Raw genomic sequence first — 56,717 nt, 5'->3', positions numbered from 1 at the left:
CACGATAGATAGCCACCGTGCGGCCATAGGAGCAAAACTGGGCACGACTTCGCAAGCGGAAATGACACGTTTGTGGCTTGAAGGACAGTCACATCCGTAGAACTACCGATAAGTTCGTAAATGTTACGGATTTCACTGCTTGCTGACGGGAACTAAATGTTCCTCATCACAACTGAGGAACGACCATGATCCGTAAACTTGCAATTATCGTTTTGTCGATGGCCCCGGCTACCGCTTTCGCTCAGACTCTTCCTACCACGCCCTATCTGCCCCTTGATCTGGCAACCAAGGCCGCACAGGCTGCGCTGGATGCCTGTGTCGCCAAGGGCAATAATGTAAGCGTCGCAGTCGTGGCGCGCGATGGATCGACCAAGGTTCTGCTCAAGGCCGATCTTTCCGGTCCGCATACTGGCAACAGCGCGGAAGGAAAAGCGTTTACGTCAGCAGCCCTGGGCCGCGACTCCGGTGAACTTGCAGAGTTCATCGCATCGAAGCCAGCCAATAATGGCATGCGGGATATGGATGCTCGTTTTGTTATTCAGGCTGGTGGACTGCCGATCAAGATCGGCGATTCGCTGGTCGGTGGCATTGGTGTTGGCGGCGCACCATCAGGTGCAACCGATGCAGAGTGCGCCCTTGCCGGCCTGCAGGCTATCGAAGCAAAGTGAGAAAGAACTGTCGGGGCTGAACGTGGTTCAACCCCGACTATTTTCAGCGAGAATGACAAAAGGGGCGCGGTTACGCGCCCCTTTCATTAATAATGACCCCGCCTTACGCGTGGCCCACTATAATAGTGGTGTCTGTGATGATTGCGCCAGGCGTTGTGCCTGTAATGGCGATGCGAATGCCAGCGCGGTCCCCGATAATGGCGGTGATGCGAGCGCCAATGATTTCGCTTGTAGTGATGCCGTTTCTTCCAATGTTTCCGTGAATGATGCCCCCGATGATCCCGGACTTGTTCGACATTCGAACTCACGTCTGGCTTTGCGACGTTCAGCGTAGGTGCTGCATTTGCCGCGCCTGCTCCGATCAACATCCCGACACCGAGAACACCGGCGATCAGTCCTTTGACTAGGTTCATTCTGCGTACTCCTTTCAGGCCCGCATCCTGAAACCTGGCGTATGAACTGATGATGAACAGGGAATGCAGGAAAGATCCGGCTTGGTGATCGCACAAGTTTTCCAACCGCAAGCCTCGCCAGACTGGTAGCTTTGCAATTGAACGACTACGTATAAGGATGAAATCGTAACGCGCGAAATTGTAAGGGAGAAACATGCACAGAACTGGGGTCGTTGGAACCATCCTGTTGCTGTTTGCAGCCTTTCCCGCTGCCGCAAACGACGCGCAATTGGTTGCCGATATGGCTTCCGAGTGCTGGAAGTTGCCCGAGAACATGGATTATCAACGAGCGTCTGCAACTTTCGAGGTTACATATAATGCCGAGGGTGAGTTGATGCGTATCGTGACTGTCGAGTATCAACCAGTGCGGCGAGCAGGTCGAGAATTCGCAATCAGCGCGCAGCAGGCGCTGAATGAGTGCGCGAACAGAACTCCGGTTAAGTCCCGGACGATCCGGGTGGTAATGCGATATATGGCTCCTGCTTCAGATGGACCTTTGATCATGAAGAAGCCTCTCCGGTAACCAAGGCCAATCTTTCTGAGCCAGCACCAAGTGCCGCTCGGCGGAATAATTCATACAGACGGTTGCCAAAAAAACATAATTGCTGAACAAGGGTTGGAACTAAGCGCTCAATGTCGGGAATGGAACATAGCTTGAAACGCATTAAAATTGGCTTGGTCTGGCTCTTTTTGGCAGGCATTTCGTCGGCACATGCTCTTGAAGTCAGTTCTCCGGCTATTTTGAAGCCGTCGCCGGAGCAAATGCAAGCCGCCAATCTAACGGCAGAGTTTCTCACACGTTTTCATTATCGGCCCATTCCTCTCGATGATGCGCTGTCGGTCCGGATCATGAACCGGTTTATAGACTCGCTGGACCCGGATCGGCTGATCTTCATGCAGGCGGATGTGGACAAATTTTTGACTGGCAGCAAGGAAATCGATGATGCCATCGAACACCAGGACCTGACCATCCCGTTTTCCGTCTTCAACGTCTATCAGATGCGTATTATTGAGCGCATGACCTTTGCACGCAGCCTGCTTAAGCAGGGTTTTGATTTCAGCAAGCAGGAAGATTTTTCCATCGTGCGGGACAAGGAGCCTTGGCCGCGATCGAATGAGGAAAGCAATGATCTGTGGCGCAAGCGCGTCAAGAACGATTGGCTGCGCCTGAAACTGGCCGGCAAAGATGATGCGACTATTCGCAAGACGCTCGATAAACGCTATGACAACTCCATTGAGCGCACGTTTAAATATAACAGCGACGACGCTTTCCAGTCATTCATGGCTGCCTATACAACGTCGGTTGATCCGCATACCGATTATTTCGGTGCCAAAGCTTCAGCTGAATTCGATATTTCAATGAAACTGTCGCTGGTCGGTATTGGCGCGGTGCTTCAGGAAAGAGACGACTACACGACGATCCGTGAACTGGTTGCTGGTGGCCCGGCACAGTCATCGGGCAAGCTTGCCGTGGGTGATCGTATTGTTGGCGTCGGACAGGGTAAGGAAGGTCCTATCAAGGAGGTGATCGGCATGCGCCTCGACGAGGTCGTGCAGATGATCCGTGGTGACAAGGGCTCGGTCGTGCGGCTCGATATTCTGCCTGTTGATGCTGGCCCCGACGGCAAGCATCATGTCATCTCTCTGGTCCGTGACAAGATCAGTCTCGATAAGCAGGCAGCCCAGAAAAAGATCCTTTCGGTGAAGGACGGAAATGCTTCCCGCAAGATCGGGGTAATCACTCTGCCGGCATTCTATGAAGACATTGAAGCGCGGCGCAAGGGTGACAAGAATTACAGGAGCGCCAGCCGCGATGTTGCCAAGCTCATTGCTGAGTTGAAGCAAGACAAGGTTGACGGTGTGCTGGTCGACCTGCGCAACAATGGCGGCGGCTCGCTCAGCGAGGCGATCGACCTGACGGGATTGTTTGTTGGAAAAGGGCCGGTTGTTCAGCAGCGCAATGCAAACGGCGAAGTCAAGGTGGAAAGCGACAGTCTTTCGTCGCCTGCCTGGAAGGGGCCGCTGGGCGTACTCATCAATCGTGGTTCAGCTTCGGCTTCCGAAATTTTTGCTGCGGCTATACAGGATTATGGTCGTGGTGTGGTTATCGGCGAACCAAGTTTCGGCAAGGGAACAGTGCAGACCGTGGTCAATCTCGACGAGGTGGCCAATAATCCTAAACCGGAATATGGCGAGCTTAAATTCACAGTCGCCCAGTTCTTCCGAGTTGACGGTGGAACGACCCAATTGCGCGGTGTAACGCCCGATATCAGTTTGCCGGGCCTTTTCGATCTCAAGCTTGTCGGTGAATCGAGCTTCGACAATGCGTTGCCCTGGTCGCAGGTGAAGGCTGCGAAGTACAAGTCATCAGACAATATAAAGGCGTCGCTGCCCCGGCTGCAAAATTTCCATGATGAGCGCGTGCAGAAATCCCCGGAGTTTCAGGACTTTTTGCAAGACGTTGCAACGCTGAAAGAGCAGCGCGAGAAAAAGTCCATATCCCTCAACGAAACTGAACGTCGCAACGAGATGGCCGCTCAGGAAAAGCGGATCAAGGCACGCGGGAAGGTCAACGACGGTATTGATACCGGGGTGGATGACGGTCTGCAATCGAATGAGCGAAGCTTGAGTGCTGATCTGGCGATTGAGAAAAACCGCAAGAGCGCGACAGATGTCCTGCAGAACGAGGCTGCGGCGATTGTGGGCGATCTGGTTGATCTGCGATAGGGCTTTGGTTCAAGCCAGTGCGGGAGAGAACTCGCAACGGGAGGTGCTGGCGCCGCCCGCTGCGCTGTTGCGAAACTTAGGGATTATCGGATTTCAGAAGATAACCCGCACTAAACCCGTTAGATCGCGTGAACGGTCAGGTTTCACGGTCCGCGCTTATTTGCGCAGTTCGGCTTCGATCTGATCGAGAACCTGATCCTTGCCAATGCCGGTCAGGAAGGGGAGGCCCTTTATGACGGGCTTGGTCACAGAAGCCGAAATAGGCGTAGTGGAAACGATGAAATCCACATTGTCAGCCAGAGAAGCAACTTCAGTCGCTTTTGCCTGCTGAGCGTTGAAGGTAAGCCCACGCTTTTTCATTTCTTCGGTGACGGTTGCATTCACTGCCGTAGATGTCGCTACACCTGTACCGCAAGCGAAGAGAATTGTTTTCATTTTAGCCATGGTTTCCTCCAATTGGTGCTTGTGTGTTCAGGGCGCTAGAACATTTCCTGTTTTTCTTGAATCATTGGAAATGCTCTATTTCTTTGTTTTTCGCATTATCCGACGCAAAACCGCTTCGCACTTTTGCTGGAAATGCTCTAGCCTTTATTGCAAGGCAGTTTGAACGTCCTCAAGCGTGCGTGCGGCATTCAGCCTGTCGAGTGCATCAGCATCCTGAATGGTTGCCATGATCTGCTGCAAGGTTTCAATCTGTTTGTCCTTGTCGTTGATAGCAAGCAGAAACACATATCCAACCGGGACAGCTTCTTCCGGGTCTTCCATATTGGCGAACTGGATGGGCGATTTCAGCGTCGCAAAGGCGATGCCAGCCTTGATCACATGTTCAGGATCGGTGTGAGGGACTGCGACGTTATCATCGCGCTCTAGTGGCAATCCGGTAGGCATGGACAGTTCGCGGCTGACCACGGCATCAGCATAGCTTGGCTTGACGTAGCCAAGTTTCTCCAGCTTGCCCGCCAATATCCGGATAATCTCTTCGTTGGTTTTTGCGTCGCTCTGAAGCTCGATCGCTTGTGGGTCGAGAAAATCAATCAGACCAGCAGCCATTCCATTCTCCATTCAAAGAAGGTCGCACGCCGATCTCGACGTGCGACTTGTATTTCATGCAGCGATCATTGCCGCGCTCAGGCTGCAATTTCGTCTGCAGGTTCGTCCTCAGCACCCGCAGCGCGTTCCCATGCCTGCGCATTGCGACGATAGAGCATGAAAAGTGCTGCAATAACGACGGCGATTACCGCGATACCAATAGCACCGAGCCACTGGATGGCCGAGATGATGACGTAAGGCACCCACAGGAATCCATCGACCACCGAAGTAATCTGCAAGGCGTTCTCAGGCAGCTTGAAGCCCGATGAAACAGCAGCGCCGGTGAACAATGGTGCGAGCGCATTGGCGACATAGAAGCCGATGGCCAGTGTGATGGTTCCGACGACGACCATGCGGAACACGTTCCCTTTCAGAAGCGGTGCCGTCATGGCGACGATGAACGGAATGACGGCAAGATCGGCGAACAGGATTACGCGGTTGCCCGGCAGGATGACCGACAGAATGATCGCAATCGGTACCAGAATGAGTGACGACGAAATCGCAGCCGGGTGTCCGATCAGGATTGCCGAGTCGAGACCAACGAGAAGTTCGCGGTCGCCTGTGCGCTTGCGCACAAATTCCTGTGCAGCGTCAGAAACCGGCAGCAGGCCTTCCATCAGGATTTTCACCATGCGCGGCAGAAGCAGCATGACTGCTGCAAGCGTCATGCCGGTGCCGAGAACCTTGGCGAGGATCGTGCCGAAATCGCCAGCATTATAAAATGCGATAGTACCAAGCACGAGGCCGATGATCAGCCCCATCACGACCGGCTCACCGAAAACGCCGAAGCGACGTTCGATGGTTTCGGTGCTGATGTTGATTTTGTTGATGCCGGGAATGCGATCCATGATCCAGTTGAGCACGATGGCAATTGGCAGAATCTGCGCCGAGGCCAGATGCGGCACGGACACACCGGGTACGCCATAGAATTGCTGAACAGCGCGTGCGGACCAGTCTGCAAACAACAGCGACAGTGCTGCAACCAGTGCTGCAATGATGATGCCGTAAGCGAGGTTATCGGTTGCAGCGACAACCAGCGAGCCTACGAAAGCAAAGTGCCAGAAATTCCATACGTCCACATTGAGCGTGCGCGTCCAGCGCATCAGCAGGAGGACGATGTTGACCAGAATACCAACTGGAATAACCCACAAGCCCACGGATGAACCAAAGGCGATGGCTGCAGCCGAAGGCCAACCGACATCAACAATGTCGCGCTTGATGCCTGTGTTGGTGACGATTGCCTGAGCCACTTCACCGATAGAGGTGAACATAAGGCCAAGGACCAGGTTGATACCGATGAAAGCGACGCCAATTGTTATGGCTGCACGGAAGGCTTTGCCGACCTTCGCCCCAAGTACCACTGCAATAATGAAAATCACGATAGGCAACAGGACTGTCGCCCCAAGCGTATCGACTGCCGTTTTAAGTCCGCTCAGAAATGCGTCCATTTATCTCTCCTCCCCCTCGGAGCACGTCCCAAAGTGCACCGAACTAACAGAACATCATTATTAGCTCGCGCGTATCGACGTTTCAAAATGTGAATTGGGCGAAACGGCAGAACATTTGTATTCTATAGCAAACTAAAGTTGAATAACAAGATGGCATTTCGAGAGGTGTAAATGCCGCGAGAAATGAACACTGGTATTGACTTAGAAACAAATGTTCATTAATCGATAATGCATCAGAGGAGACTGCGAGAATTTTGCAGGGACGTTCAGGAGGAAACGATGGCAACCAGTGTGGCGTTGACAGGTTTGGCGCGTGACATGCAGGCGCGGGCGGATAGTGGGCGCCCAATTCGCATCGGACTGATTGGCTCCGGCGAAATGGGCACCGATATCGTCACGCGCGTTGCACACATGCCGGGCATCGAGGTTGGCGCTATTTCTGAACTGCGCGTTCCCAATGCACTCAAGGCCGTGGATATTGCTTTTCAGGAAGAAGGCCATGGCCGCGAGGTCTCGACAGCTTCCGACCTGACTGCTGCTATGGAAGCGCACAAGGTTGCTGTAACCGACAATGCCAATCTGATCCTCGAAAATGATCTTATCGATGTCGTGATCGATGCAACCGGTGTTCCAGCTGTGGGGGCCGAAATCGGCCTGCGCGCTATGGAGCATGGCAAGCATCTTGTCATGATGAATGTCGAAGCGGACGTCACCATTGGTGCTTATCTGAAAGCCGAAGCCGAGCGCCTTGGCGTGACCTATTCGCTGGGCGCAGGCGACGAGCCGTCATCCTGCATGGAGCTGATCGAGTTTGTGACCGCGATGGGCCACCCGATTGTGGCTGCGGGCAAGGGCAAGAACAATCCACTCAATATCGATGCGGTTCCTGACCAATATATGGAAGAAGCCACGCGCCGTAATATGAACGTGCGTATGCTGGTGGAATTCGTCGACGGTTCAAAGACCATGGTTGAAATGGCTGCTATTGCCAATGCAACAGGTCTTGTCCCCGATAAAGCCGGTATGCACGGTCCTGCTGCAACGCTCGACCAGCTCAACAAGACACTGATCCCTGAAAAGGACGGCGGTGTGCTGTCGAAGGTCGGTGTGGTTGATTACTCTATCGGGAAGGGCGTTGCGCCGGGCGTGTTTGTCGTGGCCGACATGTCGCATCCGCGTATTTCCGAGCGCATGGAAGATCTGAAGATGGGCAAGGGTCCATATTTCACGTTCCATCGTCCGTATCACCTGACTTCCCTTGAAGTGCCGCTCACCTGCGCCCGCGTTGTGCTCTATGGCAAGCCGGACATGGTTCCGCTTTCAAAGCCGGTCGCCGAAGTGGCAGCCGTTGCAAAGAAGGACATGCAGCCGGGCGAAAAGCTCGATGCCATCGGTGAATATTGCTACCGCGCGTGGATCATGACTTCGGGCGAAGCGCGCAATGCGCACGCGATCCCTTGCGGGCTTCTGCAGGGCGGCAGCGTGACCAAGCCGATCAAGAAGGGCGAGCTCATCACTTACGATAATGCGGCTGTGGCACCCGGTTCCAAGATTGCCGAACTGCGCGCGCGTCAAGACAAGCTCGTTTACGGAGCGTGAGGACAAAACATCATGGTTCAAGCCAAAAAAGTCGAACCGCAGGATACGGGCGACCGTCACAATTTGCCTTATGCTTTCCGCACTTATTCGCCGGAACAGCTGAAAGAAGCACTGCGTAAAATGTATCTCATCCGCCGCTTTGAAGAGGGCGCGGAAGAAAGCTACACGCGTGGCCTTATTCACGGAACAATGCATCTGTCCATCGGGCAGGAAGCAAGCGCGATGGGCTCGTGCCTGCCACTTAACGATGACGACATGATCACCTCGACCCATCGTGGTCATGGCCACTGCATCGCCAAGGGTGCAGACGTGAAGCGCATGTTTGCTGAGTTTTTCGGCAAGGAAACCGGCTATTGCAAAGGCCGTGGCGGCTCGATGCACATCGCAGATGTTTCCAAGGGAAATCTCGGTGCGAACGGTATTGTCGGCGGGGGTATCCCGATTGCGGTAGGTGCAGCTCTTTCCGCCAAGAAGCAGAAAAACGGCAAGGTGGTCGTGTCGTTCTTTGGCGATGGTGCGAACAATGAGGGTGCTTTTCACGAAGCACTCAATATGGCCGCGGTCTGGAAGCTTCCGGTTGTTTTCATCTGCGAAAACAATGGCTACGGCATGTCCACCTCCACTAAGCGCTCGACGGCAGTTGCCAATGTTGCTGACCGCGCCTCGGCCTATAACATGCCGGGCGTGATCGTGGACGGCAACAATCTGTCGGAAGTGGCGGAAGCTGTGAATGAAGCCACTGAACGCGCGCGGCGCGGTGATGGGCCGACGCTCATTGAAAACAAGACCTACCGCATTCGTGGTCATTCCAAGAGCGATCGCAACCGCTATCGCACCAAGGAAGAAATCGAGCACTGGCAGAACGATCGCGATCCAATCGCGCATTTCGAGGCCGATTTGAAAGCCTATGGCTTCATCAACGATGCCGAGATCGAGGCGATCCGTGCCGAGGTGGAGAAGGAGATCGCTAAGGCGATTGAGTTCGCCAAGAACAGCCCTGCACCCGATCTGACCAACCTAACCCGCGACGTTTACACGGACGATATTTGAACATGGACACGACAATCCGTGAGTTGAGCTACTCGCAAGCTATTCAGGAAGCCATGGCAATTGCCATGGAACGCGACGACCGCGTGTTTCTTATGGGTGAAGACATTGGCGTCTATGGTGGCGCATTTCAGGTGACGGGTGATCTGGTGCATCGCTTTGGCGAGGACCGGGTCATGGACACCCCGATTTCAGAACTGGGCGGCGCAGGTGTTGCTGTCGGCGCAGCACTGACCGGTATGCGTCCGATTTTTGAATTCCAGTTCTCCGACTTTGCAGCACTTGCTATGGAGCAGATCGTCAACCAGGCGGCAAAAATCCGCTACATGCTGGGCGGGGCGGTTTCTGTGCCACTGGTCATGCGCTTTCCCGCAGGTTCGGGAACGGGTGCCGCAGCACAGCACAGTCAGAGCCTTGAAGCGTGGCTTGGTCATGTTCCCGGTCTCAAAGTTTTGCAGCCGTCGACACCTTATGACGCCAAAGGCATGTTGCTTGCAGCCGTCGAAGATCCTGATCCCGTCATGATTTTCGAGCACAAGCTGCTTTATAAGACCAAGGGACCAGTCCCTGAAGGCTTCTACACCGTGCCAATCGGCAAGGCGGAAGTGGTTCGCGAGGGGCGCGATCTCACAATTGTTGCAACCGCAATCATGGTGCACAAAGCACTTGATGCGGCTGCCAAACTTGCCAAAGAAGGCATTGATGTTGAAGTGATCGATCTGCGCACCGTGCGCCCGATTGATCGCGAAACCATCATTAAAAGCGTCAAGAAGACGTCCAAGCTCCTCTGCGTTTATGAAGCTGTAAAGACGCTTGGCATCGGTGCTGAAATCTCTGCCATTGTGGCGGAAAGTGATGCCTTCGACTATCTCGATGCGCCAATCGTGCGTCTTGGCGGGGCAGAAACTCCAATTCCTTACAATCCTGATCTTGAACGCGCAACGGTTCCGCAGGTGCCTGATATCCTGAAAAGTGCGCGTGATCTGGCCAAGGGAGTACGCTGACCATGGCTGCGGAAGTCATTCTCCCCAAGGTCGATATGGATATGGAGACGGGGCAGATTTCGCGCTGGTACGCCAAGGATGGCGATACCGTCACGAAGGGCCAGCTTCTCTTTGAAATTGAGACTGACAAGGCGGCGATGGAAGTCGATGCTCCGGCATCAGGCATCATTGCGGATATCAGTGCCGCAGAAGGCGCCGTTGTCCCGGTTGGTCAGACTGTCGCCTGGATCTACGACGAAGGCGAAGAGCGTAATGCTAAGTCAACTTCGGTCGTTGAAGAGCCAGTTGCCGCTGTAACCGTAGAAACCGTCATTGAGCCGGTAACTTCAAAACAGGCTGAACCAAAATCCTCCCAAGGCTTTGAGCCGAGCTCAGCCAATGATGTGCGGGCAACACCACTCGCTCGTCGGCTTGCACGTGAAGCGGGTGTTGATCTTGCAAGTATCTTGGGTTCTGGACCCAAAGGTCGTGTCCAGAAAAAGGACGTTGAAAGCAATATCACCGTCACAAAACCGTTGGCTGTGCAGACTAAATCGTCTGTACGCACAAACACAGATGTTGCTGTCATTAGTCAGCTTAACGCAGTCTGGTTGCGTGAGGGCGAGGCCGATCGGTTGCCGATTGTGCTGATCCACGGCTTTGCTGCGGACCTCAACTCATGGCGTGGCTTGTTTGCCGGGGCATCGCTTGGCCACCCGATACTGGCACTTGATCTTCCGGGACACGGCAATTCACCACGTGTCGTTCCTGAAAGCATTGATGACATTGCTGCTGCAGTCGAAGCGACGCTTGCTGCTTTAGGTGTGACGTCGTGCCTGTTGATCGGCCACTCGCTTGGCGGGGCCGTCGCCACAGTCACCGCTGCGCGTGGCGTTGTCGATGTGCGTTCCCTGTTGCTTATTTCTTCGGGTGGTTTGGGACCGCAGGTCAATGGTGCGTTCATAAAAGGTCTTATCGGCGCGAAAAGCGAAGCCAGCATCGTTCCCTGGTTGAAACTGCTCGTTGTCGATGAGAGCCATCTGACGAAGCCGTTCATCAATGCAACAGTTGCACAAGCCGCTGATGCAGAACTGCGCGATACGCAGGAAGCGATTGGTCATCGGTTTTTTGCGGATGGCACACAGACTTTTGAGGTTCGCTCAAGCATTGCCTCGCTTGCAATGCCGGTGCGGCTCATCTTCGGTGCCGAAGATCGGGTTATTCCCGTTGCCCAGGCTCATGGTTTGCCGGGGAAAGTTGGCGTCCACATTTTCGCAGGTTGTGGACATATGCCACAAATCGAAGAGCGGGCTGCGGTGCTGCAAATCCTTAAAGAGTGTGCAACGGCTGCTGCCAATTGATGTTCAACTGGTGTGATTAAAAAGAAAGCACATCGTTTTGCGGCGATGTGCTTTTTGTTGTTACTCGGACTGCGCCCTGTCCTTGAGCATCTGTGTCGCACTTTCTTCATCGGTGATGAGAACGGTGGGCTTCAGAAGTTCGATTGCGCCAAGCAGAGCGGCAATTTTCTCTTTGCCGCCTGATGTAAGAATACGCTGCGGCGTCTTCTGAAGACTTTCTATTTTGGCCGACATAACGCGATCGTGCACAGGATCATCAACGATCTTCCCGTTCTTGTCATAGAAGTGGAAAAGTACGTCGCCGACAGCGCCATTCGCGATGAGCGATAGCTTCTGTTCCTCGTCAATCAGGCCGACACGATAAGACGTGCTGCTGGCGGTTTGAATGTCGCCGACGCTGAGCAGAACCATGTCCAATTCTTCGGCCATATCCAGCACAGTATTCAATCCGCAACGTTCGATAAGAGCGAACCGTGTCTCTTTGCTATCAACCAGAGCAGGGGCGGGGATAAGATAGCCTTCACCCTGAAAAATCTGCGCAAACTGCCAGGCAAATTCCGGCGGATTGGAACGGCGTGGCTGCACGATGCCGCCGAGGAGCGAGATCACTTTCAAATCGTTGAGCGGGCGGGCACCGATGTGCTGCAGAGTGCTGGAAAGGGTGCGCCCCCAGCCGACGCCAATCGTCATGCCGTGCTGCACCTTTTCCGACAGATAAGCGCCGGTGGCAGCACTGATCGGTGGAATAGGATCAATGTCAGATGAAGAGAGCGGCGCGACAATCGCGCGTTCCAGACCAAAGGTCTTTTCAAGCTCCACTTCCAATGCGGTCAAGCTTGCCAGCTTGCCTTCGATGGTAATTTTTACTTCATTGCGAGCACGGGCATCAGCAAGAAGGCGCACGATTGTGACACGGCCGACACCGAGCGCTTCTGCGATGTCGTTCTGAGTCATTTGTTCGACGTAATACATCCACGCGGCACGCGTTCTCAACCGGCTCGTGCGGTTTTCGGCGGCAACGCCTTCCGATCCAATGATGAGGTCAGCTGTCTCTGGATTTTTTTGCGTCTTCTTGCCAGCTTTTTTCAAAATAATCCCTCAAATTATTGGCGCAATACTGCTTTATAGAAGTGATGCTCTTAAAGCGAACCTATTGCTTTTCCACGTGAAGGCAAACAATAATTCACATGCTCTGTCCAGGTTGTTCCGGTGGCGCTTCGGTTAAGGAAAATGAACATGTTACGCATTCTTTCGGAAGAAATTGCAGTCAATCTGAAAGACCGGCTGCGTGAGGTTCGATATATGATTCGCCGCAATCGTCATGAAAGTTTGCAGGGCGAACAAGCCGCTTCCCGGCCGGGTGAAATCGTGTCGCCGGAACTGTTGCTTGGACACGCTGCGAGCATGATGGACAAGGCGCTGACCACAGCTGAAACAATCTCCATTTCGTTGATTTCATCGAACCCGAATGTTCATAACAGTGCGCCGCATGTGAGAAGCCTGTCGGTTTATTTCGGCGCAGGAGCTGAAGGTGGGCGCGCGTTCCGCAAGGATATGTACTATCTCACGAAGGAAGTGCTCCGCCGCCATCAGTTGCAGAATGTGCTGATTCAGGAAGCTGTGTTTGTCACGGTGCATGCAAACGTGATGCGCGAACATGGAGCTCTCTTGAAGAGCGCGGTTGCCGCCGAGGCGGGCGACAAAAAAGTAGCCGAAACGGCCAAGGCCATCACGGCCATGTTTTTCGAGCTTCTCGCGGAAAAGCCGGTTCGTTTTATTTCATTGGATGGCCATTGCGATCCGCAGGCTTTACGTAAATTCGAAACAATGTGTTTCGCTGCTGTTGGCCTGGCATGCGGACTGGCCACAGCGAAAGCTGGCGACCTGGAAGGAATTGACCCACTTGAGAGCGCCATTCTGGCTTTGGACGCAAGACATGAGCGTCTGATGCAGGCTGCTGAAGATCGAGATCATCCACAGCTCGAAAATCTGTTCCAGACCTTGATTGCACACCTGCCATAAAACAAAGCCCGGATACGATGATCCGGGCTTTGTTTTATAGATGCGTCGCAGATGAAGTTTAGTTTCCAAACATATCTGCGATCAGCTTTTTTGCGCGGGGAATTGAAGCCGGACTCATGCTGAGCTCGGTCAGTCCCATGCGCAGGAATTCGCCGATGAGTTCCGGCTTTCCTGCAGCTTCGCCGCACATGCCCACCATGATGCCTGCTTCGGTACCCGCCTTTGCGGTCATCTCAATTGCCGCCATGACAGCCGGGTGGCTTACGTCGTTGAGCTTCGCAACGGTTGGATTGAGCCGATCCGCAGCCATCACATATTGCGTGAGATCATTGGTGCCGATGGAGAAGAAAGCCGATTCTTTTGCGAGTTCTCTGGCGGCAAAAACAGCCGCCGGTGTCTCAATCATAACGCCAAGGTCAAACTGGGCGAAGGCTTTACCTTCGTTTGTAAGTTCGCTGATGCATTCTGCGATCAGTCGTTTGGTTGCGCGAATTTCTTCGACATCCGAGACCATCGGCAGCATCACCTTGAGGTTGCCATTGACTGCTGCGCGCAGCAATGCGCGCAACTGCGGCTTGAATACATCCAAACGATCCAGACACATGCGAATGCCGCGCCAGCCAAGGAAAGGGTTTTCTTCCTCGGGAAACTCGATGCCTGCAATGGGCTTATCGCCACCGATATCGAGGGTCCGGACAATAACCGAATGTGGTGCGAATGCTTTGAGAAGTGCCGAATAGGTTTCGGCCTGCATATCTTCGGACGGCAGATGAATATGCTTCATAAAGAGGAGCTCAGTACGGAAAAGACCAACACCCATCGCACCGGCGTCGAGCGCGACGTCGATCTCCTCAAGCGCGCCCATATTGGCTGCGACTTCGATAATGGTTCCATCTGCGCGACGCGGTGTGATCGAGCGATAAGCATCCAGAGCTTGCTTTTCCTGCATTGCTTTGGAAATACGCGCTTCGATTTCGTTGCGGATAGCCAAGTCTGGATCGGCATGAACGATGCCGAACGTTCCGTCCACTGCTACGGTCTTTGCATTCTCGAGCTCATGGATTGCACTTCCGAGGCCAAGAACAGCCGGAATGCCATGCGTGCGCGCAATGATCGCAACATGCGATGTGGCGCCGCCATGTCCGCAGACAACACCTTTGATTTTCTTGAGCGGAGCTCTTGCTAAATCCCAGGCGCCGATGTCTTCAGCGATGAGTACGGATCCTGCTGGCAAGCCTTCCAGATTGATATCTTCCTTGCCGAGAAGTGCAAGACAGATCTGGCGACTGACGGCATGCACATCATCTGCACGTGCATTAAGATAGTGATCGTCGAGTGCCGCAAACTGCCCGGCAACCGTGGAAGCTGCAGCAAGCATCGCCGAAATGGCATCTAAACCATCTCGAATGAGCCCAAGCGCTTCGTCGGTCAGGCTATCATCCGCAGCAATATCCTTTAATGCCGCAATGATGCCTCTGTCAGCGTCAGCGAGGTTGTCGCTGGAGAGCGAAGCATCCATGCGTTGCTGTACCGTCGCGATAGCCGACTTAAAATGGGCAATCTCGGTGTCTATTTCAGATGCTGCAAGCTTCCGGCCCAACGGCTTGATTTCTTCAGGAAAAAACGGAAACGCAGTGCCCAATGAGATGCCTTCGCTCGCACCAATGCCTTTTATCTGACCCGTGGGCAGCTTTATCGTAATCGCAGGCTGAGTAGCGGCTGGCGGCGCTGTTTCTGCTTGAGGGGTAGCAGCGGGTGCAGCGGCCTCTTCAAGACCAGCCTGCGGGTTTTCCAGATAGCCAATCAAAGCTTCGATGGCTTCAATGGCATCGGCACCATCGGCACGAACGGTCACTTCATCAAGCTCTTTCACACCAAGCAGCATCAGCTTGACGGAGCTTTTGGCGCTTACGCTTTTTCCGGCCTTGGCGATTTCGATGTCGCTTTCAAAACCCTTGGCCAGTGTAACGAAGCGGGTTGCGGGGCGCGCATGCAGCCCTTCATGCACCCGGACGATAGTCGAGCGTTCCATTTATATAAGCCTCAAAGCGACATCTGAAACATTCCAACATCCTGAATGTCGAAACTTGTTCCAATTATCTGTTTTAACACGTAATTCCAAATCCAATGATGGCCAGATTCAGCCGCCGATGGTGATAATCTGCCCTTCTTTGAGAGCAGCGACAAGCTCTTCGCCGACGATTTCAGTAGCGCAAATTTCGCCTGGACGATCTGTCGATTGTGCGCCCGTAAACGAAATAACGACGTGGCCGATTTCGCGTACTTTTTGCCAGGCGCTATCACCGACAGCAGTGATTTCTGCGTTGAGTGAGCCGATGGTGATGCGGGCTCCGACAGCAGGTGCGGACACTTCAGGTCCTTCTTCCACGATATGCATTACGGAAACTTCAGCGAGTTCGGGTGGCGATCCATCCGCAAAAAGAATGAGAACGCCGCCTTCAGCGAGATCCGCAACTTCCGGGCCGATCGCGGTGATCCGCGTTTTCAGATGTATCGACATAGAGGCGGTCCTTTCTTGGTATGATCTTCGATGCCCGGAAATAGTGATCAGGGGACATCGACATTGCAGATGTTTGGGAGATTGCCTGCCGCCGCTTTTGCTGCGACAGGCTGAACGTCTTAAAGCACTGCGAGGCTGACAACCCATGCGATCAGGACCGAAAGTGGCCCCATGATCTGACGGCTGATCAGAACTGCCGGAACACCAATTTCGATTGTCTTGGGTTTCGCTTCCCCGAGCGCCAGACCAACCGGTACGAAGTCACAACCGACCTGCGTGTTGTAGGCAAAGAGCGCAGGCAGGGCCATGGCCGGAGCGATGGTGCCGTTGGCGATCTGCGGTCCTATGATCGCCACGCCGACGACCTGCGCGATAACGGCGCCGGGTCCAAGGATTGGCGAAAGGAACGGCAAGCCGCAGATGGCGGAAAGCACGAGCAAGCCGACAATATTATTGGCTAGGGGTCCAAGCGGCTGAGCAAGAATATCGCCAATGCCTGTATAGAGGATCAGACCGATCAGCATGGTCACGAATGCCATGAATGGCAAAACGTTACGGATAACCTGATCGATTGTGCGGCGACCCGCCTGGAAGAAGATACCAACCACACGGCCCATGACACGACCGATACTGCTGATCAGTCCGACCAAGCCGCCTTCGCTCGGCTGTTCTATCGGTGCAGGCTCTTCTTCTTCAGCTGCGGCAGCTGCAGGGGTTGCGGCGGCTGAGCCATCAGCGGATACAATGTCTTCCGGCTTCACACCTGACACGTAAATGTCCTCTGTGATGAACTGTGCCAGTGGCCCGGATTGTCCAACCGGTGTGATGTTTACCGTTGGAATGCGCTTGCGCGGATAGACGCCGCAACGGGCAGTGCCGCCGCAATCGACAACCACGACTGCCATTTCGCTTTCGATTGGCGGTGAGCGGAAGCCGTCAACGGCCTCTGCTCCGGTCAGTTCGGCAATCCGGCGTGCAAGCGGATGAATGCCGCCGCCAGTGACCGAAACCACCTTATTGCGTTGCTCTGTCGGCTGAATGACAAGCGGACCGCCCCAGCCATTTGAGCCGCGGGAAATTTTAACTGCCTTATAGGTCTTTACCATGTCGTCCTCCCCAATTCCCGCTTAAAGCTCTATGCCCTGACGCCGCGCCATGATGGCGGTGATGCGTTCTGTGAGCATGCCTTTAAGGAGGATCACGACGAGACCAACGATGGCGTACCAGATGGCGACGTTGATGTGATAACCCGTTGGAACTGCGCCCTTCTTCTCAAGTTCGAGAAGTGCAACGAGCACGCCGCCCCAGACAAAGTATTCGCCCGGATTGATGTGCGGGAAGAGACCCAGTGGCGGATGAACATAGGAAACAGCCGCGTCATAGAAGGCGGGCTTGTATTTTTCGTCCAGAAACGACCCGAATGTGTAGGCCATCGGGTTGGTCAGGAAGAACACCGAAAGAACCGGCAGAACCGTATAGCGGGTAAGTGCGATACGTCCGGCGCTGCGGGCAATGCCGTGGACGCGCTTTTCACCGACCAGTTCGGTTACGGCATAGAAGGCGGTCATCAGCACGACGAGCGTCGGGATAATACCCGTTACAAACCCGGCAAAAACTTCGCCACCCTTCTGGAAGACGCCAATGAAATGCTTGCCGATCGAAGCAAGCCAGCCCAGCTGTTCTTCCTGCTGGACGTTCTGAAGGCGTTCCTTGAACTGATCAACGGTAATTCCGCCGCTGCCGGCATCGGCTGGCGCGGTGGTTGTTGCTTGTGCAAGCTGCAGAAGATCATTTCCCGCGTGCTCTGCGGCATGTTTGCCATGCAGGGCCGCATCGGAAATCATGCTGCCGGCCATATGTATAGATTGCATTGTTACGTCAGCATGTTGTGCCAACATCGTCACTATCGACATTGCTCCTCCTCGATTGCTTGTTTCAGGCAAGCAACTCCTATGCTCCCACTGCCTTCAGACCTTCGAGTTCGATCCCATCGGATTGATCTCTTATGCGACCGATCTGCTCTATCGCCTGCTTGGCAGCAGCCACCACTTCAGGCGTTCCTTCTCCAATTGCGGGATTGTCCTGCAACTCGCTGAGGCGCATTCCCTCAAAGCCTTCGCGGCGGCTGAATGTTGCAAAAACTGTTCGTCCGCTCATTTGCAGGAAGCGTCGCACCACCAAATTGCGGTCTACGACGAGCAAAACAATAACGCCTCTGCCGAAGCGGCCTCGCACATGACCCGCGCCGACAAAGCCGTCAGAATATTTCGAGGTGATGCCTTTCATCACATCGGAATAGTGACGCATCTGAAACCAGACGCCCAGAGACTGAAAGCCCCAAAGCAAGGCGAGCGCCAGCAAAGCCCATTGCCAGATAGCCATTTTGTTCTCCTCCCACGAAGGACGAATAGGATATTTTCCGAGTTCGCCCTTCAGTAAATAGAGAACATTTGTCTTCTTGAATGTCAATATGTATAATTTTGTCAGCAAATGAAGACGAATGACGACTGACATTGCAATCGGTTTCGCATAATGTCGTTTGTAAACGGGAGGCCGCTCGCAACATGGATTTGCTACTCAGAGAACAAATGGCATCGATGCCAGATTTGCGTCATCGACTGCGCCAGCTGCGTTGGTTCAGGGCGACGTTCCGTAAACATGCGAGCTTACTGCATGAGCTTTATGGCGTCGAATATGAGATTGATGAAAAGAAGCTCACAGAAGCCTTCCTGAACTGGGTGGAGCTCGTTGATCAGAACAAGCGTTTCGCCAAGGTGGATCGTAAGGATTTCATCACCTTTGCTGCGGGCCTTGTGTTGCGAGAGCTGATCCGCTTGTCACCTGCGAAGGTCGTTTCGCCGCCAAAGCACGCTGCAGACGATGCCGCGCGTCTTTACGAAATCGTCAGCTTCTGGCCAGAAGGTTTTCTCTACACAAACTACTGTATCTGCGCGATTGCTGCTGTGCAGGAGCAGGAATTCGGTACTGTTCCGGATATCGATCAGTGTGCTGATGAGCTGCGGACATGGTGGTCTTACAAGGAAAACGTCTCGGAAATGCCGGGTTATGCGATAGCATTTCTTGATAAGTTTCTTGGTAGCGAGCCGAACTGGGTCATGCCGGATCTGGCGTCGGCGCGTGCAGCGGTGAAGCGTGCTTTGGGGGCTGATAATCCGGTCACGAAAATCCAAAATAATTAGTGGTCGCTTTGTTCCAGTGCGGAAAGTGCTTATTCCACTCGGAATATCAGCGTTTAACCAGCACCGGAGCCGGGCATTTCAAAGGCTCATATTCCACCATACCAGTCATAGCCATAGTCCTCCCAGTAACCACCTTTCCCACCCTGAATGGCCGTAAAGCTTGAGACAAGCTCAATCGACTTGATGTATTTGCTCATCTTGTATCCGAGTTGTCTCTCTACGCGCAGACGAAGCGGAGCTCCGTTTTCTACCGGCAGGACACGATCATTGAGACCATATGCCAAAATAGTCTGCGGATGACGGGCGTCGATGAGATCTATGCTGCCGTAAAATGACGCCGCTCCTTTCGCGCCGTCTACCCTATCGAAGCAGTGGAAGACGACAAAGCGCGCGGATGACGTGGGGCGTGTCACATCGAGAATCTGGCTCAAGGGGACGCCTGTCCATTTGGCGATTGTACTCCAGCCTTCCACGCAGTCGTGGCGGGTGATCTGGGTGCGCCCTGGCATGCTGCGCAGTTGCTCCAGCGAAAAACTTGTCGGTTTTTCCACGAGACCTGTTACCTGCAAAACATAGTCTGAGAAATCGGCTGCGCGAAGTGCTTCATATTCTTCCGTCGCAGGATTGGTTTCACCATTCGGTTTTTGACCCTGACGCAGCTCGCTTTCCCCATACTCCTTTGCAAGTGCATTATGTCCCTGCAGTTGCCGTTGAATGAGGTAGGTCAGATCGTTCGCCTTTTCGAGGACTTGCCGCGTAGCGCTTTCGTTGTTGCCGACAAAATCGAAAGCATCACAACCGCTCAACATAATGGAAGAGGCTGCGGCTCCGGAAAAAGTTAGGAACTGTCGTCTGGAAAGATTCAGCTTGCTCATGGGTGCCTATCCTCGTCTTTTTTCGGAAGATCGGCGCGATACCAACCAGAGATCATCGATCGCATTTCGTTGAACGGACCTGCCGCAAGCACCATCACGATATGAATGACGACGAATGCGCAAAGCAGGAAAACGGCTACAAAATGAAGAGTGCGGGCTGTCTGGCGTCCGCCGAGCCATTCCGTCAGCGGCAGTACGGCATCCATGCCGGGAGACATGGCCAGCCCCGTAATTATAACCATCGGGAAAAGGCCGAAAAATATCATGCAATAGGTCAGTTTCTGCATAGGATTGTATGTTTTCCCATGCTGGAAACGAAATTTCAGATGGTTGAGAAAATCGCCGGGCAGGCTCTTTATTTCCAATGCAGATGGCAGTAGCTCGTTCTTCAGATGCCCGTTCAGAACACTCCCGACCAACCATAGCATGAGCGTGCCCACCAGAACCCAGGCGAAGAAGAAGTGAACCACACGTCCGGTTGCCAGATCGCGATAGGATGGAATGGTCAACGCTGGGGGAAATGCCTGATAGTCGGGAGCGCTTGTGGCTCCCGATACGCCGAGAAAACCGGTTGTCTGGAAGCTTTTACCCAAGATATCGACACGACCTTCAGGGCCGCTTTCGCCCTCGACGGCATAAATTGCCAGAATGGCATTATCATAGTCGAAACCGGATTCGTTGCCGAGATAGAGTGTGGGGTGCGCATTGAATATCTGCAGCCCGGACAGCAGCAGAAAGAAGAGGCTTGCAGCCCAAATCCAGTGTGTGAGACGCGTCAGCAGACGCTGGCGATAGACGAGCTGTTTCATGATGTTGCGCTCCGGTAATTTGCCCGCCAATCGTGAGGGAAGACTGGCGGGCCAGAACAATTACTGTGGCTTCTTCATGGAGTCGGACTGCATTGCGTCCTGTTTCATGGCATCGCTCTTCATCGCTTTGTCGTCATGTTTCTTCATTTTCTTTTTTGTATCGCTATGCATGGCGTCACCTTTCATGGCGTCATGCTTGCCCATGGAATCCTTCTTCATAGTGTCAGACTTCATGGTGTCGGTTTTCATCGCGTCTTGCGCGAAAGAAACCGGCGTGAAAGATATAGCGGCAAGCAGGGCGAGCGCCGGAAGGACGATGATGTTCTGTTTGATGGTCATGACGATACTCCTGTTCATCTGGGCGCCAGCGGCGCGTAACGAGAGGAGTTTCGACAGGCAGAGGCAAATGGTTACACCGATCACGGCGATGTGATCACCTCATTGGAAGATGTAACCTTTTCCGCTTCTTTCACGAATATGCCGGTGATTGGGAGTTGTAACCTGACCTATTCGAACGAAGAGAGGTTGAAAAAACTGATGATATTGGCGCTCGACGGAGACAAGGCAGCCTATCGGACCTTGCTTGAGGATCTGTCGCGCCGACTAAAACCTTATTTTCTACGGCGTCTTTTCGGCGATAAATCGCAAGCGGAGGACCTTATTCAGGAGACTTTGCTGGCGATCCATACCCGACGCATAACCTATGATCGGGGCATGCCGTTTCTACCCTGGGTGAATGGAATTGCACATCACAAGCTTGTCGATCATCTACGCCGTCACGGGCGTGAGACTGCTACACCTCTGGAAGAGGATGTTCCTGTGACCGATGATGCTGAAGCCGCCGATGCGCGCATGGATGTGGACCGGATGTTGAGCGGTGTTTCCGAGCGCACGGCAGGTTTGATCCGCAAAGTAAAAATCGAGGGACAATCCATAGATGAAGCCGCACGTGACACCGGCTTGAGCCAGAGTGCGGTCAAAGTCGCCATCCACCGCGGTCTTGCAGCAATAGCGCAAAGATTTGGAGGCAAAGGGCATGACCGATGATCTGATCGACAAGCTGACAGCAGATGTCAAACCGGTTGGCCCTCACGCAATGCGCCAGCTTTTCTTGCGCTATGCGACGGGAGGCATGGTAGGCGGGCTTGCGATTATGCTGGTTTTCCTTGGCGTGCGTCACGATTTGTTGTTGGCGATGACGACGGCAGCCTATTGGATGAAATTCGGCTATGCAGTCCTGCTTTTATTGATACTGGTCCCCGCATTATTCACCTTGTCGCGGCCCGTTCGCACGAGATTGCACTGGTTGCCGCTTGCTGTACTTCTGGCTTGTCTTGCAGGCGCGGCATCAATCCAGCTGCTAAACGCGGAGCCCGGACAAGCAGAAGTGTTGATATGGGGGCGGACGGCGTTGGTCTGTCCGTGGTTGATTGTTTTCATAGCACTTCCCATGCTCGGATTTCTGCTTGCCGCCATGCGGCGGCTTGCTCCGGCAGATTCTGTTCTAACGGGCCTTGTTGCCGGTATCGTTGCTGGCGCCGTAGGAGTTCTCATCTATTCACTACACTGTCCGGAATCCGGAATGCCGTTTATTGCAATCTGGTATACGCTCGGCATCGCAATCTTGGGCTTGCTCGGCATGATCGGCGGGCACGTTTTACTCAAATGGTAAGATGTCAAAGCGCACAGCTTCCATCCTGGTTTGAACAAGTAACAGACCTCTCACTGGCAAGTTAACTGCTGGCCCAGGCACAAGCGGGCCTTGATCTTAGTCGAAAAGCAGCCCTCCCGCCCGCGTGATTCCATATGTCGCGCATCAGCATAATGGTGGCAGAACCTCGTCGTCTTCAAAACAAACATGGAGAATTAAACTCACTGGGCAATAACGGCCAAAAACATTTTGGATTCTCACCAGAATGCGTTAGCGTCTTAGCAGTTCCGTGGGAGGACCTTTTGAAATGCAGTGGGGGAAGTAATCTGCAAAAACTTCCCGCTTGGTCGTGGTGTCTGCACCATGGCAAAATCTATTGGAGTGAGGAGGAAATATGCAAATCTTTAATCGGAAAACGACGGTTTCTCTGGCTACCGCATTGGGGCTTGTGTTCGGTGCAGCGCAAGCGAAAGCCGAGGAGTTTGTAAACATTCTGACCGGTGGCACCAGTGGTGTCTACTACCCGCTCGGCGTCGCCATGGAAAAAATTTATTCCAGCATTCCTGATGTGCGTCCTTCGGTTCAGGCGACGAAGGCATCCATTGAGAATATCAATCTCATCAACAGCGGCCGCGGCGAAGTGGCGTTCACGCTGGGCGATTCCCTGCGTGATGCCTATGAAGGCAATGAAGCAGCCGGTTTTAAGAAGAAGCTCACCAATCTGAGCACGCTTGCGGCAATCTATCCGAATTATGTCCAGATCGTCGCCTCCAAGGAATCCGGTATCAAGACATTAGCCGACCTTAAAGGAAAACGGCTGTCGGTTGGCGCGCCGAAATCCGGAACGGAACTGAATGCGCGCACCATTCTGGAGGCTGCCGGACTTTCCTATGATGATCTCGGCAAGATCGAATATCTCCCTTTCGCAGAATCCGTCGAGCTGATGAAAAACCGCCAATTGGATGCAACTTTGCAATCTTCTGGACTTGGCGTCGCCTCGCTGCGCGATCTTGCCAACTCCGTGGACATCAACGTTGTTGAAGTTCCGGCAGACGTCATCGAGAAAATCGGTGCGCCTTATCAAGTCAACACGATCCCGGCGAATACCTACAGTGGACAGGACAAGGACGTCGTGACGGCTTCCGTGATCAACTATCTGATCGTTCGCCCAGATATGGATGAAGAACTGGTTTACCAGATGACCAAGGGGTTCTTCGAGAATCTCGACCAGCTGGCCGCCGCCCATTCTTCCGCAAAGGCAATCAAGCTCGACAAGAGCACCATCGTGTCTCCTGTTCCGGTTCATCCCGGTGCTCTGCGTTACTACAAGGAAAAAGGCATCGAATAGGCCGACAGCAATCCTGCGCGGCGGCTGGCACCCGGATGAAATATCCGGGTACAGCCCTTTTTCTGACAATCGGCGCCCGATCCTTGCTAATCGGATCGTTCCCGTAGCTTTTCATTTTAAATGCATAATCTGATGAAGGGTCGTTCATGACGCAGAGCGAGAACAGCGCCGTAGAATCGGCTGAGCATATTCCCGCCTGGGGCACGGGCACAGGTGCAAGGATCCTGTTTGCCATCGCCGTGGCTTTTTCGGTTTTCCAGCTTTGGACTTCTGCTTATTCACCACTGCCAAGTCAGGTGGTCCGCTCCGTCCACGTCGGATTTCTGCTTCTGCTTCTTTTCGGGCTTTACGCCAATGCGAGCACTGTTGCTGCAAAGCGAGCGGCGTTCTGGCTGGCGGCCGTCGTCGCCTTTGTACTCAGTCTTTATCATTGGGTATTCTATGAAGACTTGGTGATCAGGGCAGGTGAACCCAATACGCTCGATATTGTGATCGGCATTCTCGTGGTCGCTCTCGTCTTCTGGGCGGGAAAAAAGATGATGGGCTGGACCCTACCTCTTATCTGCGCGATCTTCCTGTTTTACGGCTTGTTCGGACAATATCTCCCGCACCCGTTCAATCACCGGGGCTATGATTTCGAGCAAGTCGTCGAGGTTCTTTTTCTGGGAACAGAGGGAATTTACGGCACGCCGATCTATGTCTCATCGAGCTATATTTTCCTTTTCATCCTGTTCGGCGCATTTCTCGAACGTGCCGGCATGATCCAGCTCTTCAACGACATTGCCATGGGAACGGTCGGTGCGTCGCGTGGCGGCCCTGCAAAAGTTTCGGTTATCTCGTCGGCCTTGATGGGAACGATCAACGGTTCTGGTGTCGCCAATGTCGTGACCACGGGCGCTTTCACCATTCCTCTGATGAAACGTTCCGGTTTTCGTCCGGCCTTTGCCGGTGGTGTCGAAGCTGTAGCGTCGATGGGTGGCCAGATCATGCCCCCGGTCATGGGGGCGGTTGCGTTCATCATGGCTGAAACGCTGGGTCTGCCTTATGTTGAGATCGTCAAAGCTGCAATCGTGCCAGCTATTCTCTATTTTATAACTGTCTTCGTGATGGTTGATCTCGAGGCGCGTCGCCTCAAGATGAAAGGCCTCAATAAAAGCGAAATGCCAAGTGCTCTCGAAGCAATCAGAAAACGCTGGTTTCTGGTTCTGCCGCTCGTCGCATTGGTGTGGCTGCTTTTCTCCGGCTATACGCCACTCTTTGCAGGCACGGTCGGCCTCAGCCTGACCGCCCTTATCATTCTCGGTGTGCCGGTTTCCGGCTCCATGTCTATGCCTTTGCGTGTGCTGTTCTGGGTTGCGCTGGGTGTCATGTCGGCCGCAGCCTTCGGCACGACCTTCAACATTTTCGGTTACGCCCTACGCGGTATTACGCTGATCATTGCTCTTGTAGCACTTCTGGTCGCGATAAATTTTCTGGTGCGCGGTGGTCGGGAAACGCTCAATCTTTGTCTTCAAAGCCTCGCGGAAGGCGCCAAGAATGCGCTGCCGGTGGGCATCGCCTGTGCTCTGGTTGGCGTCATCATCGGTGTTCTGGCGCTCACAGGAGCCGGTTCGACATTCGCCCGTGTAATTGTCAGCGTTGGAGAAAACTCGCTGTTCTTCTCGCTGGTACTGACCATGCTGGCCTGTCTGGTGCTCGGTATGGGCATTCCGACTATCCCAAACTACATCATCACATCCTCGATCGCTGGCCCAGCACTCCTTCACCTGGAAGTACCGCTTCTGGTATCGCACATGTTCGTCTTTTATTTTGGTATCATGGCTGATCTCACGCCGCCCGTTGCGCTTGCAGCTTTTGCGGCGGCACCAATTGCACGAGAGTCGGGCATGAAGATCGGTATGCAGGCGATCCGTATTGCGGTTGCTGGGTTTGCCGTGCCGTTCATGGCGGTCTACGAACCGGTTATTATGCTTCAGGAGGGGGGACCTCTTTCCGAAAAATTCGGCTTCTGGCCTGCATTCGCTTATATGTTCATCAAGGCGTTGCTCAGTATTCTGCTTTGGGGCGCAGCCGCCATCGGTCATCTTCGAACGCCGCTGAACATCTGGGAACGCATATGGGCCTTCGCTGCCATCGCGCTGATGCTTGCAACGTATCCCTATAGTGATGAACTCGGTTTTGCGGCCTGCGCCGCTTTTCTTGCATGGCATTTCTGGAGGTCGCGACCTTCCATCGTCGCGTCATCGGGTTGATGGCAGTCTGCATTGCAACGGCTGGCGGCGTATTGAAAATCGTCGCCACGAGCTTTGTTCTCTCATGGACGCACAGCGTTGAGAAAGTGCCGTGGCAGGAGTTCTGGAATGTCACTTCCCAGGGGTTGGCGTTGTCAGAGGCTCGAATCAAAGGCTCCGGCGCAGGCATGGACCCGCCTGCGGATGCCGTTCTTAAGGATGGTTGGTACATCTATCACCCAACCATTCCTCCGCGGCAGGAAATCGTTCTTGCTGCGTCTGGCAAGACGAGTGGAGGCTGGACTTTCTGCTCGAAACACAAATGTGTCGAGCTTGGAAAGACGGAGGAGACGCCGATCCATATCAAGCCCTGCAGCTAGGTCTTTTTTACCTGGAATTCACTCGTTCTGCTCACTTTAATGTGCGACGCCTTAGTACAGGGAGCCTGTAAAACAGGGTCACGCTGGAAAAAGACTAATGTACGGGCTGGGAAAGCGGGGTAGCCATGATTGGCTCCCCCGTTCCATATGCGGATCAGACCAAGATTAGTGTCCAGAAAGCACAAGGGTCTGCACCGGCATCATCACGGCTTGTATTCGCAGGATCATGGCGTGAACGAGCCCTGTTGCGTCTACGGCATGCAGGAATATGGACCGCAGGGTACCGGCTTTCCCGGATTGCAATTCTTCATGATTGCTCGTGTATGCATTGGCAACACAACTGCTGCCTGGAGGAATGCCTGCAAGTTGTCCTTCGTAAAGAGGCTCCAGGGTGACCGTGATTGTTCCCGGTTTCGCTAATTGTTGAATGTCGACCAGCTGATCGCTGGCTCGCACCTGTCCGCCAGCGATAACGTCCTGCACCTCGGTTACGACCATAGGGATAATCGTGAATGGCTTTCCGATACACGTTGCCTCTGCAATCATGCCGGGCTTCATGACTTGTGCTTCGATCTGACCGAAGCCCGCGATAAGGGCCGTTCGTCCTGCTGTTTCCGGCACAAGTATGCCAGCAGGGCGGAGCAACGGATTGACGACTTCACCTGCACGCAGGGTGAATTGTTGAACGGTTCCCGAAACGCCCGCCTTCACGATTGTTTTATTCAGCTCAACTTCCGCCTGCGTAGCTGCGGCCTCGGTGCTTGCCCTCTGCGCTGGAAGCAATGAGGTGATCTTTGTTTCCAGCGTCTCCTTGCTGGCGGTTGCGGCGGCCAGTTCGCTACCTTTGCCATCGGCTATGGATTGGAGACGTTCAATATCCTTGCGGGCGACGATATTTGAGTTGCGGCGTTGCAGTTCTAGTTGCGTGTTTACATCGTTCTGTGCCTGAACAAAAGCAATCTCACCTTGCTTGATCCGGGCGTCGGCAGCTACGAGATCGCTTTTGGCGACAACCATTTCGGCGTCGATTTCTGCAATGCGTTTCCGGGCTGTTTCCAGCGCAGCCTTTTGTTTGCTGTCATCAAGCTTGAAGAGCGGCTCGCCAGCTTTCACCTTCTGGTTTCGCGAGACATACACTTCATCAACACGTCCACCTATTTCCGGAAGGATGGTAACGGTTCGAAATGCAGCCGTTACGTTAGATGTAGACGGATGGTAATAGAAGATCATCGTGATCAGGGAGACCGTGAGGATGAGGCACGCAGTGATCCCCCATCTGAGTTCGAACCACATGGAGTAGATCGTGATCTCGTGTCCGATGCGTTTTCCCTGACGATACCGGCGGAAAAGATAATCTGGAAGTATGGTGATCATCGAACAAAGCAGGAATTCGAACATTATTTCTGCTCCTCTTTGTTCTGGTAGAGAGGCAACTCCGTGTCGGACGCGACTGTTGAAATGGCTGCGCTTTGCGAGGTCGGCGATATCGTTTGTGGTGCAACATTATCGCTGCCGCCAACAGTTGGTGCTGGATCAGAGGGTGGAATTGTCAGGTGAAGTCCTCGCCGTGCAATGGTACGCAGAGACCTTGCCATTGATGTTACCGGCGACAGGAAGTCCGGAAGATCCGTCATTGCTAACAAAAGAGCTGCAATCCAGAAGAGCTGATTGTGAGTGAAGAGCGCTATCAAACCCAGTACAGCAACAAGCTGAATTTGAATTTTGTTCGTCTGATGAGCGATGTGTTCAGGGAGAGCATGGAGTCTCAGGTAGAGAATACCAGTTAAGAACACCATGCAGATAAGGAAAACAATGACGATGTTCAAAAGTACATCGGTCTCACCCGGGGGAGTTATAAATGCGGGTATATGTCCGACCGCTGCTTTATGCACGGCATCTGCTGATTGAACCATGTTGCCTCCAGCCTTTGTTTGTTGGCGTCCCATACGCTTCACCGGATGGTGGCGATAAGGAGCGCGGCTGTTCACCAACAAATGTGCCCGAAAAATGTCAGGCACCCCTTATTATATCAGATCGCAATAACGTTGTCGGAATTTCATTTTAGGATGGGGAAAATTACTAAATGCACAGAGAACTATAAACAAAATAAACTATGGTTAGCCGCTTGGAAGCCCAATATCGTCACGTTCATTATGATTCAGGCTTTTGTGTTCAGAGGAATGACAGCAAAGTTTTATGCTTGCTTCGACGCTCAGGAAGCTTCTGCCGCTTCCCGTTTGATGACCTTTGGGATCCCTTCCGACTGGATTGCGTGAAGCGTATCACGCAACGCTGAACCGAATGCGCCACTTGTTAGCTTACTGGGAAGGATATCGGGACACACAGACGCAACCGCACGGATTATTTCCTCGGGTGTCTCGATACCGTTCAATCCGGTCAAAAGCTCGGTCGCTTTGGGGTCATTCAATGGAACCGGGTGGCCGTCGTCCCCCTTTCGAGCCAGATAGGCGAGCCACGCAGCGAGAGCAAATACGAAGGGTCCGTACGGTTTGCCCGATGCCAGAGCTTCCAGGGCCGGGGTTGTGATGCGTTGGGGAAGCTTCTGTGTTCCATCCATTGCAATCTGTGCGGTGGAATGGGCGATAGTCGGGTTGGCGAACCTCTCGGAAAGAGCCGCAGCATAGGCGTCGAGATCAATGGATAATCCTTTCACAGTTGCTGCAGCGGCAGCAAGGTGACGACGGACGAGTACAGCATGATCCGGGTCGGCCATCACGTCTCGGACAAAGCTTTTACCTGAGAGCTGCCCGCTATAGGCAAGCATCGAATGTGCCCCGTTCAGCATTCGCAGTTTCATGCTTTCATATGGGGCGACATTGTCGACAAAGAGGGCGCCAGCACATTCCCATTCCGGTCGTCCGGCACAGAATTTGTCCTCAATCACCCATTGGCTGAAAGGTTCGGTTTCAACGGCAGCGTGATCTTCTCGCCCCGTCAACTCCCCGGCGAGCTTGGCGGTCTGGGCATTTGACGCCGGCGTGATCCGATCCACCATAGTGGACGGGAAGGCGACTTTTTCTGCTATCCAGCGCGAAAGCAGTCTTCCACCCGTTTGATCGGCGAATGCCAATACTGCGTCCCGCAACTTCTGACCATTGTGAGAGAGATTATCGCAACTGAGCACCGTGAAGGGTGGCAATCCACCGGTCATGCGACGAGATAGCGCTGCCACAATAAGCCCGATCACGCTGGCGGGCGCGTCTGGATTAGCGAGGTCGGCGACGATTGCCGGATGCTCACGATCCAGCTTACCGTCGCTGGTGATGCCATATCCCTTTTCCGTTACGGTTAAACTGACGATGCGACATCCGGGCGATGTCATCGCATCCAGGGCATCATTGCCAACTGTCGGGCCGGATAGCACCTGGTCCAGTGCGCCAATCACATGCGCTTCCGTTACCGGACCGCGTGTGATCAGGGTATAGCGGCCGTCTTGTGGATTCAGACTATCAGCAACGGCAGTTCCGCGCAGCGACACTCCCGTCACCCGCCAATTGCCACCTTTTTGCGCCAACACGGTATCAGTATAGGATAACAAGTGCGCGCGGGCAAAATTGCCTAGGCCGAGATGAACAATACCGACCTTGTGATTTTCGGGAGTATAAGCGGGCCAGCTGACCGCTGCGGCATGGTTCACCAGTGCTGAAAGCCGTGTCACTTGCTTATCCTGACATCTGGATGGGACAGAGCGGTCATGATTCCGCGCAATTCGGCCAGGCCTTTCAGGCGCCCAATGGATGGATAACCCGGTTGAGCGCGTCGGTTCAGATCATCGAGAATATCCTGACCGTGATCGGGGCGCATTGGAATGCGCCAGTCGGCACGACCTTCGGCCTTGCGGCGATTCTCCTCTGACAGGACGGCCGCAATCATCGCCACCATATCCGTATGGCCTTCAAGATGAGCGGCCTCATGGAACGATCCGCCAAGGTGGGGTTCTTCAAGTGCGACATTGCGCAAATGCAGGAAATGCACACGGTCACCCAGGCGCTTCATCATACCTGGCAGGTCATTATCGGCGCGCGCGCCCAGTGAGCCAGTGCAAAGTGTGATACCGTTCGCCGGAATGTTTACTGCATCCATGACCGCTTTATAATCAGCTTCGGTGGACATGATGCGCGGTAGTCCGAGAAGAGGGAAGGGCGGATCGTCTGGATGGCAGCACAGACGCACGCCAAGCTCTTCCGCAAGCGGACTCACCTCTACCAGAAAGTCGATCAGGTGGTTTCGCAGGCGCTCCGGCGAAATATTGTCGTAATGGGCGAGATGAAGCTTCACATCGTCCATCGACATGCGTTCGGCAGCGCCGGGCAGACCGAAAACGACGTTGCCGGAAAGCTCAAGCCGCCGCTCCTCGGGCATCTCCGCAAAACGCTTGCGTGCAGCTTCGATGAGTTCAGGTTTGTAACTGTCCGATGCACCCTTGCGCTCGAGTAGAAACAGATCGAAGACGGCGAAATCGAGGGCGTTGTAGCGCATACAGGTCGCCCCGTTCGCCAGTTGATAGGCGAGATCGGTGCGTGTCCAGTCGAGGATGGGCATGAAATTATAACAGATGACTTCGATGCCTGCGTCACGCAGGTTACGCATCGATGTCTTCCAGTTCGAGATATGAGTTTTCCAGTCGCCCGTCTGACGTTTGATATCTTCTGAAACCGGAAGGCTTTCCACGACTTCCCATTTCAGTCCCGAAGGTTCGCCGTTCTTCATCCGGGCAATTTCGATCTGCCGTTTTTCGATTTCGGCGGGCGACCAGACGAATCCGGTCGCTACATGGTGCAGGGCGGTGACAACGCCTTCAACACCTGCCTGTAGCATATCATCGATGGATACGAGGTCCTTGGGGCCAAACCAGCGCCAGGTCTGTCTCATTTGTTCGTCTTTCTGTTTTCAGTACTAGGCTGACGCATCAGCGAAACTAATCTGAACCTTAACGGACCGCGTACGATCTGTAGCCGCCTGAAAGGCAGACAAGGCTTCTGTCAGGGGAATGGTTGCGGTGATGATCGGTCGAGGATCGATAGCTTTTGATCCGATAAGGCGTACGGCCTCGGCGAATTCTGTATCGAACCGCTGCGAGCCGACAAACTGGATTTCTTTACCCACCATGACGTTGAGAGGCAGGACGGTGGGTCCGCCGACGCCAACCTGTACGAGGGTACCGAGCGGTCGAAGGCAGGAAATTGCGTCGCCGATGGCCGGTGCTGCAGCAGAGCATTCAAATACCAGATCGACCTTGCCTTTGCCTTCCTGCCAGCGGGCGAGCCCTGTCGGGTCGGTTGCAATATTGACCGTATGATCTGCCCCCATGTGTGCGGCGACAGCCAGAGTGGCGTCCTGAATATCAGTCACAATGATTTCCGACGCGCCGAGTTGTCGCGCTACCGCCACGCAAAGGGCGCCGATCGGGCCTGCACCTGTCACCATGACGACCTTACCGACCAAGCTGCCTGCAATCGCTTCCCCACGATTGGCGGCATGAAGGCAAACTGCCAGTGGTTCAGAGCAGGCTGCGGCTCCCGGATCAATACCGTTCGGGACAGGAAAACACTGGTCCGCCGCAATCACTATCCTGTCGCGGAACATGCCTTGTTGGTGCGGGAGATACATTGCCGATCCCTTGAAGCGCATCGCACTGCAATGGCGCGTCAGACCCTGCTGGCAGAAACTGCAGGTGCCGCAAGGCTGCGAAGGGTTCATTGCAACGAGCTGACCCGGCACCAGCCCCGTCACTCCCTCGCCGAGAGCCTTGATGCGTCCCGAGGCCTCGTGACCTAGGATGATCGGTTCCCGGACACGGATAGTACCAATGCCGCCTTCCAACCAGTAATGCAGATCCGATCCACAAATCCCGCCTGCTTCGACCGCGACCAGCACTTCTCCTGGCCCTGGTGTTCCGACAGGCCGACTTTCGATCCTCAGATCGTCCTGCGCGTGAAGGCAGATCACGCGCGTGTTCGACAACTCAGTCATTTCCACCTCACGGCATCAGCGTGTTGGGCAGCCAGGTCGCCAGAGGCGGCATGTAGCTGACCATCAAAAGGACAATCAGATTGGTGATGATATAGGGAATGATCGCCCTGATCACCGGCGAGAGTGGGAGACGCGCAATATTGGATGCGACAAACAGGCAAACGCCGACCGGTGGTGTAGTCAGGCCGATCATAAGGTTCAGGACCGCAAAACACGCAAAATGAATGGGGTCGATACCGACTGCCAAGGCTAGAGCCTGCAATGGTACGAATAGAATGATCAGGGCTGCAATCGTTTCCATGAACATGCCGACGAACAGAAGCAGAATGTTGATCAGCAGGATAACGAGAAACTTGTTATCGGTGATGGAGAGAACCGCATTGGCCAATGTCTGCGGAATACGTTCGGCGACGAGAATCCAGCCGAACACATTGGCTGTGCCCACCAGTACGAGAATGCCTGCCGAACTGATTGCACTATCGATGATGATTTTCGGAATCCGGCTTACTGGCAGTTCTCTATAGACGAACAGCCCCACCACCGCTGCGTAAAGGCATGCAACCACTGCCGTTTCGGTCGGTGTCGTGATGCCGATCAGCAGGCCACCCACGATCAGTGCGGTCATTGCAATAGCCCAGATCGCTCCGGTGAATGACGACAGCAACTCTCGGGCGCCCTTCCAGTCCTCGCGAGGGAAGTTTTTCTTCTTGGCGATGAAATAGGTCGTCACCATCATGGCAAAACCCATCAGAACGCCGGGTACCGCACCTGCCAGAAATAACTTGCCGACCGAAAGGCCGGAGAGCGATCCGACGATAATCATTGGCACGCTTGGCGGGATCATCGGGCCGACAGTCGATGAGGCGGCTGTGACTGCAGCGGAGAAATCGGCCGGATAACCAACCTTCTTCATGCCGGGGATCATCATGCCGCCAACGGAAGCTACATCTGCGACTGCGGTTCCTGAAATACCGCCGAAAAGCATCGAGGCTGCGATATTGGCCTGTGCCAGCCCGCCGCGCATCCAGCCCACAAGGGCATTTGCAAAGCGAATAATCCGTTCGGTAATGCCGCCGGAATTCATAAGGTTACCAGCCAGGATGAACCCTGGAATACAGAGCAGAACAAAGCTGTCCATCCCGGCATACATTTTCTGCGGGATGACAACCAAGGGGATGTCCGCAAACAGAAGATAGGCCATCGAGGAAAGGCCCAATGTCACAGCTACGGGCAAGCCGATGGCAAGGCCGAGCACGAACGAGCCAAGAAGAAGGGTCAGACCCATCAATTTTCCTCCGAATTGGGGATAGGGCGCCCATCATGACGGCCCGAGAGCATTTCAATGATGCGCATCAGTGCCCAGAGACCCAGAGCGACGAGAAGAATGAACTGTGTTGCGTGGACGAAATCCATGCGCCAGCCAAGCGACGGGGCGGTCTGACGGCTGCCGATCATGGTGTAATCCCACGCAGCGGGCAGAAGAATAGCCGCAAAAGCCACCGTCAATGCGGCGCTGACCAGTCGCAAAAGCCACGGCATTCGTCCGGGAAGGCTTTCGCAAAGAAGGTCGACATTGACCATATCGCCACTACGCAGCGCGAGGCCCGCGCCGAGCGCACCAATATAGAGCAGGCAGAACCTGGTCAGTTCCTCGGTCCAGACTGGGGCGCTGCTCAAAAATGTGCGCGCATAGACCTGCAATAGCACCGCCCCCATCAATAAGAGAAATGCTGCCAGTATCAGAAGGCGACATATGCCTTCCAATCCTTTGAATAGTTTTGTCATGGTATCCTCGACGTGACAGCTGCCGGATTGGGTCCGGCAGCCCCATTATCTCAGTCGTTGAAAACCTGTTCGACCAGGGGACGGATTTCCTGCGGAACAGAGTTGATGACAGCGTCGCGGGCCTTGTCGGCAAAGGCAGCCTGATCCACGTCGACAAACTTCACGCCCCGGCCTTCGAGGTCGGTGACGAGTGCCTTTTCGTCAGCGATGAACAATTCGCGTTCGTAAGCCTGCGTGACCTTGGCAGCTTCCTGCAATGCAGCCTGATCGATCTCCGAAAGCTTGCCCCAGCTTCGTTCCGATATGGCCAGATAGATCCACGAGCGAACGTGTTCCGTCTTGTTGACGACTTTTTGGACTTCATAGAAGCCGCCAGACTTGAAAAGCGCGAGCGGGTTTTCCTGACCTTCGATAGTGCCGTTCTGGAGTGAGGTGAAAACCTCCGAGAAGGCCATCGGGGTTGGGTTCGCACCAAGCGATTGCCATGCGGCGACAAAGATCGGCACATTCGGCACGCGAACCTTGAAGCCTTTCAGCTCTTCCGGCTTTGTTATCTCGCGATTGGCTGAAAGATTGCGCGGGCCGCGTGCGAAATAGGTCAGCGGGCGAATGCCTGCCTTTTCGACGATCTCTACCTCGATCTGCTTTCCGATCTCGCCGGAGGCAATCTTGTCCATATGTTCAAGCGATTTGTATGCATATGGCAGAGCAAGCAGGGCTGCTTTTGGCGCCCAGTTCTGCAGGCTTTCACCGGTGATGGTCATATCGGCCGTGCCAAGCTGCATGCCGTTGATGACGTCGATTTCCTTACCGAGCGATTCATTCGGATAGACTTCGACGGCAACGCGCCCTTCGGTACGAGATTTGACCTCTTCCGCGAATTTCAGTGCCGCTTTGTGCCAGATATTCTCTTCATTGGCCAGATGGCCGAGCTTGAGTGTTACCTCCTGCGCCAGCGATGTTCCTCCCATGATAGCGAGAACAGCACAGGTTGCTGCCAGACGCGTAAGAATCCGAAATTTCATTGTTTCCTCCTCTGGATAATGTCTTTGCTGTTGCTGTGAACCCTACAGAAAATATTCGGGCCGCTCCTGTTCGATGACAGGCAAATCACTCAGAATTCCTCGCAGATGTCCTCGCATCGACTGTTCGGCCTGGATGGCATCGCCGTCCGCAATTGCTTCCACCACTGCGCGATGTTGTGCAATGAGGCGATCAACCGGGAAATGCATGCTGGAAAGAAACCGTACCCGGTCCATCTGAGCCTTCATCTCGACGACGACGCGCCAGGCTTTTCCCTTGTCAGCTCCCTCGGCCAGGGTGCGGTGAAATATTTCATCCGCCTCCATGAAATCCCGTGCAGACCCGCCAACGAGCTTTTCCTGACAAACGAGCTGGGCTCGCAACTCGGTAACCAACGTCTGATCAGGAGATTGGGCCAGAAGCTTAACGATGTCCGCTTCAACCGCTTCGCGCACGAAGCGCGCATCCATTACGGCCTGAAGTGAAATTTTCGCGACGAAAGTGCCTCGCTGAGGCCGAACCTCCAGCAACCCTTCATTGGCAAGCTTGATGAAGGCTTCACGCACAGGCTGACGGCTAACCCCATATTGCTGAGCCACATCGGCCTCGGAAATCCGGGTGCCGGGCGACAATGCATTATCAATGATGGCAGCCCGCAGCGTTGCATAAAGCTGATCGACCACACTGACGTGTTTCGGTTGCAACAATGGGCTTCGCATGATTTTGACTCCTCAAATTCCGGATATACCATACTACCATACCAGTCAATATAGGACGTGTTCATACGTCATCCGAACCAAATGATTCCAGAGCCGTCAAAATTGCAGATGTCGAGAAACAGCTAAACGAGTTACGAGAAAACGGGTTGAACCCAAGAAGTTGTGCCTGGATTTCCAGGCCGGATCGTTCCTGTTGACGAAGAGGCAGAAAAATATTGAAACAGCGGACGCTGACAAACCTATGTAACGAACGTCCTACTTGGTGGAGCCTTGAACACGAGGCTCTGGACGAGGTTGTAGCTGCAGCATACGGTTTGGCGATCGACTTGACGGAAGAGGACGTGCTTGCCGGCCTGTTCGCCCTCAACCAAGAGTCGGCAACTAAACACTAAGAAGGTTGTCGCTCCTCACGCGAAATGTTGACATTAATCGGATCGCTTAGTACCCAGAAGAAAGCTCGAAAATATGCTTGGAATCTCATAAGACGTTGTTTTCGTTTCTAATCTAAGCTCGCGCTGGTGTGCCTGTTTTCTCCCTCCGGTGCCCAAAAAAACCGCATGTCGCTCTTAATAGGGCAGAACGTCCGCTATCGCCATCTTGGAAGCCACAAGCTGATAGTCCATTCCTGGCCTCATTCCGGCCATTCACAAAATTGATGACCAGTTGGCGGTTCATATCTCGTTCAAGAGCAGGGATATAATGGTTATCGAGTGGGGCGATAATCTTGACTGACTTCAGTCTGCGGTGCTGAATGTCTGAGACATCGGAAACAACTCGGCTGGAAGTCGTCCTTTGAAAGTCCACCCATCTTTTGTACCAAAACCACCTTACTCCGTGAGATGTCCGAAGAAGGTATTTCCTGAATATTCTGAACGCAGCAATCCTTCTTCGCTAAGCCTTGGCATGAGTTCATCAAGCGCTAGCCGCATTGATCCGGTTGAGCCACCCGGCGCGGTTATGAAACCGTCGATCGCACCTGCTTCAAACCATTTACGAATGTCTTGGGCTGCATCATCAACCGTCCCGATTACCTGCCAATGCGCGGCACTGATGACCTCGGGTCTACGCATGAGATCATCAACCGAAAGCTCTTCACGCTGTAACAAACGCCGAAGCAATCCCGCATGGGTTTTGCTTCGGATCTTTTCTGGCGGGGGTGGTAGGTCGGTTGGTCGAATGAGACGATTTGCGGGCCATTCCGATAGGTCGAGGCCGGTCATTTCGTGGATGAATGCGATTTTTCGAGCGCGATCACCTCGCGCATGCGTGTAGGCGAAAAGTTCTTCCGCTTCTTTCCGCGTTGGTGCCAGATAGAGACTGAGACCGGGAAGCAGGCGAACGTCGTCCGACTTTCGGCCATGGAATTGCGCACGGTCACGAAGATTGCGGCGAAGATCGATTGCCGCTTCCATATCCGGGGTCGCGGAAAAGACGGCGTCGGCAACGGATGCCGCAAAGTCGCGCCCTGCCGGTGACGCGCCAGCCTGAATAAGCGGGATGGGAGCATCCTGAACAGAAGGGACATTGAGCGGACCTTTAACCCGGTAATAGGTACCGTCGTGATTTATCGGATTTATGGCTGCCGTATCTGCAAAGCGGCCGCTTTCACGATCACGTTTCAAGGCCGATCCAGGAAAACTCTTCCATAAATCACGCACGACGCTGGTAAATTCGGCTGCCCTTGCATAGCGTTCGTCGGATGAAGGCATTTCCGTCAAACCGAAATTCTCGTTGCCATCGAGTGCCGTGACAATATTCCACCCGGCCCGGCCATTGCTGAACCAGTGCAGGGACTGGACCTGACGGGCAACGACATAAGGCGGCATGAAAGTTGTCGATATCGTGGTCAGAAGACCGATATGCGAAGTCTCCCGCGCCAGCGTTGCCATGACGAGCGTCGCATCCATGCTGCCGAAGCCCGGAGTGGTTTCCATGATCTGATGGTTCATGAAAAGACTATCGGGACGGAATACGAAATCAAGTTTCGCCGCTTCCGCTCGCCGGGCGATGTCGACGTAAAAGTCCGACCCGAACGTCCCTTCGATGTTGCTGTCTGGATGCCGCCACCCGTCGCCACTCAGCCAGGTCGGTGCCAGCGACATACCAATGTGAAGTTTCCGTTGCGCACCCATTTCAGGCTCCCGTTGATGCATATAAAAAGCTGTGCCGGCCATGGATATGGCCGGCAGGATTGGTGGTTTTACTATGTATTTAGAACGTGCCCTTGATGCCGACGCCGAATGTGCGCGGCATGGTCATGCTTGCCTCGATGCCGCCAATGCCGCGGTTCTGCTGCAGATAGGTCGGGGTGCGCTCGTCGAAGATATTCTTCACATAGCCGTAAAGCTGCAATGATTCATGGAAATCATAGTTCACACGCGCATCGGCAATCGTATAGGCGTCCACGACATAGGTCGGTGTATTGGCAAGGTCGGAATAGTAGCCGTCAGTGTGGCGAACCTGTCCGGAGATATTGAGCTTTTCCGTTGCATCCCAGCTCGCACCGATGCTGAACATGTAGCCGGGAGATTTGGCGAACTCGTTGCCCTCATAGCTCACATTGCTCGAAATTTCGTCGATTTCGGTGCGGAGAATGCCAGCACTTGTCTTGATCGTCAGATTAGACAAAAGCTGATAGTCGAGCCCAATTTCAAGACCATAGGCATGAGCCTTTTCGGCATTGATCGTATAGGATTGTGCCACACCGGGAGAGACGACGACAGGAATGTTGTACTGGGCGTTTTTGAAGTCCATGTAGAACAGATTGCCTGTCAGCGTGAGCTTGTCGTCGAGCAGATTGGCGCGCGTGAACAACTCGTAGTTCCACAGTGTCTCATCCTCAAAAGGCTTCCATTGCCGCGAATTGAGATTGAGGGAAACCCCGCCGGGATTGTAACCCTTGCTGACCAAGGCTCCGATCGTCAGATCGGGGGTGATAGCATATGCCAGCGATACCTTTGGCAGGAGCGCGGAGAATGTTTCGTCGTAATCGAGTGGCGTCGGTGCCAGCGCCGATTTTCCGATGCGCTGTACACGATCCTGCTGGTAACGTAGCCCACCGGTCAACGTCCACTGGTCGTCGAGCCGGTAGCTCACTTCGGCAAAAAGCCCCAGATTGTCTTTCGTATCGTCAAACGTCGTCGTGCCTTGAAGCAGCATGAATTCGTCCGACTTGGTATTGGCATAGAAAATACCGGCGACACCGCTGATGACGTCTTCCTGCTCGCCAAACGTGATACGAGACTCATTGGAAATGTTCTTCTGATTGATATCGGCCTTGCCGTTATTCGCAATGCCGGTATGGCGATGCACCGACGAGGCGGAATATTGCGCCTGATTGTAGAATTTCACGCCGTTGCCGAAATCATAGCCGATATCAAGGATGCCTGTATCGGTAGCCTGCTTCCAGCTTGGCATGGTCGTGGTCAGATGTTCGAGCTCATCGAATGGTGCGGATGCTGCTTCCTGGCTTGGACGGTTGGATCGATTGTGAGAATAGGTCAGCTTTGCCGTAAGGCCTGGTATCTCCGCCGGTTCCCACAGCAGTTTCAGCCGTGCATTCAGCGCCTCGAAATCCTGATTTGTCTTTTCGGAAATGAAGTTGGGACTGATATAGTCAATGAAAGTATCGCGGCCCGAATAGTCGATCGCGAGGCGCGCTGCCAGCTCATCCTTGTAGATCGGACTGTTCAGCATGATTGAGGTGCGCTTGTTGTTGTAATTGCCGATCTCGACCTGATAAGCACCTTCACGCGTGAATACCGGGTCCTTGGTGTTCACAATGATCGCACCTGCAATTGCATTCGCACCTTGAGATGTCGTCTGCGGGCCACGGAACACCTCGATACTATCGAGGTCCCACACCGAAGTCGCGCCGAAATAGTATTCGTTATAATTCAGATAATGCCCATCGAGATTGATCGTGGCGCGTGGTACGGTGCCGCCCCAGAACACGTTCTGCCCTGTGTTTGGGCCCTGCGTATCCTGCCCGCGAATGATAGGAGCGCCGACATTGTCGGTATAGATGACGTTCGGGACGTTCGCGATCACTTCAGCCACGGATGAATCGCCTGTCTTTTCCTTGTCGATTTCCTTGGCCGAAATGACGGTAACAGATGACGCCGTGTTCTTGATGTCGCGCGCGACTTTTTCCCCTGTCACGACCACAGTATCAAGCACGATCGCATCGGAGCTGGCTTTCGCAGCCTCTTGGGCAAGCGCAGGCGTTACCACAAACACCGCCAGCGTGAGTGCACTGGCGCTGGACATCAAGCCACGATTCAAACGGATATTCATAAGTCGCCCCAAACATGAGTATATTAGTCATGTTCTGTTAAAGCATAAGGGCATCATTCCGCAATAAGGAATGCGTACCGCAATACAGTATAATATCAAGCCTCCGACGTGTGTTGCATGCCTGCAACAGTGAGGGAGAGCCCGCCCAGTCGGGCTCAAAATCCTCGAGCTTCGCCCATCGCATTCGCAATGCGGAGGGCATGACTTTCCAACGGCTTGTCGCTAAACATCGATTGGCTATTACCAAGGAGGAGGCAAAGCATTTGAACGAGAACGACCTGTCCGATGAGAGCGACACAACGAGTGAAAAACGCTCGGGTACAATACAGTCGGTTTCCATTGCTGCGCGCTTTCTCCGGATTCTGGCCAATGCAGAAACCGAGCTTGCGTTGGGTGAAGTCGCCCGGCGGGCAAAGACGGGCGGATCGACAGCGCATCGTTATCTGCAGAGCCTCGTCAAGGAAGGCCTTGCGAAACAAGATGCTGCAAGCGGTCTTTACGATCTGGGGCCGACTGCGCTGAGCATCGGCATAGGCGCCTTGAAACGTGTGGACGCTGTGGAGATTGCGGCGCAACACATGAAGGCCCTTTCGCAACGACATGCCGTCAGCGGCGGTGTCGCTATCTGGACAGATCGTGGCCCGACGCTCGTGCGCTGGTATCGAAGTGCGTATTTCTCGGTCAATCCGCTGGCGCTGGGAGACACATTGCCCATCGATAATACGGCTTGCGGCCTGGTTTTTCAGGCTTTTCTACCCAAGGCTATGGTCGATGCGGCGCGTAAGGTACAGCCAGCTCACTTTCGGGGCAGCCCGCCGACAAAGTCACTGCTGGAACAGGTGCGTAACGAACGATGGTCCGAAATGACCAGCCATCTTCTTTCAAATGTGACAGGGCAGGCCGCCCCGGTCTTCGACGCGCAGCGGGAAATCGTCTGCGTCATGACGACGGTGGCCGATCTTGGACAGTTGCGAAGCGAGGACGAGCGGAGAGCGCTCTTTCATGAAGCGTCACTGGTCAATCAGGCAACTGGCGGAAGAATCGTAGACGGGGAGGGTGGTGACGCCAGCGTTTGAAATGTCACGGAGATTGCGGGGTCGTTCCTCGGGGGACGACGAGCGGCGTTCCCGAAACCGGATCGGTAATGATTACCGATGCAAGGCCGAACACATCTTCTATCAGCTTTTCTGTAACGATCTCGGATGGAGCGCCTTCCGCCATGATCGCCCCGTTTCGCATGGCTACCAGATGTGAAGCATATCGGCAGGCATGATTGAGATCGTGTAGTACGGCAACGACAGTCCGGCCCTCGCGGTTAAGTTCCGCCAGCAATTCCAGAAGTTCGATCTGATGCGCGATATCGAGATAGGTTGTCGGTTCATCGAGCAGAAGGATAGGCGTTTCTTGGGCCAGCACAAGCGCAATCCAGACGCGCTGACGCTGGCCGCCGGAAAGTTCGTCGACTGAACGGTTGGCGAGGTCGGAAATGCGGGTGGCTTCCATGGCGAGTGCTACCGCTTTTTCGTCTTTCACCGACCATTGTCGCAGAAAGGACTGATGCGGATAGCGACCGCGAGACACCAAATCGGCAACGGTGATGCCATCGGGAGCAACCGAGGTTTGCGGTAGAAGACCGAGCCTGCGCGCAGCTTCCTTTGCCGGAAAATGGCTTATGTTACGGCCATCCAGCACGACTTTTCCACTGACCGGGGCAAGCAATCGTGACAAGGCACGCAGCAATGTGGACTTCCCGCAAGCATTGGGGCCGACGATGACGGTGAAAGACGCATCCGGAATAATAATCGACAAATTTTCGACGATGACCCGATCATCGTAGCGCAATGTAACGGCGTCCGCATGCAGGCGTTGCATCATGGCTGGTCGTCCCTGGAGGAAATCACGTGGCTGTTCGTATTGCATTGTAGAACGCATTCTGCAATATGGAGTAATCAGCTCCAGTTTTCGGGGCCGAAGCAGACCGCTCGCTCCTTGTTCGATAACGGCGCAGTGTTTTCCCATTCGAAACGCTGGCTGGTCGCGCGTTCGTTCGGAAAGCTTTCCATCTGAAGATTTCCAATTTGCGTCGGTGGAGAATAGCCATGCAAGCTGCACGTCCGATTTTCTTGCTTCTCGCCAGCATGGTCATTCTGTTTTCTCCACTTCGGACGGTCATGGCCGCCGAACAGGTCTGGCCACGTACCGTAAAGCATGAAGCGGGCGAACTCGTACTGAAAACCAAACCCATTCGCATCGTATCGACCACACCCAGCATAACCGGTATTCTGCTGGCCATGGGCGCTCCTTTGGTTGCGACAGCCGCGACGACCCCGAGCCCGCTGACAGATAATAAGGGCTTTTTCCTTCAATGGGCAGAAGTCGCCGATGAGCGGGGCGTCGAAGTGCTATATCCCAATCTCGAATTCGACATGGAAGCCATTATCGGGGTTGAACCGGACCTGTTGATCGCGTCGGCGACCGGAGCGGACAGTGTCGTCCAACATTACAGCGAATTGGAAGCGCAAGGCATTCCGACGCTGGTCGTCAATTATTCTAACCAGAGCTGGCAGGAGATTGCTACTGAGCTCGGCACGGCGTTGGGGTTGGAAGATGAGACCGGCGCGACGATCGCTCGTTTCGACACCAAGGTTGCAGAGGTGGCTGCGACGATTGCGCCGCCCAGCGAACCGGTCACAATCGTCGGCTACAATATCGGCAACAGCTACTCGGTCGGCAGAATTTCAAGCCCGCAATCACAACTTCTGCAAGCATTGGGTTTCAAGGTCGATGGCTTGCCCGACACAGTAGCCAAGGATGTCACACGCCGGTCCGATTTCGATTTCATTTCCCACGAGAACCTTTCAGCAGCGATCACCGGCAAGAGCATTTTTCTTTTGCGCGGCTCACAAAATGACGTCCAGGCATTGCTGGAAGATTCAGTACTGGCGAACCTTCCCGCGGTCCGCGATCATAAAGTCTATCCTCTCGGACCATCTTCTTTCCGTATCGACTATTATTCCGGTCTCCAGATGATCGAGGCTGTTGCGTCCAATTTTCGCAAATGACGTCAAACGGGATACAATTCGTCATGCCGTTGCAGAAGCGGCGTGTTCGGGGCCTTATTATTGCCGCCGCCATTTTGGCCGCAATGGCGCTTTGCAGCCTTGCTCTGGGCTCCCGGTCAATCGCCCTTACCGACACCGTCCATGCGCTATGGCAACCTGATTTTTCGAACAACGAACATCTTGTCATTCGCGAACTGCGTTTCCCGCGCACCATCGTTGCAATCATCGCAGGGATGGCTTTTGGAATCGCTGGCGCTATCATGCAGGCTGTAACGCGCAATCCGCTCGCCGAACCAGGATTGCTGGGGATCAATGCAGGTGCAGCTGTCGCGGTCATTCTGGGGATCGTGACCTTTAACCTGACGACGATGGCGCAATACGTCTGGTTCGGATTTGCGGGTGCTGGTCTGGCAGGAATTGCCGTCTTCATTCTCGGAGACGCCCACGGCAAGGCGAATAATCCCGTGCAACTAGTGCTGGCCGGAGCCGGATTGTCGGTTGTGCTTGCGTCGGTTACGGGCATTGTTGTCATCAATGCACCGCTCGCTGTCCTTGACCAGTTTCGTCACTGGGCCGCAGGCTCCGTTGAAGGGCGCGGCCTTGATGTCGTCGCCATTCTGGTTCCGGCAATCACCGCTGGGCTTGCCGTGGCGATGTTGATCGCCGGTAACCTGAATGCAATAGCGCTAGGCAGGGATTTTGGTGCTGCGCTGGGCGTCAACCTGCATGTAACCTGGCTTCTGGCCTGTCTTTCCGTAATGCTTCTGGCAGGTTCCGCCACCGCAGGGGCTGGCCCTGTCGCGTTCGTCGGACTGGTTGCGCCTCATCTGGCCAGGACCATCACCGGACCGGACTATCGTTGGATACTGCCATACTCCGCATTGCTGTCGTCCATCCTTCTGCTAGGCGCTGACATTATCGGCAGGTTGATTGCAGCACCTTCAGAAATTGCGGCCGGGATTGTCTCCATGTTGATCGGCGGGCCGTTCTTCATCTTTGTCGTGCGCAAATTCCGGCTGACGAAACTATGAGCTGTTCAATGAATATGTTGCGAATAGGTCCTGTTTCTGTTCGCTGGAAATCGCGCCCATTGATGATCTGCTGCCTCTTGCTTGCAGTCATCCTGTTGCTTGCGGTTTTCCATATCGCAACAGGTACAATGTCGTTTAGCTCTTCCCAGGTCGTCTCGAGTCTTCTTGGCGGAAGCGACAATGCGACCGCCGACCGCATAATCCAGCGCGTACGTTTGCCTCGCCTTGTCACAGCCTTGTTTGTGGGGGCTTCACTCGGCATGGCAGGCTCGATCTTCCAATCAATCTCGCGCAATGCCCTTGGCTCGCCCGATGTGATCGGTTTTACGACAGGTGCTGCAACGGGCGCAATCGCACAGATCATATTGCTCAATGCCGGTCCGCTTGAAACAGCGCTTTCAGCCGTTGCAAGTGGGATGGCGGCGGCAGTCCTTGTGTTTGTGTTGGCTGTCAAAGGGCGCCGGACAGGCGGCTATCGGCTCATCCTCGTCGGAATCGGTGTGGGGGCCGTCCTTTCGGGCATCAACACTGTACTCCTGGTCGCGGGCGATCTGGACCAGGCCGCGTCGGCCCAACTCTGGTTATCTGGATCGCTCAATACAAGAAGCTGGGCACATGCTGTCCCGGCGATGGCCGGATTTGTGGTAACCGTGCCGCTGGCACTTTACTACGCCAAATCCACCAATCTCTTGGAGATGGGCGATGATGCGGCATGCCAGCTTGGCATTCAGCCCGAGCGTACGCGTCTGATGATGGTACTCGTTGCGGTCACCCTGACATCTGTTGCTACCGCATCAGTCGGTCCGATTGCCTTTGTCGCTCTCGCCGCGCCACAACTGGCCCGACGTCTGACCGCGAATTCTAGTTTCCCGCTGATATCGGGCGCCCTTATGGGGGCTACCCTTCTGGTCGGCGCTGATTTGTTAAGCCAGCATGTGCCGTTCGGCATCAAAATGCCGATTGGTCTTACGACCGGACTGTTGGGGGGATTTTATCTTCTTTGGATTCTTGCTTGCCACAAAAAACGCGTTTAGTTGTACTTGAGAAGCAACGTAAATTAGCCAAAAAGACAAATCACTACTGAAGCTGTGTTCTACGACAGCCGACGTCTAAAACACTCATAAGTTTCATAATTGAGGTTAGGTGGCATCAAAATTGGTGCGCTTTCTATTGTAATGATGCCGCCCCGCACCTGCGTTTCGTCGGCATTGATATGATACGATCGTCGATCCGACGGTTCAGCCCGAAAACGATAGCGCCTATTCTCGGTCCATCAGATTCTGAAGGAGTGGTGGAATGCGCGGCGCGGATATTTTGGTCCAGATGTTGATTGGCTATGGTGTAGAGACAATCTTCGGGGTGCCGGGCGATACCAACGTGCCGCTCTATGAAGCCCTGCAGCAGCGCGAAGGCGAAATCCGCCATGTCATGGCGCGTGATGAACGCTCTGCCGGTTATATGGCGGATGCCTATGGTCGTTTTACCAATAAGCCCGGTATCTTTGAGTGTCCGTCGGGTGCGGGCGCAATGTATTCGCTGCCGCCTGTCGCTGAATCAAATGGATCGTCGATACCTGTTATCCTCCTGACCATTGATATTCCTTTGCCGGGAGAAGGGCGCGGTGTTCTCACTGAGCTTGATTGCGCCAAACTGTTTGAGCCTGTGACCAAGCTCTCCGTTCAAGTGAAATCAGCGGAGAAATTGCCGGAAATCATCCGTCGTGCGTTTCGCGTCGCCTGTTCTGGAAAACCAGGTGCCGTACATCTCCAGATCCCCGAGGATATGCTTCTCGCTGAGGTCGATCCCGCACGTATTTCACTGCACATCGAAGAAGAATGCAAAACTTTCCCGGCGTTTCCGACACTGCCGCCAAAACAGAAGCTGCATGAACTGCTTGAACTGATTGCAAAGGCGGAACAACCTCTGATCGTTGCTGGCGGCGGTGTCAATCGCGCCAGAGCGGGCGATCAGATTTCAAGGCTGGCCGAGAAGTACGACATTCCAATGTGCACAACGATGACGGGGCAGGGCGCGATTGATGATGATCATCGTCTGGCAATCGGGGTTATCGGCGACAATGGTTATCATCCCCATGCCAATTGGGCGTTGGAACATTCTGATTTTACCCTGTTTGTTGGATCACGCATCGGTTCCGTTGTGACGATTGGCTGGACCTTTCCCAAGTTCACGCTTAATCGGCGTCTTGCACAGATTGATATTTCGCCCGAGATCATGGCCAATAATTATGAGAATTTGCTCTCCATTCAGGGCGATGCATTGCTGGTTCTTGAACAACTATTGCAGATCGAGCTGACGATTGAGCCCAAAAAACACGATGGCTGGATCGAGGAGTTGAATGCTCGTAGACGTATATTCTGGGAACATGCCGAGGAAGCTTTGAATGACGAGCGTGTGCCGTTGCGTCCAGAGCGAGTTGTGCGTTCCTTCAATGATGCATTGAGCCAATCGGGACAGCCAGCCCTGATTTATTCTGATGCCGGCACACCGACGCCCTACATGACACGTTTCTTGAAGATCAGCGATCAGGAGACACGGTTTGCCATTCCGCGTGCTTTTGGTGGCCTTGGATCTGCACTTCCTGCCACGGTCGGTGCTTGGTGTGCCGATTCAGACAAGCGTCCCATCGGACTGTTCGGTGATGGTTCTTTCGGCATGACGGTAGGCGAGCTTGAAACGCTTGTTCGTTTGCAGGTGCCAGCGATCCTTATCCTGTTCAACAATGCGACATTTGGCTGGATCAAAGGTTTGCACAGGTTGAAAGGACACAATCAATGCTTTGGCGTTGATTTTCTTGCCCCCAAAGGTCAAGCAATCGCCGAAGCCTATGGCCTGAAAGCATGGACGGCAAAAACCGCCGATGAGGTTGATGTAGCCTTGGCGGAAGCTTTCGCGTGGAAGGATGGCCCTTGCTTTGTCGATATCCATGTTGAATCGATCGCTGACCGTGTGCCGCCGGTCTATTCATGGCTTTTAAAGCGCGGTGAAGATCCACTCAATCTGAAACCGCTTGAACGCTCCTACGTCTGAGCCGTTTTTGACTGCCATTATTTACGACGCCACAGGCAGAGAATGTCTGTGGCGCTTTGCTTCAGTAATAAACCAATCGCGGAACAGCCGGACATTTTTCGAACCCTGACGTGCCTGCGCTGAGCAAAGAAAATAGCTTTCGCCAGATGTCTGCACGCGCTCAAGTGCAAGCTTGAGTTTTCCGGAGCGCAATTCGTCCCGCACAAAAATTCTGGGCGCGATTGCAAGCCCCATACCTGCAGCAGCACATTCGATAATAACGTCATGCGTTGGCAGACGCGGACCAAAAATGCGCTTGTTGTAATGAATACCCGCGCCGCGCAGCCAATGCAGCCACAGGCTGGGTCTGTTTGAGTTCTGAATCAAGGGGAAGTCCAGCAATTCCACATCTCCCGACAGTCCGTTTTCGGGCACGATATCTGGCGATCCAATCACGACAAGCTCTTCAGGAAACAGCAGATGGCTACGCACATTGGCCCAGTTGCCGATGCCGCGCAGCACAGCAAGATCGAGATCGGACTTCCCCCAGTCGAGATCGTGCGAGCACGGAAACACTTCAAACCAAATCTGCGGATGAGATCTCGCAAAGGTGCTGATAATGCCTGGCGCCCATTTTCGCATCAATGTCGGCGGCAAGCCGACTTTGAGCAAGCTCTGCGTTTTATACCCGCGCACTGCATCCATCGACACTTCTTCGAGCTTTGCCAGAATGCGCGAAACTTCCTCATAATAGTTCTGCCCTTCTTCGGTCAGAACCAGCCGTGGTCCAGCACGTTCAAACAGTTTAAGCCCGAGAAAAGATTCAAGATTTTGTATCTGACGGCTGACACCGCTTTGTGTCATCCCAAGATTTTCCGATGCGCGTGTGAAGCTTAGATAGCGCACCGAAGCATCGAAAGCGTGCAGAGCCGAAAGAGATGGGAGAAAGCGGCGCATTGGGTAACCTCAGAATTTCATCATGAGTTTAAGTCATGCTTAATCCAATTTTCAATGCTTTTATTTGATGAGAAAGCGCCGCATTCTCATTAAAAATAAACATAAGGGAACACGATGGACTACGGTGATAGTATCGACCGAAATCTGGTCAGTATACTGGAGGAAAACGCACGTCTCCCGGCGAGTGAATTGGCGCGGCGCGTGGGTCTTGCCCGGTCGAGTGTTCAGGAGCGGATAGGCCGTCTGGAGCGTCGCGGCGTCATATTGGGATATCGGGCTATCGTTCGCCGGGCAAAGGACGACAACAGCATTTCGGCCTATCTGTTTATCACGGCCTCGCAACGCATTGTGCAGCGTCTATTTGCAACGTTGCATGCCTATCCGGAAATCCTGACCGCTGATGCTATTAGTGGCCCGGCCAACATATTGTGCCGGGTTCATGTAGGGTTTCTCGAAGATCTGGAAGCACTCATCGAGGAGCTCGCACAAATCGAAGGGATCGAGAACGTCAGTTACTCGGTAGTACTTTCCAATAAGTTTAATAGAGAAAGCAGTCTGGTGCATTCAAGCGCTCAGTAATGCTCGATTCAAAAAGAGGGAAACAACAATGAATAGACGTAAGTTTATCCAGACAACGCTTTTGGGTGGCACGGCGGTCATGCTTGCTCCCGGCTTTTCGTGGGCTGTCGAAGACGGTGCGGCACTGAAATCCATCAAGGACCGGGGTGCCCTGCGTATCGGTGTGTTCAATGGTACTCCGCCTTACTATCAAAAAAATCTCGCCACCGGAGAATGGGACGGCTTCTGCGTTTCCATGGGCAGGGATTTGGCGGAATATATTGGTGTTCCTCTCGAAATGGTCGAAACCACTTGGGGTAATTCCGTTATGGACCTTCAGGGCGGTAAAATCGACATCATGTTTGCCCTCAGCAACAATCCTGAGCGCGCGAAATCCGTCGATTTCACCGAAGCAATGATGGATAACGTTTTCACCGTCATCACCAGCAAGGACCGCGAGGTCAAAAATTGGGAAGAATTGAACAAGCCGGAGATCCGCGTCACAGTTGATCTCGGTTCCACACAGGATCTCTTCGCCCGCAAGACATTGCCCAATTGCACGCTCGTTGCGCTCAAAGGTGCGGATGAAACAGTTATCGCACTACAGTCTGGCCGGGCAGATGCGATTGTGCAGGTTGCGCTGATGTCGGTGGTGACGGCGCACAAGCTTGGCGACAAATTTAAGGTTTTTGTTCCGGAGCCGCTGGATAGCCAGCCAACGACGATTGGTGTACGCAAAGACGAAAAGGGCGAATTCCGCGACTACGTCGATGTTTGGCTTAAAAAGCGCCGGGAGGAAGGCAAGGTCAATGAATGGATCGTCAACAGCTTGTCGCTTGTTGGCGTGCAGCCATCTGACCTGCCGCCAACTTTGAAGTTCTGACGCGTCAATCATCATGCAGCATCAGCAAAGGTCACTCGGTGTCATCATGCTTGACACCGGCTTTCCGCGTCCGTCTGGAGATGTCGGCAATCCGGCATCCTGGGAGATGCCAGTGCGTTTCAAAAAGGTAAGCGGAGCTTCGCCCGATAAAATCATCCGACAGGGTGGTGCCGGGTTGATCGAAGACTTCCTCATTGCGGGTGAAGCCTTGATTGCGGAGGGCTGCGGCGCACTGGTGACGTCTTGCGGCTTCATGGCCAGACATCAAAGTGTTCTGAGCACAAAGCTTTCTGTGCCGATTGCGACATCCAGTTTGCTTCAATTGCCAATGGTCAGCACACTGATCGGACAGGAACGCAAAGTGGGTGTGATCACTTATGACGATGCGGGCCTTGATGATGCGATCTTCGCTGCTTGTGGCGCCGACGTCAGCACGCCACGAATTGGCATGCCAGACGGTGGAGCGTTTCGTGAACTGATCGAAGGTAGTGGAACTTATGATCGCGTCGCGCTTGAAGCTGAAATCATACATGCGGCGCAAGAGTTGAAGTCTCGCGAACACGACCTTGGTGCCGTTGTTCTTGAGTGCACAAACATGCCGCCATTTGCACAAGCCGTCGCAAAAGCATGTGGCTTGCCAGTGTTCGATGTCCTGTCGCTGGGGCATTGGCTGTTCAGCTCAACGTCTTCCCGTGCCTTCGCCGGGATGTCAGAAAGAGTGAATTAATGGACTATCAATGGGACTTTTCCGGCCTTTGGCAGTATCGGGGATTATTCCTCCAGGGCCTGGCCTACACGGTCGGTTTTACGATTATAACCGTACTCTCGGGTATTTTCGTTGGAACCGTCTTCGCTCTGGGTAGGCTTTCCGGCAAAAAGATTATCACAGTCCCCATCATGACGGTTGTTGAAGTTTTCCGCTGTACGCCAGTGCTGGTGCAACTGGTTTGGTGCTACTACGCACTCCCGATGCTGATCGGATTTGAAATTTCGCCGGCCATGGCGGCTTTCATTACGCTTACCTTCTATGGTGCTGCATTTTATGCGGAAATCATTCGTGGTGGCATCGTTTCCATTGATGCGGGGCAATGGGATGCAGGACGTGCAATCGGTATGCGCCGCGGTCAGCTCATGGGCAAGATCATTCTGCCACAGGCACTGCGCCGCATGGTGCCGCCATTGGTCAACCAGTCCGTGCTTCAACTCAAGAACACATCGCTTTTGTCGGTTCTTGCTGTGCCTGATCTTCTTTATCAGGGCCAGCTTGTTACCTCGGCAACCTATCGGCCGCTTGAAACCTACACCCTGATTGCAGTGCTGTATCTCGCTGTTCTCTTCCCTCTGACGCGGCTCGCTCATGGGCTGGAAGGCAGGTTGAAATGATGAACCGTATCGAGCGAACCGTCATTGTGGGGGTAAGCTATGAATGCTGAACCGATGATCGAAGTGCGCGGACTGAAGAAGTCTTTCGGCGACATCGAGGTGCTGCGCAATATCAGCCTCACAGTTGAGCGCGGACAGGTGGTTGCGCTGATCGGACCAAGTGGCTCCGGTAAATCAACGCTACTGCGCAGTCTCAATCTGCTTTCGCTGCCCGATGCGGGTTATATCGCAATTGGTGAGCAGAAGATAGATTTCTCGTCCGGGAACCTGTCGCTCAAAGACAAATATCTCGCGGCATTCCGCGCCAATACCGGGATGGTGTTCCAGAACTTCAACCTGTTTCCGCATATGAGTGTCCTCGACAATGTCATGATCGGGCCGGTTACAGTTTTGAAGCAGGACAAAAAGGCAGCGCGTCAACTGGCTATGGAACTGCTGGAGAAGGTTGGGCTTGCAGCTCGTGCAGATGCCAGACCTGAACAGCTGTCAGGCGGTCAGAAGCAACGTGTGGCGATTGCAAGGGCGCTCGCCATGCGCCCTGATGTGATGCTGTTTGACGAGGCAACATCGGCTCTCGATCCGGCGCTGGTCGGAGAAGTTCTGGCGGTCATCCGACAACTGGCCGAGCAAGGTATGACGATGATCCTTGTGACCCATGAAATGGCCTTTGCTCGTGATGTCGCTGACAAGGTCATCTTCATGCAGGACGGTTACGTCGTTGAAACCGGCGATGCTCGTCAGGTGATCAATGAGCCGCATGAAGCCGCAACCCGAGAATTCTTAAGCCATTTCCATGGCGGTCTCGCATAAATGCACGCGCAGAACGGATAAATGTCATGACAGGCAATGTTATTGTCGTCGGGGCTGGCATTATCGGCTCCACAACCGCCTTGCGGCTTGCTGAGGCTGGCCTGAAGGTAACGCTGTGCGATGGCTCAGAACCGGGCGGTGAGCAAAGTGCAAGCTACGGCAATGGTGGCTGGATTAGCCCGGCTTCGATCATTCCAATGAGTATGCCGGGACTATGGCGGCAGGTTCCTGGCTTCCTGCTTGATCGCAACGGGCCGCTCACACTTGATTGGAAATCGGTTCCAAGGCTGGCGCCATGGTTGATGCGCTTTTTGCTTGCGGGTGCCACAAAATCACGGGTGACAAAAACTGCAGCCAAGCTCAACTGGTTGCTTAATGATGGGCCGACACGCCATCTTGAGCTCGCCAGAAAGACGGGTCAGGAGCATCTGATTGTGCAGAAGGGTTTGCTTTACGCCTATCCTGATCGTGCTGCCTTTGAGGTCGAGGCGCTCAGCTGGCAATTGCGCCGTGATAACGGCATTCTGTTCAATGAATGGCAGGAAGCGGAGCTGCGCGAACGTATCCCTGCTCTTGGGAGTGACTATCGTTTTGCCATTCATGTGACGGAAGGCGCGCATTGTCTTGATACCGGAAGTTATGTTGCGGGTATCGCAGCGCAGGCTGAAAAGACAGGTGTTCGTTTCATTCGAAGTAATGTCGTCAGGGTACTTACCGATGTTTCGCCGCGTGTTGTGCTCGATAATGATGAGAGTATTGCCGCTGACCATATTGTGCTGGCAGCAGGCATCCATTCCGGGTGTATCATGCACGATCTTGGCATGCATGTGCCCATGCAAAGCGAGCGCGGCTATCATGTAACCTTGCCGATGAATGAGCTTCCTTTCGATATCCCGATCATGCCGAGCACCGGGCGAATGGGAAATACGCCAACCAATATGGGACTGCGGCTTTCCGGACAGGTTGAATTGGCAACTGTGAAGAAAGCTCCGGATTGGCGACGCTCGGAGGTGCTGCTCAAACACGCGCTGGTGAGTTATCCCAATCTGGCAAAGCACGATTTGCAGCATATGAAACTCTGGATGGGGCATCGGCCATCGCCTGCCGATGGGATTCCGGTGATTGGCAAACTCACACGCCATACCGGAATTATCGCAGCTTTCGGCCATGGCCATATCGGGATCGCCGCTGCGCCCAAGACTGCCGATATGGTGCTCGATGAAATCAATAACTTACCTTCCGAAAGCGCTCGCGCCTTCTCGCCCGCGCGCTTCGGCTGCTAATTATCCTGAATTCAAAGGAATGAAACTATGATGCTCAAAGGTGGCTACACCAATTATGGCCAGCAGATTGGTGTGCTGATGCTGGACACGATTTTTCCTCGTCCTGCTGGCGATATCGGCAATGCGCTGTCCTATGATTTTCCTGTGCGTTACAAGACAGTAAGAGGTGCGCATGCCACACGCATCATGGGCAATAATCCCGATCCAAAACTGATCGATCCTTTCATCGAAGCCGCGCGCGAACTGGAAGCGGAAGGTGTACGCGCCATCACCACAAGCTGCGGTTTTCTTGGGCCGTTTCAGAAGGACATCGCCGCAGCGGTTAACATTCCGGTCTTCACCTCATCCTTGATGCAGGCACCGATCATTCACGCAATGCTGGCGCCAGGCAAAGTCATCGGCGTTTTTACCGAGCGCGCGCATCATATGAATGACGAACACTTCAAAGGAGTTGGCTGGTCATCTGAGGCCATTCCCGTACAGGTGCAGGGAATGAAGCAGAATGCTGAGTTTCCACAGACCTATATTGAAGGTCGCGATTATCTCGACACGGAAGTGTTGAAGGAAGAAATGCTGGAAATGACGCGAGAATTTATGGCGAGCTGTGAAAATCCCGGAGCGATCTTGTTTGAATGCACGAATATGTGCCCGTTTTCATCCTACGTTGCGGCTGAATCCGGTTTACCAGTGTTCGACATCAACACGCTGATCAACACTTTCTATCTGGCAACAAATCCACGTCGTTACCTTTAAGCGCAACCCAGCAATCAATAAAGTCAGCGATCCAAAAGTTGAATCTGCTCAAGCCTTTGTTGCGCCGTGGAAAAAAGCCCATCTCCCGTCAAAGCGGCTATGTATTCGTACCTTAATGCGCGGGCCTACAGTTAAGGGAACGGCAGATAAAATCAAATTGGTCACAGGCAGATTTCAACGGGATTTTGGGCGCGTATGCAGAAGAGGTGTAAACTGCGATATTGCGATCCGCACCTACGCAACATGTCCTTCGGCCCCGTTCCAAAGCTGACCTGGTACGGGGTGGCGAAAAAGAAGCTCGATCCGATACCGCGCGGTATTTTGAGGGTGTTGGGATGTTTGCCGCTGGAAACATGCAGAAATCCGCTCGCAGCTGCAGGGATGTCCCCGAAGATTCGCGGAATCGAAGGTATGTCGGAAGCGGATTTTTGCGACATCGAATATCGGTCCTAGGAGCAGGCGGAGTGATCGAGTATTCCGGCACGCTTCGCAGAAGCAAGGGAGCGTAACGGATTGTGACTTACGGTTTGGGAATGAAGTCATAGGTGGTCGGAATCCTGGGATGAACACGCGGCTGATGCCAAGAACTTGGACATCGGATAGGGCAAATTTTTCGATGCGTCGTTCCCGCTCATTGAGGTGCTGAGGTGATTCTTTAAAAGTAAGCACTCAACAATGGGAGAAAGTGGACACGAATGAAGACAAGTGATTATGGCATACGGCCCGGAACACTCGCCGATCTCTCACTATTAGCCCACTACGACTTTTCATTTGAAGTTCGAGATGAGATTGTTGATCCATTTGAAAAAATGGATTCCGTTCCGCTGAGGCAGCCGTATCGCAAAGATTATGGCTTTGATGAAACTGATCTGACAGAATATCTAATAGGACCCGGCAAGCAACTTTTCGTTGCGGTTCTGAATGATATTCCTATTGGGTATCTTGCTATTAGCGAAGGCTGGAACAAGTACGCTGTGGTGGAGGACGTCGCGGTTGCCGCTGGCAATCGACAAGGAGGGGTCGGAAGGCTTTTAATGGATGCTGCGGTCCATTGGGCCAGAGACACAGGATTGGCAGGCGTCCGCCTTGAAACCCAATCGACAAATATTTCTGCGTGCCGGTTTTATAGCAACTACGGGTTTTCATTAGGCGGGTATGACAGGTTTCTGTATCTTGGCCTTTATCCCGAAACACGAGAAATAGCGTTGTTCTGGTATCTGCATTTTTGAAGCTAAGGGCGCTGTTTCCGAGCTTTGATTGCACGAACCCACGTGTTTTTGAACACTACCACGCCGATGCCCAACGCAGCGGCGCCAAGGACGATCATGCCAATCGCAACGCCTTGGTCTCCGAATTGCTGATATAGCCATCCAGACTTCTCGACTGCTTGGGATGGATTTCCAAGACGGAGTGAACCCTGAATGAGTGCTCCGAAACCGACAATCAACATGCAAACGCTTCTAATCATGGCGTGCGAATAACAGGCGGACGGGCAAGAATCTAGGCATACTACCTTGGAGCCGCTGTCACGGGCTTTGATGCGCTAGATTTGAATATGAATGGTACCCGTACCTTACCCACTATCGAAGTCTGGTAAGGCTGACATCTTTTGACGGCCTCCATTGCCGCCAATCCTACGATATAGTTGGTGAATCCACCTGATTTTACCAACTCAACATCAGTCGCCTTGCCGTCTTTATGAAGCCTGAACTCGATGACTGCATTCCCGGTCTTGTTAAGAGGCATTCTGAAGCACTTACGGACCTGACTTGCTAAACAGAAGGATTCCTCGCGGCTTGGCGGTCCTTTTGCCATCGAAACACTTGGGGCGAGTGTTATGAGCAATGCGGCGCAGTATAGAAAAATCTTCATGAGGAAGTCCCTCGATGTAACCGTTCGGCGGGCAGGCCTTAGAGCGTTTCCGTTTTTCTCTGAATCGAATGCGCTTCCCAAATCAGTTTTGTTCTGATTCACTGATGCTGGCTGGATGGAGGCCAGCGTTGGATGACCGCACCGATATCGAATGATCTTCGAGAGCGCGTTATTGCCGCCGTGCTGAGTGGCGAAAGCGTTCGTTCAGTGGCGACGCGGTTTGAAATTGCCGCATCTTCAGTCGTAAAATGGTCCCAGCGCCATCGTGCGACCGGATCGGTTCATCCCGGCAAGATGGGCGGCCACCGCAAGCGGATACTCGAACCGCATCGTGATATCATTGTGCAACGGCTCGCCGAGAACCCACACCTGACACTCCATGGCCTGAAGGCGGCGTTGACCGAGCGGGGTATTTCCGTCTCGCACAATACGATCTGGGAATTCATTCGCAGTGAAGGGCTGCGCTTCAAAAAAAACACTATTCGCCCTTGAGCAAGCTCGTGCCGACGTCGCTCGCAAAAGACAGCGCTGGAAGACCCTGCAAAATCACCTTGATCCCGAACGGCTGGTCTTCATTGATGAGACCTGGATCAAGACCAACATGTCGCCGATCAGAGGCTGGGGTCCAAAAGGCAAGCGACTGCGGGCATTTGCACCGCATGGCCACTGGCGCACGCTGACATTCCTGGGCGCTTTGAGAAACGATCAGCTTACAGCACCCTGTGTCTTCGACGGACCGATGAACGGCCAGTGTTTCCGCGCCTATGTCGAGCAGCAGTTGGTCCCGGTGCTCAAGCCAGGCGACATTGTCGTCATGGACAATCTCGGCAGCCATAAGTCGGCAACCATCCGTCAATTGATCAAAGCCGC

General features: G+C 53.8%; 54 protein-coding genes and 1 pseudogene (1 of these 55 running past the window's edge). 29 read left to right on the top strand and 26 right to left on the bottom strand.

The window, feature by feature from the left end; translation table 11 throughout:
- Both AAE521_RS23335 and AAE521_RS23330 read left to right on the top strand, forming a co-directional pair.
- Window positions 1-100: the final stretch of a response regulator transcription factor gene (locus tag AAE521_RS23335; protein ID WP_342062628.1), read on the top strand. 509 nt of this gene lie to the left of the window's left edge; 100 of the gene's 609 nt are visible here — the last part of the coding sequence; the start codon falls outside the window, past its left edge; its stop codon occupies window positions 98-100.
- Between the two features lie 85 nt (window positions 101-185).
- Window positions 186-668, top strand: a complete 483-nt coding sequence (locus AAE521_RS23330) for a GlcG/HbpS family heme-binding protein (RefSeq protein WP_342062627.1) — start codon at window positions 186-188, stop codon at window positions 666-668.
- Between the two features lie 103 nt (window positions 669-771).
- Here AAE521_RS23330 and AAE521_RS23325 read toward each other — a convergent pair whose 3' ends face one another.
- The gene (locus tag AAE521_RS23325; RefSeq protein WP_071634554.1) at window positions 772-966 is read right to left on the bottom strand and encodes a hypothetical protein; all 195 of its coding nucleotides are present in this window, start codon (window positions 964-966) and stop codon (window positions 772-774) included.
- A 308-nt stretch (window positions 967-1,274) separates the two neighbouring features.
- On the opposite strand from AAE521_RS23325, the gene AAE521_RS23320 reads away from it, so the two are divergent.
- Both AAE521_RS23320 and AAE521_RS23315 read left to right on the top strand, forming a co-directional pair.
- Window positions 1,275-1,643 carry a hypothetical protein gene (locus AAE521_RS23320; RefSeq protein ID WP_071634553.1) on the top strand — a complete coding sequence of 123 codons (369 nt, stop codon included), beginning with the start codon at window positions 1,275-1,277 and terminating at the stop codon, window positions 1,641-1,643.
- Between the two features lie 119 nt (window positions 1,644-1,762).
- Window positions 1,763-3,847, top strand: a complete 2,085-nt coding sequence (locus tag AAE521_RS23315; protein ID WP_342062632.1) for a carboxy terminal-processing peptidase — start codon at window positions 1,763-1,765, stop codon at window positions 3,845-3,847.
- Between the two features lie 156 nt (window positions 3,848-4,003).
- Here AAE521_RS23315 and AAE521_RS23310 read toward each other — a convergent pair whose 3' ends face one another.
- From AAE521_RS23310 to AAE521_RS23295, 3 genes are all read right to left on the bottom strand, one after another.
- The gene (locus AAE521_RS23310) at window positions 4,004-4,291 is read right to left on the bottom strand and encodes a PTS sugar transporter subunit IIB (protein WP_010659301.1); all 288 of its coding nucleotides are present in this window, start codon (window positions 4,289-4,291) and stop codon (window positions 4,004-4,006) included.
- A 144-nt stretch (window positions 4,292-4,435) separates the two neighbouring features.
- Window positions 4,436-4,897 carry a PTS sugar transporter subunit IIA gene (locus AAE521_RS23300; RefSeq protein WP_071633935.1) on the bottom strand — a complete coding sequence of 154 codons (462 nt, stop codon included), beginning with the start codon at window positions 4,895-4,897 and terminating at the stop codon, window positions 4,436-4,438.
- 77 nt (window positions 4,898-4,974) lie between these two features.
- Entirely contained in the window at window positions 4,975-6,384 is a 1,410-nt protein-coding gene (locus tag AAE521_RS23295; RefSeq protein WP_342062626.1) for a PTS galactitol transporter subunit IIC, read from the bottom strand.
- Between the two features lie 279 nt (window positions 6,385-6,663).
- Between AAE521_RS23295 and AAE521_RS23290 the strand changes: the two genes are divergently transcribed.
- Genes AAE521_RS23290 through AAE521_RS23275 form a run of 4 tightly spaced genes read left to right on the top strand, consistent with a single transcriptional unit; the run spans window position 6,664 to window position 11,374 of the window.
- Complete coding sequence (locus AAE521_RS23290; protein WP_342062625.1) at window positions 6,664-7,983, top strand: NAD(P)H-dependent oxidoreductase; 1,320 nt, start codon at window positions 6,664-6,666, stop codon at window positions 7,981-7,983.
- A 12-nt stretch (window positions 7,984-7,995) separates the two neighbouring features.
- Window positions 7,996-9,033: a thiamine pyrophosphate-dependent dehydrogenase E1 component subunit alpha gene (locus AAE521_RS23285; protein ID WP_071633938.1), complete on the top strand. Its 1,038-nt coding sequence runs from the start codon at window positions 7,996-7,998 to the stop codon at window positions 9,031-9,033.
- A gap of 2 nt (window positions 9,034-9,035) precedes the next feature.
- Window positions 9,036-10,034 carry an alpha-ketoacid dehydrogenase subunit beta gene (locus tag AAE521_RS23280; protein WP_071633939.1) on the top strand — a complete coding sequence of 333 codons (999 nt, stop codon included), beginning with the start codon at window positions 9,036-9,038 and terminating at the stop codon, window positions 10,032-10,034.
- A gap of 2 nt (window positions 10,035-10,036) precedes the next feature.
- Window positions 10,037-11,374: an acetoin dehydrogenase dihydrolipoyllysine-residue acetyltransferase subunit gene (locus tag AAE521_RS23275; protein WP_342062624.1), complete on the top strand. Its 1,338-nt coding sequence runs from the start codon at window positions 10,037-10,039 to the stop codon at window positions 11,372-11,374.
- A gap of 60 nt (window positions 11,375-11,434) precedes the next feature.
- Here the strand turns inward: AAE521_RS23275 and AAE521_RS23270 are convergent, their stop codons facing one another.
- Entirely contained in the window at window positions 11,435-12,463 is a 1,029-nt protein-coding gene (locus tag AAE521_RS23270; protein ID WP_342062623.1) for a sugar-binding transcriptional regulator, read from the bottom strand.
- A 318-nt stretch (window positions 12,464-12,781) separates the two neighbouring features.
- On the opposite strand from AAE521_RS23270, the gene AAE521_RS23265 reads away from it, so the two are divergent.
- Window positions 12,782-13,396 carry a hypothetical protein gene (locus tag AAE521_RS23265; protein ID WP_342062622.1) on the top strand — a complete coding sequence of 205 codons (615 nt, stop codon included), beginning with the start codon at window positions 12,782-12,784 and terminating at the stop codon, window positions 13,394-13,396.
- A gap of 58 nt (window positions 13,397-13,454) precedes the next feature.
- Here the strand turns inward: AAE521_RS23265 and ptsP are convergent, their stop codons facing one another.
- The 5 genes from ptsP to AAE521_RS23240 form a co-directional block, all read right to left on the bottom strand.
- Window positions 13,455-15,428, bottom strand: coding sequence for a phosphoenolpyruvate--protein phosphotransferase (ptsP, locus tag AAE521_RS23260; protein ID WP_342062621.1), 1,974 nt, complete (start codon window positions 15,426-15,428; stop codon window positions 13,455-13,457).
- Between the two features lie 108 nt (window positions 15,429-15,536).
- Entirely contained in the window at window positions 15,537-15,917 is a 381-nt protein-coding gene (locus AAE521_RS23255; protein WP_342062620.1) for a PTS glucitol/sorbitol transporter subunit IIA, read from the bottom strand.
- A gap of 119 nt (window positions 15,918-16,036) precedes the next feature.
- Window positions 16,037-17,023, bottom strand: a complete 987-nt coding sequence (srlE, locus tag AAE521_RS23250; protein ID WP_342062619.1) for a PTS glucitol/sorbitol transporter subunit IIB — start codon at window positions 17,021-17,023, stop codon at window positions 16,037-16,039.
- A 21-nt stretch (window positions 17,024-17,044) separates the two neighbouring features.
- Window positions 17,045-17,830 (bottom strand): PTS glucitol/sorbitol transporter subunit IIC, encoded by a 786-nt coding sequence (gene srlA, locus AAE521_RS23245; protein ID WP_084094417.1) that lies wholly within the window; start codon window positions 17,828-17,830, stop codon window positions 17,045-17,047.
- 37 nt (window positions 17,831-17,867) lie between these two features.
- Window positions 17,868-18,299 (bottom strand): transcriptional regulator GutM, encoded by a 432-nt coding sequence (locus AAE521_RS23240; RefSeq protein WP_342062618.1) that lies wholly within the window; start codon window positions 18,297-18,299, stop codon window positions 17,868-17,870.
- A 182-nt stretch (window positions 18,300-18,481) separates the two neighbouring features.
- Between AAE521_RS23240 and AAE521_RS23235 the strand changes: the two genes are divergently transcribed.
- Complete coding sequence (locus tag AAE521_RS23235; protein ID WP_012093435.1) at window positions 18,482-19,117, top strand: hypothetical protein; 636 nt, start codon at window positions 18,482-18,484, stop codon at window positions 19,115-19,117.
- A gap of 86 nt (window positions 19,118-19,203) precedes the next feature.
- On the opposite strand, the gene AAE521_RS23230 is transcribed toward AAE521_RS23235, so the two are convergent.
- From AAE521_RS23230 to AAE521_RS23220, 3 genes are read right to left on the bottom strand one after another with little or no spacing between them, the layout of a single operon-like run.
- Entirely contained in the window at window positions 19,204-19,992 is a 789-nt protein-coding gene (locus tag AAE521_RS23230) for a molybdopterin-dependent oxidoreductase (RefSeq protein WP_342062617.1), read from the bottom strand.
- Complete coding sequence (locus AAE521_RS23225; RefSeq protein WP_071633946.1) at window positions 19,989-20,801, bottom strand: cytochrome b/b6 domain-containing protein; 813 nt, start codon at window positions 20,799-20,801, stop codon at window positions 19,989-19,991. Before AAE521_RS23225 ends, AAE521_RS23230 begins: the two co-directional genes overlap by 4 nt.
- Before the next feature lie 60 nt (window positions 20,802-20,861).
- Window positions 20,862-21,140, bottom strand: a complete 279-nt coding sequence (locus tag AAE521_RS23220) for a pentapeptide MXKDX repeat protein (RefSeq protein ID WP_029926454.1) — start codon at window positions 21,138-21,140, stop codon at window positions 20,862-20,864.
- 198 nt (window positions 21,141-21,338) lie between these two features.
- On the opposite strand from AAE521_RS23220, the gene AAE521_RS23215 reads away from it, so the two are divergent.
- The 5 genes from AAE521_RS23215 to AAE521_RS23195 all read left to right on the top strand — a co-directional run bounded on the left by AAE521_RS23215 (window position 21,339) and on the right by AAE521_RS23195 (window position 26,411).
- A complete protein-coding gene (locus tag AAE521_RS23215; protein WP_342062631.1) occupies window positions 21,339-21,848 on the top strand; it encodes a sigma-70 family RNA polymerase sigma factor in 510 nt (169 codons plus the stop codon).
- The gene (locus AAE521_RS23210; protein ID WP_071633948.1) at window positions 21,838-22,473 is read left to right on the top strand and encodes an NrsF family protein; all 636 of its coding nucleotides are present in this window, start codon (window positions 21,838-21,840) and stop codon (window positions 22,471-22,473) included. The genes AAE521_RS23215 and AAE521_RS23210 overlap by 11 nt, the downstream gene beginning before the upstream one ends.
- Before the next feature lie 373 nt (window positions 22,474-22,846).
- Entirely contained in the window at window positions 22,847-23,800 is a 954-nt protein-coding gene (locus AAE521_RS23205) for a TAXI family TRAP transporter solute-binding subunit (RefSeq protein ID WP_071633949.1), read from the top strand.
- 146 nt (window positions 23,801-23,946) lie between these two features.
- Complete coding sequence (locus AAE521_RS23200) at window positions 23,947-26,052, top strand: TRAP transporter permease (protein ID WP_071633950.1); 2,106 nt, start codon at window positions 23,947-23,949, stop codon at window positions 26,050-26,052.
- Window positions 26,052-26,411 (top strand): DUF1850 domain-containing protein, encoded by a 360-nt coding sequence (locus tag AAE521_RS23195; RefSeq protein ID WP_071633951.1) that lies wholly within the window; start codon window positions 26,052-26,054, stop codon window positions 26,409-26,411. Before AAE521_RS23200 ends, AAE521_RS23195 begins: the two co-directional genes overlap by 1 nt.
- A 165-nt stretch (window positions 26,412-26,576) precedes the next feature.
- Here the strand turns inward: AAE521_RS23195 and AAE521_RS23190 are convergent, their stop codons facing one another.
- From AAE521_RS23190 to AAE521_RS23140, 11 genes are all read right to left on the bottom strand, one after another.
- Window positions 26,577-27,809, bottom strand: coding sequence for an HlyD family secretion protein (locus AAE521_RS23190; RefSeq protein ID WP_342062616.1), 1,233 nt, complete (start codon window positions 27,807-27,809; stop codon window positions 26,577-26,579).
- A complete protein-coding gene (locus tag AAE521_RS23185) occupies window positions 27,809-28,324 on the bottom strand; it encodes a hypothetical protein (RefSeq protein ID WP_235817725.1) in 516 nt (171 codons plus the stop codon). Before AAE521_RS23185 ends, AAE521_RS23190 begins: the two co-directional genes overlap by 1 nt.
- A gap of 299 nt (window positions 28,325-28,623) precedes the next feature.
- Window positions 28,624-30,090, bottom strand: coding sequence for a mannitol dehydrogenase family protein (locus AAE521_RS23180; RefSeq protein ID WP_342062615.1), 1,467 nt, complete (start codon window positions 30,088-30,090; stop codon window positions 28,624-28,626).
- The gene (gene uxuA / locus AAE521_RS23175) at window positions 30,087-31,304 is read right to left on the bottom strand and encodes a mannonate dehydratase (protein ID WP_342062614.1); all 1,218 of its coding nucleotides are present in this window, start codon (window positions 31,302-31,304) and stop codon (window positions 30,087-30,089) included. The genes AAE521_RS23180 and uxuA overlap by 4 nt, the downstream gene beginning before the upstream one ends.
- Before the next feature lie 24 nt (window positions 31,305-31,328).
- Window positions 31,329-32,405 carry an L-idonate 5-dehydrogenase gene (locus AAE521_RS23170; RefSeq protein WP_342062613.1) on the bottom strand — a complete coding sequence of 359 codons (1,077 nt, stop codon included), beginning with the start codon at window positions 32,403-32,405 and terminating at the stop codon, window positions 31,329-31,331.
- Window positions 32,406-32,412: 7 nt separating this feature from the next.
- Window positions 32,413-33,690 carry a TRAP transporter large permease gene (locus tag AAE521_RS23165; protein WP_029926467.1) on the bottom strand — a complete coding sequence of 426 codons (1,278 nt, stop codon included), beginning with the start codon at window positions 33,688-33,690 and terminating at the stop codon, window positions 32,413-32,415.
- A complete protein-coding gene (locus tag AAE521_RS23160; protein ID WP_071633957.1) occupies window positions 33,690-34,190 on the bottom strand; it encodes a TRAP transporter small permease in 501 nt (166 codons plus the stop codon). Before AAE521_RS23160 ends, AAE521_RS23165 begins: the two co-directional genes overlap by 1 nt.
- A 50-nt stretch (window positions 34,191-34,240) precedes the next feature.
- Entirely contained in the window at window positions 34,241-35,215 is a 975-nt protein-coding gene (locus AAE521_RS23155; protein ID WP_071633958.1) for a TRAP transporter substrate-binding protein, read from the bottom strand.
- Window positions 35,216-35,257: 42 nt separating this feature from the next.
- On the bottom strand, window positions 35,258-35,932 hold the full coding sequence (locus tag AAE521_RS23150; RefSeq protein WP_029926471.1) for a GntR family transcriptional regulator: 675 nt from the start codon (window positions 35,930-35,932) through the stop codon (window positions 35,258-35,260).
- A gap of 827 nt (window positions 35,933-36,759) precedes the next feature.
- Window positions 36,760-38,064, bottom strand: a complete 1,305-nt coding sequence (locus tag AAE521_RS23145) for an NtaA/DmoA family FMN-dependent monooxygenase (protein WP_342062612.1) — start codon at window positions 38,062-38,064, stop codon at window positions 36,760-36,762.
- Window positions 38,065-38,143: 79 nt separating this feature from the next.
- The gene (locus AAE521_RS23140) at window positions 38,144-40,228 is read right to left on the bottom strand and encodes a TonB-dependent receptor (RefSeq protein WP_342062611.1); all 2,085 of its coding nucleotides are present in this window, start codon (window positions 40,226-40,228) and stop codon (window positions 38,144-38,146) included.
- Window positions 40,229-40,491: 263 nt separating this feature from the next.
- Here AAE521_RS23140 and AAE521_RS23135 point away from each other — a divergent pair, with 263 nt between their 5' ends.
- Window positions 40,492-41,304 (top strand): IclR family transcriptional regulator, encoded by an 813-nt coding sequence (locus AAE521_RS23135; RefSeq protein WP_084094419.1) that lies wholly within the window; start codon window positions 40,492-40,494, stop codon window positions 41,302-41,304.
- Between the two features lie 4 nt (window positions 41,305-41,308).
- On the opposite strand, the gene AAE521_RS23130 is transcribed toward AAE521_RS23135, so the two are convergent.
- Window positions 41,309-42,103, bottom strand: a complete 795-nt coding sequence (locus AAE521_RS23130) for an ABC transporter ATP-binding protein (RefSeq protein ID WP_071633979.1) — start codon at window positions 42,101-42,103, stop codon at window positions 41,309-41,311.
- Window positions 42,104-42,327: 224 nt separating this feature from the next.
- Between AAE521_RS23130 and fepB the strand changes: the two genes are divergently transcribed.
- The 4 genes from fepB to AAE521_RS23110 all read left to right on the top strand — a co-directional run bounded on the left by fepB (window position 42,328) and on the right by AAE521_RS23110 (window position 47,369).
- Window positions 42,328-43,290 (top strand): Fe2+-enterobactin ABC transporter substrate-binding protein, encoded by a 963-nt coding sequence (gene fepB, locus AAE521_RS23125; RefSeq protein ID WP_342062610.1) that lies wholly within the window; start codon window positions 42,328-42,330, stop codon window positions 43,288-43,290.
- A gap of 23 nt (window positions 43,291-43,313) precedes the next feature.
- Window positions 43,314-44,321 (top strand): FecCD family ABC transporter permease, encoded by a 1,008-nt coding sequence (locus tag AAE521_RS23120; RefSeq protein WP_342062609.1) that lies wholly within the window; start codon window positions 43,314-43,316, stop codon window positions 44,319-44,321.
- A gap of 8 nt (window positions 44,322-44,329) precedes the next feature.
- A complete protein-coding gene (locus tag AAE521_RS23115; RefSeq protein ID WP_342062608.1) occupies window positions 44,330-45,355 on the top strand; it encodes a FecCD family ABC transporter permease in 1,026 nt (341 codons plus the stop codon).
- Between the two features lie 262 nt (window positions 45,356-45,617).
- On the top strand, window positions 45,618-47,369 hold the full coding sequence (locus AAE521_RS23110) for a thiamine pyrophosphate-binding protein (RefSeq protein WP_071633965.1): 1,752 nt from the start codon (window positions 45,618-45,620) through the stop codon (window positions 47,367-47,369).
- Between the two features lie 21 nt (window positions 47,370-47,390).
- Here AAE521_RS23110 and AAE521_RS23105 read toward each other — a convergent pair whose 3' ends face one another.
- On the bottom strand, window positions 47,391-48,305 hold the full coding sequence (locus AAE521_RS23105; RefSeq protein ID WP_071633966.1) for a LysR substrate-binding domain-containing protein: 915 nt from the start codon (window positions 48,303-48,305) through the stop codon (window positions 47,391-47,393).
- Between the two features lie 114 nt (window positions 48,306-48,419).
- Between AAE521_RS23105 and AAE521_RS23100 the strand changes: the two genes are divergently transcribed.
- The 9 genes and pseudogenes from AAE521_RS23100 to AAE521_RS23060 form a co-directional block, all read left to right on the top strand.
- A complete protein-coding gene (locus AAE521_RS23100; RefSeq protein ID WP_071633967.1) occupies window positions 48,420-48,884 on the top strand; it encodes an Lrp/AsnC family transcriptional regulator in 465 nt (154 codons plus the stop codon).
- 28 nt (window positions 48,885-48,912) lie between these two features.
- Window positions 48,913-49,746, top strand: a complete 834-nt coding sequence (locus tag AAE521_RS23095) for a transporter substrate-binding domain-containing protein (protein ID WP_071633968.1) — start codon at window positions 48,913-48,915, stop codon at window positions 49,744-49,746.
- A 13-nt stretch (window positions 49,747-49,759) separates the two neighbouring features.
- The gene (locus AAE521_RS23090; protein WP_071633969.1) at window positions 49,760-50,473 is read left to right on the top strand and encodes an aspartate/glutamate racemase family protein; all 714 of its coding nucleotides are present in this window, start codon (window positions 49,760-49,762) and stop codon (window positions 50,471-50,473) included.
- Window positions 50,473-51,129: an amino acid ABC transporter permease gene (locus AAE521_RS23085; RefSeq protein ID WP_071633970.1), complete on the top strand. Its 657-nt coding sequence runs from the start codon at window positions 50,473-50,475 to the stop codon at window positions 51,127-51,129. Before AAE521_RS23090 ends, AAE521_RS23085 begins: the two co-directional genes overlap by 1 nt.
- A 39-nt stretch (window positions 51,130-51,168) precedes the next feature.
- Window positions 51,169-51,939 carry an amino acid ABC transporter ATP-binding protein gene (locus AAE521_RS23080; RefSeq protein ID WP_071633971.1) on the top strand — a complete coding sequence of 257 codons (771 nt, stop codon included), beginning with the start codon at window positions 51,169-51,171 and terminating at the stop codon, window positions 51,937-51,939.
- A gap of 26 nt (window positions 51,940-51,965) precedes the next feature.
- Entirely contained in the window at window positions 51,966-53,222 is a 1,257-nt protein-coding gene (locus AAE521_RS23075) for an NAD(P)/FAD-dependent oxidoreductase (RefSeq protein ID WP_071633972.1), read from the top strand.
- Between the two features lie 27 nt (window positions 53,223-53,249).
- Entirely contained in the window at window positions 53,250-53,975 is a 726-nt protein-coding gene (locus AAE521_RS23070) for an aspartate/glutamate racemase family protein (protein ID WP_071633973.1), read from the top strand.
- 695 nt (window positions 53,976-54,670) lie between these two features.
- Window positions 54,671-55,204 (top strand): GNAT family N-acetyltransferase, encoded by a 534-nt coding sequence (locus AAE521_RS23065; RefSeq protein WP_071633975.1) that lies wholly within the window; start codon window positions 54,671-54,673, stop codon window positions 55,202-55,204.
- 775 nt (window positions 55,205-55,979) lie between these two features.
- A pseudogene (locus AAE521_RS23060) lies at window positions 55,980-56,717 on the top strand (IS630 family transposase); the annotation flags it as partial.

Source organism: Brucella cytisi, assembly GCF_038433355.1.
GTDB lineage: Bacteria > Pseudomonadota > Alphaproteobacteria > Rhizobiales > Rhizobiaceae > Brucella > Brucella cytisi.
The sequence above is the reverse complement of the archived record's forward strand: the minus strand, read 5'-3'. Positions and strand labels throughout refer to the sequence as shown.

Bases quoted from the DNA above. Each gene is read 5' to 3' on its own strand.
- AAE521_RS23075 (WP_071633972.1), top strand. From the start codon at position 51,966: ATGACAGGCAATGTTATTGTCGTCGGGGCTGGCATTATCGGCTCCACA.
- AAE521_RS23085 (WP_071633970.1), top strand. From the start codon at position 50,473: ATGGACTATCAATGGGACTTTTCCGGCCTTTGGCAGTATCGGGGATTA.
- AAE521_RS23315 (WP_342062632.1), top strand. From the start codon at position 1,763: ATGGAACATAGCTTGAAACGCATTAAAATTGGCTTGGTCTGGCTCTTT.
- AAE521_RS23205 (WP_071633949.1), top strand. From the start codon at position 22,847: ATGCAAATCTTTAATCGGAAAACGACGGTTTCTCTGGCTACCGCATTG.
- AAE521_RS23300 (WP_071633935.1), bottom strand. From the start codon at position 4,897: ATGGCTGCTGGTCTGATTGATTTTCTCGACCCACAAGCGATCGAGCTT.
- AAE521_RS23070 (WP_071633973.1), top strand. From the start codon at position 53,250: ATGATGCTCAAAGGTGGCTACACCAATTATGGCCAGCAGATTGGTGTG.
- AAE521_RS23100 (WP_071633967.1), top strand. From the start codon at position 48,420: ATGGACTACGGTGATAGTATCGACCGAAATCTGGTCAGTATACTGGAG.
- AAE521_RS23275 (WP_342062624.1), top strand. From the start codon at position 10,037: ATGGCTGCGGAAGTCATTCTCCCCAAGGTCGATATGGATATGGAGACG.
- AAE521_RS23155 (WP_071633958.1), bottom strand. From the start codon at position 35,215: ATGAAATTTCGGATTCTTACGCGTCTGGCAGCAACCTGTGCTGTTCTC.
- AAE521_RS23210 (WP_071633948.1), top strand. From the start codon at position 21,838: ATGACCGATGATCTGATCGACAAGCTGACAGCAGATGTCAAACCGGTT.
- AAE521_RS23215 (WP_342062631.1), top strand. From the start codon at position 21,339: ATGATATTGGCGCTCGACGGAGACAAGGCAGCCTATCGGACCTTGCTT.
- AAE521_RS23080 (WP_071633971.1), top strand. From the start codon at position 51,169: ATGAATGCTGAACCGATGATCGAAGTGCGCGGACTGAAGAAGTCTTTC.
- AAE521_RS23235 (WP_012093435.1), top strand. From the start codon at position 18,482: ATGGATTTGCTACTCAGAGAACAAATGGCATCGATGCCAGATTTGCGT.
- AAE521_RS23325 (WP_071634554.1), bottom strand. From the start codon at position 966: ATGTCGAACAAGTCCGGGATCATCGGGGGCATCATTCACGGAAACATT.
- AAE521_RS23220 (WP_029926454.1), bottom strand. From the start codon at position 21,140: ATGACCATCAAACAGAACATCATCGTCCTTCCGGCGCTCGCCCTGCTT.
- AAE521_RS23110 (WP_071633965.1), top strand. From the start codon at position 45,618: ATGCGCGGCGCGGATATTTTGGTCCAGATGTTGATTGGCTATGGTGTA.
- AAE521_RS23145 (WP_342062612.1), bottom strand. From the start codon at position 38,064: ATGGGTGCGCAACGGAAACTTCACATTGGTATGTCGCTGGCACCGACC.
- AAE521_RS23095 (WP_071633968.1), top strand. From the start codon at position 48,913: ATGAATAGACGTAAGTTTATCCAGACAACGCTTTTGGGTGGCACGGCG.
- AAE521_RS23200 (WP_071633950.1), top strand. From the start codon at position 23,947: ATGACGCAGAGCGAGAACAGCGCCGTAGAATCGGCTGAGCATATTCCC.
- AAE521_RS23195 (WP_071633951.1), top strand. From the start codon at position 26,052: ATGGCAGTCTGCATTGCAACGGCTGGCGGCGTATTGAAAATCGTCGCC.
- AAE521_RS23170 (WP_342062613.1), bottom strand. From the start codon at position 32,405: ATGACTGAGTTGTCGAACACGCGCGTGATCTGCCTTCACGCGCAGGAC.
- AAE521_RS23105 (WP_071633966.1), bottom strand. From the start codon at position 48,305: ATGCGCCGCTTTCTCCCATCTCTTTCGGCTCTGCACGCTTTCGATGCT.
- AAE521_RS23090 (WP_071633969.1), top strand. From the start codon at position 49,760: ATGCAGCATCAGCAAAGGTCACTCGGTGTCATCATGCTTGACACCGGC.
- AAE521_RS23285 (WP_071633938.1), top strand. From the start codon at position 7,996: ATGGTTCAAGCCAAAAAAGTCGAACCGCAGGATACGGGCGACCGTCAC.
- AAE521_RS23185 (WP_235817725.1), bottom strand. From the start codon at position 28,324: ATGGTTCAATCAGCAGATGCCGTGCATAAAGCAGCGGTCGGACATATA.
- fepB (WP_342062610.1), top strand. From the start codon at position 42,328: ATGCAAGCTGCACGTCCGATTTTCTTGCTTCTCGCCAGCATGGTCATT.
- AAE521_RS23150 (WP_029926471.1), bottom strand. From the start codon at position 35,932: ATGCGAAGCCCATTGTTGCAACCGAAACACGTCAGTGTGGTCGATCAG.
- AAE521_RS23165 (WP_029926467.1), bottom strand. From the start codon at position 33,690: ATGGGTCTGACCCTTCTTCTTGGCTCGTTCGTGCTCGGCCTTGCCATC.
- uxuA (WP_342062614.1), bottom strand. From the start codon at position 31,304: ATGAGACAGACCTGGCGCTGGTTTGGCCCCAAGGACCTCGTATCCATC.
- AAE521_RS23240 (WP_342062618.1), bottom strand. From the start codon at position 18,299: ATGGCTATCTGGCAATGGGCTTTGCTGGCGCTCGCCTTGCTTTGGGGC.
- AAE521_RS23115 (WP_342062608.1), top strand. From the start codon at position 44,330: ATGAATATGTTGCGAATAGGTCCTGTTTCTGTTCGCTGGAAATCGCGC.
- AAE521_RS23120 (WP_342062609.1), top strand. From the start codon at position 43,314: ATGCCGTTGCAGAAGCGGCGTGTTCGGGGCCTTATTATTGCCGCCGCC.
- AAE521_RS23140 (WP_342062611.1), bottom strand. From the start codon at position 40,228: ATGAATATCCGTTTGAATCGTGGCTTGATGTCCAGCGCCAGTGCACTC.
- AAE521_RS23160 (WP_071633957.1), bottom strand. From the start codon at position 34,190: ATGACAAAACTATTCAAAGGATTGGAAGGCATATGTCGCCTTCTGATA.
- AAE521_RS23265 (WP_342062622.1), top strand. From the start codon at position 12,782: ATGGACAAGGCGCTGACCACAGCTGAAACAATCTCCATTTCGTTGATT.
- AAE521_RS23310 (WP_010659301.1), bottom strand. From the start codon at position 4,291: ATGGCTAAAATGAAAACAATTCTCTTCGCTTGCGGTACAGGTGTAGCG.
- AAE521_RS23295 (WP_342062626.1), bottom strand. From the start codon at position 6,384: ATGGACGCATTTCTGAGCGGACTTAAAACGGCAGTCGATACGCTTGGG.
- ptsP (WP_342062621.1), bottom strand. From the start codon at position 15,428: ATGGAACGCTCGACTATCGTCCGGGTGCATGAAGGGCTGCATGCGCGC.
- srlE (WP_342062619.1), bottom strand. From the start codon at position 17,023: ATGGTAAAGACCTATAAGGCAGTTAAAATTTCCCGCGGCTCAAATGGC.
- srlA (WP_084094417.1), bottom strand. From the start codon at position 17,830: ATGTCGATAGTGACGATGTTGGCACAACATGCTGACGTAACAATGCAA.
- AAE521_RS23230 (WP_342062617.1), bottom strand. From the start codon at position 19,992: ATGAGCAAGCTGAATCTTTCCAGACGACAGTTCCTAACTTTTTCCGGA.
- AAE521_RS23190 (WP_342062616.1), bottom strand. From the start codon at position 27,809: ATGTTCGAATTCCTGCTTTGTTCGATGATCACCATACTTCCAGATTAT.
- AAE521_RS23290 (WP_342062625.1), top strand. From the start codon at position 6,664: ATGGCAACCAGTGTGGCGTTGACAGGTTTGGCGCGTGACATGCAGGCG.
- AAE521_RS23330 (WP_342062627.1), top strand. From the start codon at position 186: ATGATCCGTAAACTTGCAATTATCGTTTTGTCGATGGCCCCGGCTACC.
- AAE521_RS23130 (WP_071633979.1), bottom strand. From the start codon at position 42,103: ATGATGCAACGCCTGCATGCGGACGCCGTTACATTGCGCTACGATGAT.
- AAE521_RS23255 (WP_342062620.1), bottom strand. From the start codon at position 15,917: ATGTCGATACATCTGAAAACGCGGATCACCGCGATCGGCCCGGAAGTT.
- AAE521_RS23065 (WP_071633975.1), top strand. From the start codon at position 54,671: ATGAAGACAAGTGATTATGGCATACGGCCCGGAACACTCGCCGATCTC.
- AAE521_RS23320 (WP_071634553.1), top strand. From the start codon at position 1,275: ATGCACAGAACTGGGGTCGTTGGAACCATCCTGTTGCTGTTTGCAGCC.
- AAE521_RS23280 (WP_071633939.1), top strand. From the start codon at position 9,036: ATGGACACGACAATCCGTGAGTTGAGCTACTCGCAAGCTATTCAGGAA.
- AAE521_RS23225 (WP_071633946.1), bottom strand. From the start codon at position 20,801: ATGAAACAGCTCGTCTATCGCCAGCGTCTGCTGACGCGTCTCACACAC.